Raw genomic sequence first — 57,019 nt, 5'->3', positions numbered from 1 at the left:
CTGTACTTGCGCCATGAAATCCATGGTGACAACTACAATAATCAATAAAGAAGTACCGCCGAAATAGAATGGTACTTTCCACTGGGCTTGCATAAATTCCGGCAATAAACACACCAGGGTGATGTAGACTGCGCCAGCAAGTGTCAAGCGTGTCAGGATCTTGTCGATGTAACGGGCTGTCTGTTCGCCTGGACGGATCCCGGGAATGAACGCACCGCTTTTCTTCAAGTTATCCGCTGTTTCCTTGCTGTTAAAGACCAGCGCTGTATAGAAGAAACAGAAAAACACGATCGCCACTGCGTACAACAGCGCATGGATAGGCTCACCAGGCCCCATCGATGCTGCCAAATCTTTCAAGAACCGCACCGCAGGGTTAGCGTTGTCGGCGCCCTTTGAAAACCAGTCCACGATAGTGGCCGGGAACAAGATGATCGAAGAAGCAAAGATCGGCGGGATCACGCCGGCCATGTTCAGCTTCAACGGCAAATGGCTGGTTTGACCGCCATAAATCTTGTTGCCTACCTGGCGCTTCGCGTAATTGACCAATATTTTGCGCTGACCACGTTCGACGAATACAACGAAGTACGTTACCAGTGCTACCAGGATCACGATGAAAATCGCGCTGAAGCTGCCGATCGAACCATTCGACACCTGAGTGAACAAGCCACCCAACGCCGACGGCAGACCTGCTGCAATCCCGGCAAAAATGATGATCGAGATGCCATTACCCAAACCACGCTCGGTAATTTGCTCACCCAACCACATCAAAAACATTGTTCCGGTCAACAAAGTGACGACCGTCACGAAGCGGAATGCAAGACCAGGTTCCAACACCAGACCAGCTTGCGACTCCAGTGCGACTGCAATGCCTAACGCTTGGAACAGTGCCAGGGCAACCGTGAAATACCGGGTGTACTGGGTGATCTTGCGACGACCTGCTTCGCCTTCTTTTTTCAACGCTTCCATCTGCGGTGACACGATCGACAGCAATTGCATGATGATCGAGGCCGAGATATAAGGCATGATACCCAGCGCAAACACTGTAAAACGAGACAAGGCACCGCCCGAGAACATGTTGAACATGCCCAGGACGCCGCCTTCGTGCTCCTTGAACAGCGAGGCTAATTGTGTCGGGTCAATCCCGGGAACCGGGACGTGAGCACCGATACGATAAACCACCAATGCGCCAAGCAAAAACCAGAGCCGTCCCCAAGGGAAACCGGCCGCTGCACTTTTAGCAAGTTGTGGATTAGTCGCCAATTTTCGCTCCGATCAAGCTGTTAGCGGTCAACTCAGGCTACCGAGCCGCCGGCTGCTTCGATGGCTGCTTTCGCGCCAGCGGACACTTTCAAGCCCTTCAAATTCACCGCTTTGGTGATTTCGCCGGACAAGATCACGCGCACGTCACGGGCCAACACGCCCAGAACGCCAGCTTGCTTCAAGACCAGAATGTCGACATCGCCAACAGCCAGGTTGTTCAGATCGGACAGGCGCACTTCAGCTTTGAAGGTTGCGTGCATCGATTTGAAACCGCGCTTAGGCAGACGGCGTTGCAGAGGCATCTGACCGCCTTCGAAACCGACTTTATGAAAGCCGCCCGAACGCGATTTCTGACCTTTGTGACCACGACCCGAGGTTTTACCCAGGCCGGAGCCGATACCGCGACCGACGCGACGCTTGTAGTGCTTAGCGCCTTCGGCTGGTGCAATAGTATTCAATTCCATGATTTGCTCCGTTCGTGTAAGCCCGAAGGCTTACCCGACAACTTTAACGAGATACGATACTTTATTGATCATGCCGCGTACGGATGGGGTGTCTTGCAATTCGGAAACCGAATTTACACGACGCAGACCCAGACCGCGCACGGTAGCGCGATGCGATTCGCGCGTACCGATCAAGCCCTTGACCAATTGCACTTTGACTGTGTTTGTCATTTTGTCCACCTTAAGCCAGAATGTCTTCGACCGACTTGCCGCGTTTGGCAGCGATATCGGAAGCAGTGCTCATTTTCGACAGGCCGTCCAGCGTAGCGCGTACCAGGTTGTATGGGTTGTTCGAACCGGTGGATTTCGCCACCACGTCCGTCACGCCCATCACTTCGAAGATAGCGCGCATTGCGCCACCAGCGATAACGCCAGTACCAGGCTTAGCTGGGTTCATCAGGACCTTGGAGGCGCCGTGACGACCAACAACCGTGTGATGCAAGGTACCGTTTTTGAGCGGTACTTTGATCAGGTTGCGACGGGCTTCTTCCATTGCCTTCTGCACGCCAACTGGCACTTCTTTCGATTTGCCCTTGCCCATGCCGACGCGGCCATCGCCATCACCAACTACGGTCAGCGCGGCGAAACCCATGATACGACCACCCTTGACCACTTTGGTCACGCGGTTGATCGCGATCATTTTTTCGCGCATGCCATCATCCGGCTTGTCGCTTTGCATTTTTGCTTGCATTTTTGCCATGATTGATCCTTAGAACTTCAGACCGGCTTCGCGTGCGGCTTCTGCCAACGCTTTCACACGGCCGTGGTAACGGAAACCGGAGCGGTCAAACGCAACTTCGGTAATCCCTGCTTTCAACGCTTTTTCAGCGACGCGCTTGCCGATCAAGGCTGCAGCAGCGGCATTGCCGCCTTTGCCGGATTGGCCTGCCAGTTCAGCGCGAACTTCCGCTTCAGCCGTCGAGGCCGAAACCAGGACTTTAGCGTCCGGGCTGATCAGGTTGGCGTAAATGTGCAGGTTGGTGCGATGCACCGACAAGCGATTTACTTTCAATTCCGCAATCTTGATGCGGGTTTGGCGTCCGCGGCGAAGCCGTGATTCTTTCTTATCCATCGTCAGCCCCTAATTACTTCTTCTTGGTTTCTTTAAGCTTAACCACTTCGTCCGCATAGCGAACGCCCTTGCCTTTATAAGGCTCAGGAGCGCGGTAAGCACGAACTTCAGCGGCTACCTGGCCAACCTGTTGACGGTCGATACCTTTAATCAGGATCTCGGTCGGGGTTGGTGTTGCGCAGGTAACGCCAGCTGGCATGTCATGCACTACAGGGTGCGAGAAACCCAGGGACAGATTCAGCTTGTCGCCTTGAGCTTGCGCCTTGTAACCCACGCCTACCAGGTTCAGCTTTTTCTCGAAACCCTTGGTGACGCCAACAACCATGTTGTTGACCAGTGCGCGCAGCGTGCCGGACATGGCATTGGCTTCGCGGCTGTCGTTCGCCACGTCGAAACTCAGGGTTCCTGCATTGTTTTCCACTTTGACCTGGCCGGTGAGGGCCTGGGAAAGTACGCCCAGCGGGCCTTTTACGGTGATCGCTTGTGCGGAGATGGCGACTTCGGCGCCAGCTGGCACTACGATAGGCATTTTAGCTACTCGAGACATGTGTAACTCCTTAAGCCACGTAGCAAATAACTTCGCCGCCGACACCGGTAGCGCGTGCTTTGCGGTCAGTCATGACGCCTTGCGGAGTCGACACGATCGCCACACCCAAGCCATTCATCACAACAGGGATCTCGTCTTTACCCTTGTAGACGCGCAGACCCGGACGGGACACGCGCTCCAAGCGCTCAATGACGGGACGGCCAACATAATACTTCAAACCGATTTTCAGTTCCGCTTTGCCACCAGCTTCGGCAACAGCGAAATCTTCAATGTAACCCTCGTCCTTCAGGACGCTGGCAATCGCAATTTTGACTTTCGACGATGGCATGGCCACGGTCGTCTTTTGCACGCCTTGTGCATTGCGAATGCGGGTCAGCATATCGGCGATAGGATCGCTCATACTCATTGCATATTCTCCTATTACCAGCTTGCTTTTGTCATACCCGGAATTTCACCACGCATGGCGAATTCACGGAGCTTGATACGACCCAGACCGAATTTACGGAATGTGCCGCGCGGACGACCAGTGATGGCGCAACGGTTACGTTGACGCGTCGGGTTCGAGTTACGTGGCAGCGCCTGCAATTTCAGGCGAGCTTCGTAGCGCTCTTCTTCCGATTTCGATTGGTCATCGACGATGGCCTTGAGAGCTTCGCGCTTAGGGGCGAATTTCGCCACCAGGTCAGCACGCTTGATCTCACGATTAATCAGTGACAGTTTGGCCATGATCAGTTCCTGAAAGGGAATTTAAAGGCGGCGAGCAAAGCTTTGGCTTCGTCATCGGTCTTAGCGGTTGTCGTGATGCTGATATTCATACCGCGCAACGCGTCAATCTTGTCGTATTCGATTTCAGGGAAAATGATCTGTTCCTTGACACCGATGTTGTAGTTGCCACGACCATCAAATGCACGGCCATTCACACCACGGAAATCGCGTACGCGCGGCAGAGCCACGGTAATGAAGCGATCCAGGAACTCGTACATGCGAGCGCCGCGCAGGGTGACCATCGTACCGATCGGGTAACCTTCACGGATTTTGAAGCCTGCGATCGCTTTGCGGGACTTGGTGGTCACTGGCTTCTGGCCGGCGATCTTGGTCAAGTCAGCAACTGCGTGCTCGAGAACTTTTTTATCCGCGATAGCCTCACCAACACCCATGTTCAGGGTGATCTTGGTCAGGCGTGGAACTTCCATTACCGACTTGTAACCAAACTTGCTGGTCAGGTCGGCAACGACTTTTTCTTTATAGAATTCTTGGAGACGTGCCATGATTTCTTAAGCCTTCACTACTTCGCCGGAGGATTTAAAGATGCGAACTTTCTTGCCGTCCACTTCTTTGAAACCCACGCGATCTGCCTTGCCAGTCGCTGCATTAAACAATGCAACGTTGGACACGTGAATTGGCATGGTCTTATCGACGATACCACCAGTTACGCCAGTCATCGGGTTTGGCTTAGTCGCTTTTTTAGCGATGTTAATGCCGTCAACCACGATATGTTCAGCATCGATACGCTGCTGTACCACACCACGTTTGCCCTTGTCTTTCCCGGTCAGAACGATGACTTCGTCGTTTTTACGAATCTTATCCATTACGACTCCTTACAGGACTTCCGGTGCCAGGGACACGATTTTCATGAACTTCTCAGTGCGCAGTTCGCGCGTGACAGGTCCAAAAATACGGGTACCGATCGGTTCCAGCTTGGCGTTCAACAGAACGGCGGCATTGCCGTCGAACTTCACCAGGGAACCGTCTTGGCGGCGAACACCTTTAGCGGTGCGCACAACCACGGCGTTATAAATTTCACCTTTTTTGACACGGCCACGTGGCGCAGCAACCTTAACGGTTACCTTGATCACATCGCCAATGCCAGCATAACGGCGCTTGGAGCCGCCCAATACCTTGATGCACATTACTTCTTTGGCACCGGTATTGTCAGCCACTTCGAGCCGGCTTTCAGTTTGAATCATAGTATTCTCTTTCCCAACTTAAGCCGAAGAATCCACACAATGTAGACCCACGGTCAGTCTTGGTCCCGCCAGAGCCGCCCTGCTGGGCTTCACTGTTTGGGTGCATGACCTTCATACATCAACTGACCGCGAATGCTACTGTCTGTGGCCAGACACTTTGCGGCGTTACATGAACGAAGCCCGCAAGTATTACATACAATTTGCGGGCCTGCAAGTACTAATTAAAAGCCACCGCCGAAACGGTGGTTTTTATTTAAACGGTTGGTGCGGCTTGAACCACACGTGTCACCGTCCATGCCTTCGTTTTGGAGATCGGGCGACCCTCCTGGATCTCGACCGTGTCACCGGCCTTGACTTGGTTGGTCTCGTCATGCGCGTGATACTTGTTCGAACGCATGATGATCTTGCCATACAAAGGATGTTTTACGTGGCGCTCGATCAGAACGGTAACGGTCTTGTCCATCTTGTCCGAAACCACTTTACCGATCAGCGTGCGCTTGAGCGACTGTTTCACTGGTTCGTTCATTTGGCTTCCTTCAGATTCATTACCGTCTTCACACGCGCGATATCGCGGCGTACCTTCTTGAGCTGCGAAGTGTTGCTCAGCTGCTGCGTAGCGATTTGCATGCGCAGGCCGAACTGTGCCTTCAACAGGTCATTCAGCTCTTTTTGCAGAGCTGGCTGGTCCTTGCCGCGGAGTTCAGATGCTTTCATATACAACTCCAATTATTGGCCGACTTGGCGGATGACAAACGTCGTCGCCAGTGGCAGTTTAGCGGCAGCAAGACGGAATGCTTCCCGTGCCAGCGCTTCATCAACGCCATCCATTTCGTACAGTACTTTACCTGGCTGAATTTCAGCGACGTAGTACTCAGGATTACCTTTACCGTTACCCATACGGACTTCAGCCGGTTTGTTCGAAATCGGTTTGTCCGGGAAAATACGGATCCAGATACGGCCACCGCGCTTGATGTGACGCGTCATTGCACGACGCGCCGCTTCAATTTGACGCGCAGTGATACGACCGCGCGCAACTGCCTTCAGACCGAATTCGCCAAACGACACGGCGGTGCCGCGGCTGTGCGAAATACCGGTATTACGGCCTTTCTGCTCTTTACGATACTTTCTGCGTGCTGGTTGCAGCATGATTATTCTCCTGCTTTCTCAGCTGGTGCTGCTGCGGCGGCCGGTTTAGCGGCGGTACGCACACGTGCACCTGGTGCTGTGGATGGTTTCGCACCGGCACCGGCTGGACGTGGACGGCCAGCTGGCTTGCCATCGTCACGGCGTGGGCCGCGGCTTTTCTTCTCGTCAGCTGGGGTATCGATGACTGGTGCATCGCCGTTAGGCGCGCGGTCACCTTTGTATACCCACACCTTGACACCGATGATGCCGTAGGTGGTCGACGCTTCGCTGGTACCGTAGTCGATATCGGCGCGCAGGGTATGCAGAGGCACGCGGCCTTCGCGGTACCACTCTTTACGTGCGATTTCGATACCGTTCAGACGGCCGGACGACATGATCTTGATACCGAGAGCACCCAGGCGCATTGCATTTTGCATTGCACGCTTCATGGCGCGGCGGAACATGATCCGTTTTTCCAGCTGCTGAGCGATCGAGTCGGCGATCAGTTGCGAGTCGATTTCTGGCTTGCGAATTTCTTCGATGTTCACGTGAACAGGTACGCCCATGATCTTGGTCAGCGCGGACTTCAGTACTTCGATGTCTTCGCCTTTTTTACCAATGACCACGCCTGGACGCGAGCTGTAGATCGTGAAGCGCGCGTTCTTGGCTGGGCGCTCGATAACGATGCGGCCAACGGAAGCGTTCTTCAGTTTCTTTTTCAGGTAAGCACGTGCTTTCAAGTCTTCGTTCAGCATGGCAGCGAAATTACCGTTGCCTGCATACCAGCGCGAAGCCCAGTTACGGGTGACCGCCAGACGGAAACCGGTTGGATGAATTTTCTGACCCATCGTGGCTCCTTAGTTACCGACAGTCACGTAAACGTGACAGGATTGTTTCGAAATACGGTCGCCACGGCCTTTTGCACGCGCGGTGAAGCGCTTCAGGACGGGGCCCTTTTCGACGTAGATCGTTTTCACGAACAATTCGTCGATGTCCGCGCCATCATTGTGCTCGGCATTCGCAATAGCGGATTCCAGAACGCGTTTGATGATCGCAGCACCTTTTTTCGGGCTGAATTGCAAGATGTTGAGTGCAGCGTCAACTTTCTTGCCACGGATCAGGTCAGCAACCAGGCGGCCCTTTTGGTCCGACAGGCGCACACCTTTGAGGATAGCTTTAGTTTCCATTATTTCTTAGCCTTTTTGTCAGCTGCATGGCCCTTGAACGTACGGGTCAGTGCGAATTCGCCGAGCTTGTGACCAACCATGTTTTCGGAAACATAAACCGGCACGTGCAGCTTGCCGTTATGCACCGCGATCGTCAGGCCGATGAAGTCAGGCATGATTGTCGAACGACGCGACCAGGTTTTGATTGGCTTTTTGTCTTTGGCTGCTTGCGCGGCTTCAACTTTTTTCACCAGGTGGGCGTCACAGAACGGCCCTTTTTTCAATGAACGTGTCATGTGCTACCCCTTATTTCTTGCCGCGGCGCGAGACGATCATGGAAGTAGTACGCTTGTTGCTGCGTGTCTTCTTACCCTTAGTCTGTTGGCCCCAAGGCGAAACTGGATGACGACCAGCTGCTGTTTTACCTTCACCACCACCGTGCGGGTGATCGACCGGGTTCATGACCACACCGCGAACGGTAGGACGAACACCGCGCCAGCGCATCGCACCAGCTTTACCGATTTTACGCAGGCTGTGCTCGGCATTGCCGACTTCACCAACCGTTGCACGGCACTCGATGTGCACGCGACGTACTTCACCCGAGCGCAGACGCACTTGAGCGTAGGTACCTTCACGTGCCATCAGCACAACGCCAGCGCCGGCGGTACGTGCCATTTGGGCACCTTTACCTGGCAGCATTTCGACGCAATGCATCACGGTACCGACTGGGATGTTACGGATTGGCAAGCAGTTACCCGATTTGATCGGTGCTTCCGAACCGTTCATCACGCTGTCGCCAACGGCCATGCCTTTGGTTGCGATGATGTAGTGACGTTCGCCGTCGGCGTAGCACAACAGAGCGATATTCGCGGTGCGGTTTGGATCGTATTCGATACGTTCCACTTTCGCTGGAATACCATCTTTGGTGCGCTTGAAGTCGATCAAGCGATAGTGTTGCTTATGACCACCACCGATATGACGGGTGGTGATGTGACCGTTGTTGTTACGACCAGCGGTCTTGGATTTCTTTTCAACCAGGGCAGCGAACGGACGACCTTTGTACAGGTCGGCATTCACCACCTTTACCATGCCGCGACGGCCTGGCGAGGTTGGTTTCATCTTAACGAGTGCCATTATGCAGCCTCCTCGGAGAAGTTGATTTCCTGGCCAGGCTTCAGGCACACGAAAGCACGCTTGGTATGGTTACGACGACCGTTGAACTTGCCGGTGCGCTTTTGCTTACCTTCGCGGTTTGCAGTTTGCACGGACAGAACTTCAACCTTGAACAGCAGTTCGACCGCTGCCTTGATTTCAGGCTTGGTTGCATCCGGCAGTACGCGGAATACAATTTGCTCGTTCTTTTCCGCGACCATGGTGGCCTTTTCGGAAATCACGGGCGCCAACAGCACCTTCATCAAGCGTTCTTCGCTATGTTTCAAAATCGCGCTCATGCCAGCATCTCCTCAATCTTGGCCAATGCAGCTTTGGTGACCAGGATCTTCTTGTAGAACACCAGGGACATCGGGTCTGCGTGACGTGGCTCAACGACGAGTACGTTAGGCAGGTTGCGCGATGCCAGTTCCAGGTTTTCGTTCAGAACGTCGGTGATGATCAGAACCGAATCAAAGCCCAGGCCGTTCAATTTTTGCGACAGCAGCTTGGTTTTTGGCGCGTCGATCGTCAGATCGTCGATGACGATCAGGCGCTCTTCGCGAGCCAGCTGCGACAGGATCGAGCAGATACCTGCGCGATACATTTTTTTGTTCACTTTGTGGGTGAAGTTTTCGTCAGGCGAGTTCGGGAAAATCCGACCACCGCCGCGCCACAGTGGCGACGACGACATACCAGCACGAGCGCGGCCGGTACCTTTTTGGCGCCATGGCTTTTTCGTCGTGTGGTGAACTTCTTCACGGTCTTTTTGCTTGCGGTTACCACTACGTGCATTCGCTTGATAAGCGATGACGACTTGGTGGATCAGCGCTTCATTGTAGTCACGGCCGAAAATAGTATCGGCTGCAGCAACGTTCGAGGCGGCTTGACCTTGCGCATTCAGAAGCTTGAGTTCCATCGTTTAAGCTCCCTTCTTGGCTTTGGTTTTGATGGCTGGCGAGACAACTACCTGGCCATTTTTCGCACCTGGAATCGCGCCTTTGACCAGCAACAGCTGACGGTCGGCATCGATACGGGCGATCACGAGGTTCTGGATCGTACGGTTAACGTCACCCAGATGACCGGTCATGCGCTTACCAGGGAAAACGCGACCTGGATCTTGTGCCATACCGATGGAACCTGGAACGTTATGCGAACGCGAGTTACCGTGCGTTGCACGGCCAGAAGCGAAGTGGTAACGTTTGATAACGCCTGCATAGCCTTTACCGATGGTAACGCCTTGCACGTCGATCTTTTGACCGACTTCGAACAGGGAAGCAGCGACAACATCGCCAGCTTTCAGTTCAGCGGCTTTAGCAGCGTCAACGCGGAACTCTTTCAACAGAGTACCGGCTTCAACACCAGCTTTAGCGTGATGACCAGCAACAGCTTTGGTCACGCGGGAAGCGCGACGTTGACCGAATGCGACCTGAACAGCGGAGTAACCATCTGTTTCAGGGGTTTTGATTTGCGCAACACGGTTGTTCGATACGTCCAACACGGTGACAGGAATCGAATCCCCTTCATCCGTGAAAATGCGCATCATACCAACCTTGCGACCGAGAAGGCCTAGGCTCATTTTTTCTCCATTCCCACCTGCGATTGGGCGGGGCTTGTTTAACTACAAAGTAACGTAGGACTCAAAAAAGACGAATCCATACCGAAGCCGGCTAGTATATAGCACAAAAACCCTTGACGCAACAAGTTAACACGAGGTATGTCAAAGTGTTGCGCGACGCCCCTGCAGGAGTTGTCGAACACCTCCCGCAATTGTCGCAGCGCCTCGTCAAAATGAGCATCCATGCGCCCTGACGCCACAAAAAGAAGGGCGCGGACCAGGCTTGTGCCCCGTCCGCGCCCATGCGTCATGCGAGTCGCTGGTCTAGCCGTTGCAGCGCTCCAGGCAATGTTGGAGCAGGTCACGGCAAATCGGGCTGCCGCCCAATGAACCGGTGCAGCCGACATAGCTGCTGTCGCAGCGCGAACGGCATTGCCAGACATCCTCACTCGCCGCGGCATACGCGTAACCGGCACTCAGACCACAGGCGAAGAGGAAAAAAGCCAGTTTCTTGATCATGGTGCTGTCTCCAGATTGTTATGTTGGAATGAAAGGAACTGCCCGGTGGCGGCAAGCCATCCTTCCTGCCGCCCGCTATTACTCCCGCAAACCGCAACACACAATACCGTGCTGCCCGGAAAGCAATACCAAAGACTACCGTAAAAAATACCAACTTAAAACCAATTATTTTCCAAATCAGCAATCTTTTTCATGCCTCACTGGAGCAGGCTCTGACGATTGCTGCCCTCCCCTGCCTACCTGATACCAGTCCACCTTGCGCGTCGCCACCATGATGGCGGCCAGCACGGCGAACAGCAGGATACTGCCCATCACCAGCGCATTGTTTTCCGAGCTCAGCAAGCCATACAGGGCGCCATACAGCAAGGTCAGCGCCATGCCGAAGCCGATGCCGCGCCAAGCGTTGTGCAGTACGTGCACCAGATAGAAGCTGGTCAGCGCGATGCAGGCGGCGCTGGCGATCAGATAGGCGGCCAGGAAGGCGATATGCTCGGCCAGGCCCACCAGCAGCAGGAAGAAGATCACCAGCGACAGGCCCACCAGCAAATATTGCACCGGGTGGATCGGCAGGCTTTTCAGGATTTCAAAGATGAAGAAGGCGGCAAAGGTCAGCGCCACGAACAGCAAGCCATATTTCGTGGCCCGGTCCGACTGCGAATACACGCTCACCGGCTCGATGAAGCCCACGCTGAAGCGGTCGATCTGGCCCAGCGGGGCGCTGTCGGGCACCTTGAATTCCCCTTCGATCGTGCTCAGTTGCGTTTGCGCATTGGTGGCCAGCGACGAGATATTCCACGCCACATTGAAACCCTGGGCATCGATCTGGCGATTCTTCGGCGACGGCAGGAAGCGCCCGCCAAACTGCGGATGGGGCCAGTTCGACTTGATCTGGATCTGGCTGTTCTTGGCCACCGGCACGAAATGCTGGCGTTCGATGCCATCGAGGCCCAGGTCAAAGCTGAAGCGCACCTGCTGCGGCGCCGCCAGAGGCATGGCGCCCAGCGGCGCATGCAAGCCGCTGCGGAAGGCAAACAGGTCGGTACCCTGCTCGAACTCGATCTTTTGTCCGCCCCAGTCGATTTTCGGGATATTGCGGATGCCGCGCACGTCCTCGATGGAGAGGGCGACGAAAGGCTGACCTAGGGTCACGCGCGAGTCCGGCGACTTGCGCGGCAACTGGCTGCTGGCCGGCACCGTGAAGTCACCCTTGAACGCATGCTGGCCGCTGTAGACCAGCACCTGGTGGATGCCGCGGTAACGGCGGTCCGTCTCGATGTTGCCGTTGATCTGCAGATCGTTCGGGTACACGATAAGGCGGCGCTGCACCAGGCGGCGCAGCAACTCCGTGCGCACAGGCGCTTTCGCTTCCTTGTCATCGCCCTTGGCCACTTCCACGCGCTCTTCGTACTGCTCCGTGTAGGGAATCACGAGGATGGGGCCGATAATGGTTTGTTCGCGCACCGAATCGGCAGCGATGCTATTGACGGCTTCCTGGCGGAATTCCATCCGCTCCTTGATCGTTTCCTGAATCATCAGCAAAGGCAGGCCGATCAGCAACATCAGGCCGAACACGATCAACGCTTTGACTAAGAGAGTTTTTTGCATGGCGCATCCTTGAAGTAAGGTGCCCAGTGTAAAAAAGCTGTATGCGCTGACGATGCAGTCCGTGTGAAGCCGGCAAATAAAGTGCGCTAGGCCAGCGGCAGGCACAGGCGCGCGCAGGCACCGCCCTCCACATGATTGAGTACCTCGACCGTGCCGCCATGCAGGGATGCGACCTCGCGCACGAAGGGCAGGCCCAGGCCCGTGCTCTTGCCGGCGCTCGGGCGCGGCAGGGAGTAAAAGCGCTCGAAGACGCGTTCGAGCGCATATGCGGGGATGCCCGCGCCGCGGTCACGCACGGCAATTTCCACCTGGCGACCCTGGCGTCGCGCCGTCAGGTCGATGCAGCTGCCGGGCGGGGCAAAGCCGGCCGCGTTATCGAGCAAGTTGCCCAGCGCCTGGCGCAGCAACAGTGGGTCACCCGCCACGCTCGCCTCGTCGTGCTGCAATTGCAGACGCACGCCGCGCGCCGCCAGGGTGGCGGCCGCATCCTGCGCCACTTGCGCCAGCAGGGGCGCCAGCGCGATGCGCTCAGGGCTATCCAGGCGCTGCTGCTTTTCCACGCGCACCAGGGCCAGCAGCTTGTCGATCAGTTGCCGCTGGCGCGCATTCTGCTCCAGGATGCTGGCGAGAAACTGGCGGCGCTCGGCCGGCGGCATGTCTTCCTGCAGCAACTCGGCAGAGGCCTGGATGGCGGCGATCGGGCTTTTCAATTCATGCGCCAGCGTGTGCATCAACTGCTCCACATACTCCTTGCCCTCCAGGCGTGTGCGCATCGCCTCCAGCGCCCGCCCCAGCGTGCCGATCTCGTTCTGGCCCAGCGCCGGCAGCGCCACCTTGCGCCCAGCCTCCACGTCGCCGATGTAATGCATCAACTTGCCCAGTGCATGGTGCAGCCACCAGGCGAATGCCAGGCCGATCAGCAGCGACAGCAGCAACAGCACGGCGCCGCGCTGCAATATCTTGCGCTGGCTGCGCTCGACAAACGCTTGCACGCTGGCATTCGGCTTGGCCACCGTCAGCACGCCGATCACCTCATTGCCGTCGCGAATCGGCGCGGCCACGTGCATGACCGTCGACATCTCGTCGTCTGGCCGGCTGCGCGTGCTGCGCGCGCCATACTTGCCCTGCAAGGTGAGGTACACGTCATTCCAGCGCGAATAGTCGCGGCCCACGTCGCGCCCGCTGGAATCGAACAGCACGATGCCATGCCGGTCCGTGATGGTGATGCGGTAATCGAGCGTGCGCTTGCGCACGCCGTTGATATTGACGTCCACGCCATGGCGCGCGTAATCCTGCATGCGTTCTGCCACGGGCGACTGCGCCAGGCTGCCCGCCTTCACGTCGGGCGCCACCAGGCTGGCCAGAAGCTGCGAAGTATCAACCAGGGTGTCTTCCAGGGTCGAGCGCACACCGGGCTTGACCTGCTCCATGAAGACGTTCAGCAGGAACCATGCGGCCAGGCCGACGATCAGGAAGTAGCCGAGCAGGATGCGCAGGCCGATCTTCATGCGCCGGCCAGGCTGTAGCCGAGGCCACGGTGGGTGTGGATGGGGTCGACTTGCGCATCGATGGCGCGCAGCTTGGCGCGCAGCGATTTGACGTGCGCGTCGACGGTACGCTCGAGCGTGTCCGGCGCCCCGCTCCACACGCGCTCCATCAGCTGCGCGCGCGACAGCACGTGGCCGGGATGCGCGAGCAGGGTTTTCAGCAACAGGTATTCATAGCGGGTCAGGTCCAGCGGCTGGCCGTGAAAGAGCACCTTCGCCTCCAGCGCGCGCAATTCGAAGCGCGCCGGCGCGGCGACAGGCGCGACTATCGTCATGCCAGTCTCGCGAGGAGCTTGCGCGACACCTGCGCGGCGCAGGATGACGCGGATGCGTGCCACCAGTTCGCGTGGCGAAAACGGTTTCGTGACGTAATCGTCGGCGCCGATTTCCAGGCCGACGATACGGTCGATCTCGTCGCTGCGGGCCGTCAGGAAGATCACCGGCACCTCGGAAAACTGGCGCAGCCGGCGGCACACTTCCAGCCCGCTCATGTCGGGCAAGCCCACGTCGAGCACCACCAGAACGGGCATCTGCGCGGCTTCGCCGGGCGCTGGACGCAATGCGGCCAGGGCTTGCTCGCCCAACATCACATGGCGCGGCGCAAAGCCGTCCGTGCGCAAGGCATAGGCGATGCTGTCGGCAATCGCCTGTTCATCTTCCACGATCAGGACAGTCTTGGACATGGCGGCGGCACGCAGTAGTGGACAGACCCGGAGTATCCCTGAAGCACGCAAGCGGCGTCAATCGCGCGCCTTGCCGCGCGCCGGCAAAAAGCCACCCACCCTAAAAAACTTATAGTATATTTATCGCAGCATGACTCCACTGATACACCGTGTTTGACACCCGTCCGAGGAGACTATGAAGAACCATACCATCAGCCTGCTATGCGCTGTCAGCCTGCTGGCCGCCTGCGCGGCGCCAGCGACGATCACCACCTCCAACGCACAACAAGACGCCTGCAACGCGGCCGAGCTCAAGGGCCAGTTTGGCGAAGCGGAACTGGCTTGCGTACAGGCGCTGCGCAGCGCCGAGCAGGCCGGAGCCAGCGCGGACATCCTCTCGCAGCGCCAATACAACCTGGGCCGCATCAAGCGCTTGCAGGGCAAGAATGCCGAAGCGGAGCAACTGTACCGGCAAGCGCTGGCCACGGAAGAAGCGGCGCAGCCACGCAGCGATGCGCGCGTCGGCCGCCGCATGGTGGAACTGGCGTCGGCCCTGGCCGCGCAAGGCAAGTGGCAGGAAGGCACGGGCTACCTGGAACGCGTGCTGCCGTTGCTGCCGAAGCTGTCATCCGCGTCGCGCACGTATTCGGCGGAAGTGCTGCGCCAGTACGCCAGGCAGTTGCAAGGCGGTCCGCAGGCCGCATTGGGCGCGCGCTTCGACGCGGTGGCGGCCAGCCTGCAATAAGCAACTCCCGGGCCCGGCCTAGGGCTGGGCAACGTGGATGCTGGCCTTGATGTGCTTGAGGTGGGCCACGATGGTGAACGTCATCACCACCAGCAGCGACCAGGAGCTCCATTTGCTGACATGCACCACCGACCAGGCGCCAAGCTGGTTCGGATAGCGCCACACGCCCCAGAAAGTGCTGATGTTTTCAGCCAGCCAGATAAAGAAGCCGACCAGCACGAAACCGAGCAGCAAGGGCATGCTGCGGTCGCGGTCGAGCGGACGGAACACCACAGTGGTGCGCGCATACAAGCCCAGCGCGCAGGCGGCCAGGTACCAGCGATAGTCGCCGATGTAATGGTGAGTAAAGAAGTTGGCGTAGATCAGCACAGCGATCAGCACCGCCATCCAGTATGGCGGATGGTGGCGAATCCGCATGTCGAGCAGGCGCCAGGTCTGGATGATGTAGCTGCCGACCGCCGCATACATGAATCCCGAAAACAGGGGAACGCCGAACACTTTGGTATAGGCAAAGTCGGGATAGCTCCACGACTGGATCGTCCCCGATACCTTGAATACTTCCAGCGCAAAGCCCACCGCATGGAACAGGCAAATGGCTTTCAGCTCATCCCACGTTTCCAGTCCGCTCCAGACCATCGCGGCCTGGATCGCCAGCGCCACCAGCAGCAGCACGTCATAGCGCGGCAGGCCGAACAGGCCGGCGCGCGGCACCAGGAACACGGCAGCAAAAAACAGCCCCACGAACAGGCACGACCTCGCCTCCTTGATGCCGAAATACAGGAATTCAGTCAGGAAGCGCGGCCAGCCGCGCAGGCACTGGCGTGGAGTCGCATTTAACAGGTGGGTATCGAGGGCATTGAGCATGCAGCAACTTTATCGACGGGCTGCAGCACTGTAAAGCGATTTTGCACGCAGGCAGGTGGCGCCAGTACTGGGCAGGCACCAATAGCAATGGGGCCGGGCGTACTCACGATCGTGAGCAGGCCCGGCCCCATCATCAGGCAGCGGGACACCCCGCCGGCCTGGAACAGCTGTCAATACCTGATGCTACGGTGTTGTCAGCTGCCCCTGAAAACTCTTATTGCAGTTTGATTTCGACATCAACACCAGCTGGCAGATCCAGCTTCATCAGCGCGTCAACGGTTTTGTCCGTTGGGTCAACGATGTCCATCAGGCGTTGGTGCGTACGGATCTCGAACTGATCGCGCGAAGTTTTGTTGACGTGCGGGGAACGCAGCACATCGAAACGCTGAATACGGGTAGGCAGTGGTACTGGGCCTTTGACGACAGCGCCGGTGCGCTTCGCGGTTTCAACGATTTCCAGAGCGGACTGGTCGATCAGCTTGTAATCGAAAGCCTTCAGGCGGATACGGATTTTTTGGTTTGGTGCCGACATGATATTTCCTTAAAAGAACGAACCGCGCGGTCTGCACGGCAATGAGGTCATACGGGAATTTCTGACGCTACAACCGTCAGGGTCGACATGATAGCACCAAAATGCTTGCCAACCCCGGCAGTTGAATAAAAAGAAGGGCGCCGGGCGACGACGCGTCTTCTTTTCTATCGCTTAATAATTAAGCGATGATTTTTGCAACAACACCAGCGCCGACGGTACGGCCGCCTTCGCGGATAGCGAAGCGCAGACCTTCTTCCATCGCGATCGGGTTGATCAGCTTGACGGTGATCGACACGTTATCGCCTGGCATGACCATTTCTTTGTCTGCTGGCAACTCGATCGAACCGGTTACGTCCGTCGTACGGAAGTAGAACTGTGGACGATAGTTGTTGAAGAATGGCGTATGACGGCCGCCTTCGTCTTTCGACAGAACATAGATCTCGCCGGTGAAGTGAGCATGCGGCTTGATCGAGCCTGGCTTTGCCAGAACTTGACCACGTTGCACGTCTTCACGCTTGGTGCCGCGCAGCAGCAGACCAACGTTGTCGCCTGCTTGACCTTGGTCCAGCAGCTTGCGGAACATTTCCACGCCGGTGCAAGTCGTTTTGACGGTATCGGTGATACCAACGATTTCGATCTCTTCGCCGACTTTAACAATGCCGCGCTCGATACGACCGGTCACAACGGTACCGCGACCCGAGATCGAGAACACGTCTTCTACTGGCATCAGGAAGGCACCGTCAACAGCGCGCTCTGGCGTTGGGATGTATGCATCCAGCGCATCGGCCAGACGCAGCACTGCGTCAACGCCCATTTCGCCTTCTTTGCCTTCCAGCGCCATACGTGCCGAACCTTTGATGATTGGCAGGTCGTCGCCTGGGAATTCGTACTTCGACAACAGCTCGCGCACTTCCATTTCAACCAGTTCCAGCAGCTCTGCGTCGTCGACCAGGTCGCACTTGTTCAGGAACACGATGATGTATGGAACGCCAACTTGGCGGGCCAGCAGGATGTGTTCGCGGGTCTGTGGCATTGGGCCGTCAGCTGCGGAGCACACCAGGATCGCGCCGTCCATCTGGGCAGCACCGGTAATCATGTTTTTGATGTAATCGGCGTGGCCTGGGCAGTCAACGTGCGCGTAGTGACGCGTTTCCGTTTCGTACTCGACGTGGGCGGTGTTAATCGTGATACCGCGCGCTTTTTCTTCTGGAGCTGCATCGATCTGGTCGTATGCTTTAGCTTCGCCGCCGAATTTCTTCGACAGAACCGTTGCGATTGCAGCGGTCAGCGTGGTTTTACCGTGGTCGACGTGGCCGATGGTGCCGACGTTGACGTGCGGCTTGGTCCGTTCGAATTTACCTTTTGCCATTTTATTCTTCCTTAGAACAATGATTTAAATGTAGGGACCGGCATTCTCGTGAAAGCCGGCCCGGAACTTCTATTACTTAGCTTTCGAGCTTACGATTGCTTCAGTCACATGCTTAGGTGCTTCAGCATAGTGCTTGAATTCCATCGTGTAAGTCGCACGACCTTGGGTCGACGAACGCAACGACGTAGCGTAGCCGAACATTTCCGACAGAGGCACTTCGGCCTTGATGATCTTGCCGCCACCGCCAGCAATTTCATCCATACCTTGCACCATGCCGCGACGCGACGACAGATCGCCCATCACGGTACCGGCGTAGTCTTCCGGCGTTTCCACTTCCACGGCCATCATCGGCTCCAGGATGACTGGCGATGCTTTGCGGCAGCCATCTTTGAATGCCATCGAAGCGGCCATGCGGAATGCATTTTCGTTCGAGTCAACATCATGGTACGAACCGAAGAACAGCGTGACTTTCACGTCAACGACTGGGTAGCCAGCCATCACGCCCGAAGTCAGCGTGTCGCGCACACCTTTTTCAACTGCAGGGATGTATTCGCGAGGAACGGTACCGCCCTTGATCGCGTCAACGAATTCAAAGCCCTTGCCCGGTTCTTGCGGTTCGATCTTCAGAACCACGTGACCGTATTGACCACGACCACCCGATTGCTTGACGAATTTGCCTTCCGACTCTTCGCACACTTTACGGATCGTTTCGCGGTAAGCCACTTGTGGCTTGCCGACGGTGGCTTCAACGTTGAATTCGCGCTTCATGCGGTCAACGATGATGTCCAGATGCAACTCGCCCATACCGGCGATGATGGTCTGGCCCGATTCTTCATCGGTACGCACGCGGAACGATGGATCTTCTGCTGCCAGACGGTTCAGCGCCAAGCCCATTTTTTCCTGGTCGGCCTTGGTTTTTGGCTCAACCGCTTGCGAAATCACTGGCTCAGGGAAGACCATGCGCTCCAGAACCACGCTTGCCTTGTCATCGCAAAGCGTATCGCCAGTGGTGGTGTCTTTCAGACCCACAACGGCGGCGATGTCGCCAGCGCGCATTTCCTTGATTTCTTCGCGTTCGTTCGCTTGCATCTGCACGATACGGCCGATACGCTCTTTCTTCTGCTTCACGGAGTTCAACACCGAGTCGCCCGAATTCAGGGTACCCGAGTAGCAACGGATGAAGCACAGCTGACCCACGAACGGATCGGTTGCGATCTTGAATGCCAGCGCCGAGAATTTCTCGTCGTCGTCCGCTTTACGCTCGACAGGCTGCTCATCTTCATCCAGACCAGGTACTGGCGGAATGTCGATTGGCGATGGCAGGTACTCGATGACCGCGTCCAGCATGGCTTGTACGCCCTTGTTTTTAAAGGCGGTACCGCACAGCATTGGAACGATTTCGCTGGCGATGGTACGTTGACGCAGAGCAGCCTTGATCTCGGCTTCCGACAGGTCGCCTTCTTCCAGGTACTTGTTCATCAGGTCTTCCGACGCTTCAGCAGCGGCTTCAACCATGTTCTCGCGCCACTTGGCAGCATCAGCGGCCAGGTGTGCAGGAATGTCTTCGTATTCAAACTTCATGCCTTGCGAAGCGTCGTCCCAGATAACCGCTTTCATCTTGACCAGATCGATAACACCGGTGAAGACGTCTTCAGCGCCGATAGGCATCTGAATAGGTACTGGGTTGGCTTTCAGACGCGAACGCATCTGATCGTAGACCTTGAAGAAGTTGGCCCCGGTACGGTCCATCTTGTTCACGAAGGCCAGACGTGGCACTTTGTACTTGTTAGCCTGACGCCATACCGTTTCCGATTGTGGCTGCACGCCGCCGACTGCACAGTAAACCATGCAGGCGCCATCCAACACGCGCATCGAACGTTCCACTTCAATGGTGAAGTCAACGTGGCCTGGGGTGTCGATGATGTTGATGTGGTGAGCTGGGAAGTTGTTAGCCATGCCTTTCCAGAAGCACGTAACAGCAGCCGAGGTAATCGTGATACCGCGCTCTTGCTCTTGTGCCATCCAGTCGGTGGTGGCAGCGCCATCATGGACTTCGCCCAGCTTGTGGTTCACGCCTGTGTAGAACAGGACGCGCTCGGTCGTGGTCGTCTTACCTGCATCGATGTGAGCGGAGATACCGATATTACGATAGCGCTCAATGGGGGTCTTGCGGGCCATAATTAATCCTAAATGAATGGACAAAACCGAGCAGCATTTTTTTGCAAAAATGAGCCCGGCCTCGAACAACAGATGCTTGACAGCCGCCTTGCGGTAGCTGGCTTTATATTAGAAGCGGAAATGCGAGAACGCTTTGTTCGCTTCAGCCATACGATGGACTTCGTCGCGTTTTTTCATCGCGCCGCCGCGGCTTTCAGCCGCTTCCATCAGCTCACCGCCGAGGCGTTGTGGCATCGATTTTTCGCTGCGCTTGTTAGCAGCTTCACGCAACCAACGCATGGACAGAGCCATACGACGGACTGGGCGAACTTCGACCGGCACCTGGTAGTTTGCACCACCGACGCGACGGGATTTCACCTCAACCAACGGCTTGGCGTTGTTGATTGCGGTAGCAAAAACTTCGAGTGGATCTTTACCCGATTTTGCTGCGATGTGCTCGAAAGCACCGTAGATGATGTTTTCTGCAACCGATTTCTTACCGGACAGCATCAGCACGTTTACAAATTTAGCGACATCAGTGTTGCCGAATTTTGGATCTGGCAAAATTTCGCGCTTGGGTACTTCACGACGACGTGGCATATCAATTCCTTTCAATCTTCAGTTGAGCGCGCGTTCTTCGCACACTCGCGGACGACCATCATAGTCCTCCACTTACTCGACCAGATGCGGTCGACTACATTCACTTAGCTAGTTGCCACTGAGCGAAACTTGGGTTTGCTGCGTACAACTTATTACTTCTTGCCTGCTTTAGCGCGCTTGGTACCGTACTTCGAACGCGATTGCTTACGGTCTTTAACGCCTTGGGTATCCAGGGCACCGCGAACCATGTGGTAACGCACACCCGGCAAATCCTTAACGCGGCCGCCGCGCAACAGCACAACACTATGCTCTTGCAGGTTATGGCCTTCACCGCCAATGTACGAAATGACTTCGAAACCATTGGTCAGACGAACTTTAGCGACTTTACGCAGAGCCGAGTTAGGCTTCTTTGGAGTCGTGGTGTAAACACGTGTGCAGACGCCACGTTTTTGCGGGCTGTTTTCCAGCGCTGGCGATTTGCTCTTCACGGTCAAAGCGACGCGTGGATTGCGAATCAATTGATTGATGGTTGGCATCGTTATAAATCCAACAAAAAACTACGATTAATAACCCGGGCAAGATGCCCGGCGACTAAAACCTCGTCCCGCTTTCATCTACTGCGCACCGGTGGCGCCCGCAGCCACTCGATAAGGAGCGGCCATGAAATGCCAAGCAATACGTAAACGATGAGCAGAATAAAATCGAGAACTCGCTAGTTTAGACCTTGTGTTACAGGGGGTCAATCAGTTTACCGCTTTTTGCTATAAAAAAAGGCAAAAAAGCGGCACTTTTGTGGCATTTTGACTAATCTTTGGCCACGGTGCGCGGGTGCCGGCACCTCGCAGCGCTTGATGATTTGACATTCTTTCTCTGCAACCAAGCTTCGGGCGCGCACATTCTTGTATGACCGCAAGACAACAAAAGGATTGATAATAGCGGACATTTTTCGCTGCCCTCCTTTATGCGCTCCTTGCTTCGCCCCGCCACTCTGTTCCTGCTGCTGACCTACGCCTTGCTGACGGCCGTGCCCTTCATCCCCGCGCTGCTGGGACGTCCGCTCGAGCATCCCTGGCAGATGCTCACGTTCGAACTGCTGGCCTGGCTGGCCGTCTGGAGCGTGTTCAAGCGCCCCGCATATTTCCACTGGCTGCTGGTGCCCGCCTTCCTGGCCCTGCCAACAGAAATCTACCTGTTCATCTTCTATGGCCAGGGCATTTCCACGCACCACCTGGGTATCATCTTCGAAACCAGCCCCAAGGAAGCGATGGAATTCCTCGGGCAAAAAGTATGGCTGATGGGCGCCGTCATGCTGGGCGTGATCGCCTGGTGCGCTGCCAGCTGGTTTGCGGCCGCGCGCACGCGCGACCTCGACTGGCGCGGCAAGACGCGCCCGGTCGCCTTCGTGCTGTTGCTCCTACTGGGCGGCTTCTGGTGGTATGGCTACGAATTCGGTTTCGACGCCAAAGTCCTGCACAGCGCCCCCGTATCGGACAAGACCGGCAACTCGACGGCCAGCGGCAAGGCGGGCGCCTCCGGTTTCGGCGACGCCAGCTCGGCCGATGACGAAACGGCCGAGGAAGACGAGGAAAGCAGCAAGCCGGAGAACGCCAGCATCGCCGGCGCCGACGAAACGGGCCTGGGCTGGCCCAGCCTGCCTCACTGGGCGCGCCTGCCCTACGCCTTCGACACCGTCAGCAATTCCTGGCCCTTCGGCCTGGCCGCGCGCGGCTTCGATTTCTACAAGGAGCGCAAATACCTGGCTGAACTGGGACAGAAAAGCAGCAGCTTCCGTTTCGGCGCGCACCAGCAACAGCCCGATCCCCATCCGGAAGTGGTGGTCATGGTGATCGGCGAATCGTCGCGCTACGACCGCTGGAGCCTGAACGGCTACGAACGCGACACCAATCCCCTGCTGAAACAGGAAAGCAACCTGGTGCCGCTGGCCGACGTCATCACGGCCGTTTCCGCCACGCGCCTGTCCGTGCCCGTCATCATCTCGCGCAAGCCGGCCACGCAAAGCCTCAAGGATGGCTTCTCGGAAAAATCCTTCCTCACCGCCTACAAGGAAGCAGGCTTCAAGACCTACTGGCTGTCGAACCAGATCTCGTTCGGCCAGTTCGATACGCCCGTGTCCGTGTTTGCCAAGGAAGCGGACGTGGTGCAGTTCCTGAACCTGGGCGGATTTACCAACAATTCGAACTTCGACCAGATCCTGTTCGATCCGTTCAAGAACGCGCTGGCCGACCCGGCGCCGAAAAAACTCATCGTGCTGCACACGCTGGGCAGCCACTGGAACTACAGCCAACGCTATCCCAAGCAATTCGACAAGTGGCAGCCGTCGCTGTTCGGCGTCGACAAGCCCGTCTACACGGACACGGCCATCAAGCCGCAGCTGAACAACAGCTACGACAGCTCCATCCTGTACACGGACTGGTTCCTGTCGAACGTGATCGGCATGCTGAAGGACGATGGCCAGCGCACCGCCCTGCGCAGCTCGCTCGTCTACGTCGCCGATCACGGCCAGACCCTGTACGACGGCACCTGCCGCCTGGCCTTCCATGGCCACAACACGCAGTTCGAATTCCACGTGCCCGCCTTCGTCTGGTATTCGCCGCAATTCCAGCAGCATTATCCGGACAAGGTGACGCAGCTGCGGCGCCATCAAAAGGCGCGCCTGTCGACGGAAAACATGTTCCACACCCTGCTCGACCTGGGCGACATCCGTTTTGCCGGCGAACAGCCCGAATGGAGCATCGCCAGCCCCCGCTTCAAACAGCACAAGCGCTACGTCGACAGCTATGGCTGGACCAACTACGACAACGCCATCATCCGCGGCGATTGCCGCGAAGTGATCGACAAGAGCACGCCGGAGAAACAGGAAAAGTAAGCGCGGCCATCAGGCCCGTTCGAGGACGCCGCCGCAATCGGCCGGCTGCGCCATATGCGTGCTGAGCCAGTCGAAGACGCGCCCGGCCTTGTCCGCGATACCGGCGTCAAACCCGCGCTGCGCCAGCAGGGCGATGCCATTCGTGGCCTGCAGCACGCCGGGCGCCAGCAATAGCGCGCCGGCATCATCACGGCGCACGCACCATGACGCCAGACAGTCTTCCAGCAAAGGTCCCAGCACGAGGTTGTGCGACGAGACGAGCACCAGGTGCTCAGCGGCCAGGCTGTGCAGCACGGCGGCCGCCGCCGCCACCGACTCGAGGTGGTTCGTACCGCGGAAGATTTCATCGATCAGGAACAAGGCCGGCGTGCCCGCCCTGGCCAGCGCCAGCAATTCGCGCGCGCGCCGCAATTCGGCGATGTACAAACTTTCGCCGCCATCGAGCGAGTCTTCATTCTGCATGCTCGAATACAGGGGCAGCATGGGCACCCGGGCCGCCTGCGCATAGCAAAAGCCGAAGGCGCGCGCACTGACCAGATTGAGCCCCACACCGCGCAGCAAGGTACTTTTTCCCACCGCATTCTGCCCCGAAATGAAGGCGCCGCGGCCATCGAGCCGCAGCGACAGGGGCTTGGCGCCGTCCAGCAGCGGATGCACCATCGCGTCGAGCGACAACTGCCGCGCATCGCTTCCCTGCGCCCAGCAGAACTGCGCACGGCCGCGCACGTGGCGCGCCAGGGCCAGGTCTGCTTCCAGCTGGGCCACCGGGGTAAAGCTGTCGCGCAAAAAGGGCAGCTGCTGCGCCACCAGCTGGCGCGTGCGGAAATAGCGCTTGACGTTTTTCAGCAGGAGCCAGTCGCCATATTCGACCAGTACCGTATCGATGAAGGGCACGTAATGCAGCAGCGAACGCTCGATGGCCCGCGTCAGTTTTGACGCCTGCGCGCCCTCCGCAGCCAATGGCAAGGCTGCCGGCACATCGAGCCGCGCCAGCGCGGCACGGGTTTTCAGCAGGTAGCGCAAGGTATCGAGCGTGCGCTCCCACGCCTTGGCACTTTCGTAAAAACGCACCTGCACGGTCATCAGCGCCACGCAGGCGGCCACCACGCCGAACAGGGCCGGCCACCCCGTCAGCCAGGTAGCGGCGATGGCCAGCAACAAGGCCAGCGGCACCAGCCAGAGCCAGGCACTCCACCATGGCGCCGGCGCCAGCGCCGCACCGAACAGGGTTGCGCGCACTTCCGTATCAGCCTGACGCAAGGGTAGGCAGGCGCGCTGCAGGCTGGCCGCCTGGGCCGGATCGTCCAGCAATCGCCGGACGCGCGCAATGGAGGCAGGATCGGCCTGGCCGCCGCTCAGGCGCCGGTGCAGCTCCTGCTGGCCGAAGATGCTGGTCTCGCGCGCCAACTGCGCAGCATACTGGTCGAGCAGCAGCTCGTTCCAGGTCTGGTCATCCAGCGCTGGCGCCTCGCCCGCCAGCCGCTGCAGCATTGCCACGTCGCTGCGCGCAAAAGGATAATCGAGCGCCGGCGCGAAGACACGGGCAGGGAAAAGTTGCTGGAGGAACGGATGCATGGCGCCTGTGGAGGAGTCTATGAAAGGTATGTTCCCGCAGATGCAGTAGATTGCCAATTTATCAAGTGCAACCTGCGCGGACGGACATGCTGGACAACGCGGACACGGCGGACAGCCGGACGTCAAATCTTTTCCCCATTCAAATCAACGACTTAACAACTGGCACGGATCGTGCATTAAGAAAGGTATCCTTCACGAGACCTGACCATGATCCGCGATACTTCCTCCCAAGACGCCGTCCTGTCCGCCCCGCCGGGCCAGCGCCACAAGCAACGCGCCCTACTGCTGGCCGGCGCCGCCGTCGTCATCGGCGCCGCCATCGCTGCCGTTGCGGGCTGGCGCAACAGCGAACATTCCGTCAATGCCGACCGCCTGCGCATCGCCGACGTCACGCGCGGTACCCTGATCCGCGACGCCGCCGTGAACGGACGCGTGGTCGCCGCCATCAGCCCGACCCTGTACTCGACCACGGTGGCCACCGTCACGCTGAAAGCGAAGGCCGGCGACACCGTCAAGAAGGGCGACATCCTGGCCGTGCTGGAGTCGCCCGACCTGTCGGACGCGCTGAAACGCGAGCAGTCGAGCGTGCAGCAGCTGGAAGCGGAAGTGGCGCGCCAGCAGATCCTGGCCAAGAAGCAGAAACTGCTGGCGCGCCGTGAAGCCGATACGGCCGAAATCGAGCGCCTGTCCGCCCAGCGCACGCTCGAACGCTATGAAAGCGTGGCGCAGGTAGGCATCATCGCCAAGATCGATTACCAGAAGGCCAAGGATGCCTTGAATTCGGCCGATATCCGCAGCAAGCACGCTTCGCAGGCGGCGGGCCTGGAAGGCGAGGACGTGACCCTGGCACTGAAGACCCGGGTCAACGAACTGGAACGCCAGCGTCTGAGCCGCGACAACGCCCAGCGCAGGGTCGACGAGCTGACCGTGCGCGCGCCCGTCAATGGCTTCATCGGCACGCTGTCGGTGGCCAACCGCAGCGTGGTGCAGGCCAACACGGCCCTGATGACCCTGGTCGACCTGTCGCAGCTGGAAGTGGAGCTGGAAGTACCGGAAACGTATGTGGCCGACATCGGCCTGGGCATGAGCGCCGAGATCGAAACGGGCACCATCCGCGCCTCCGGCAAGCTGTCGGCGCTGTCGCCCGAGGTGGTCAAAAACCAGGTGCTGGCGCGCGTGCGCTTCAACGGCGCACAACCGGCCGGCCTGCGCCAGAACCAGCGCGTCTCGGCACGCCTGCTGATCGACGAGCGGCCCAATGTGCTGATGCTGGCGCGCGGGTCCTTCGTCGAAGCCGAAGGCGGACGCTTTGCCTACGTGGTGCGCGATGGCGTCGCCATCCGCACGCCCATCAAGCTGGGCGCCACCAGCATCTCGGCCGTCGAGATTCTGGGGGGCCTGAAGCTGGGCGACAAGGTGGTGGTCGCCGGTACGGAAAATTTCGCGAACGCTGCCCGCGTCGCACTCAATTAATTTCAGTCAACAAGGAGGCTTCCCATGCTGCGCATGCAAAACCTGAGCAAGATCTACCGCACCCACATGATCGAAACGCACGCGCTGCGCGGCTTCGAGATCCACGTTCGCCAGGGCGAATTCGTCACCGTCACCGGGCCGTCCGGTTCGGGCAAGACGAGCTTCCTGAACATCGCCGGGCTGCTCGAGGAATTCACCGATGGCGAATACATCCTCGACGGCGTCAACGTCAAGGGCATGGACGACAATGCCCGCTCGCGCCTGCGCAATGAAAAACTGGGCTTCATCTTCCAGGGTTTCAACCTGATTCCCGACCTGTCGCTGTTCGACAACGTCGACGTGCCGCTGCGCTACCGGGGCTTCAACAGCGCCGAGCGCCGCGAACGCATCGAGGATGCGCTGGCGAAGGTGGGACTGGCCTCGCGCATGAAGCATTATCCGGCCGAACTGTCGGGCGGGCAGCAACAACGCGTGGCGATCGCACGCGCGCTGGCCGGCTCGCCGAAGCTGCTGCTGGCCGATGAACCGACGGGCAACCTGGACACGCAGATGGCGCGCGGCGTGATGGAACTGCTGGAAGACATCAACGCGCAAGGCACGACCATCCTGATGGTGACGCACGATCCTGAACTGGCGCTGCGTTCGCAACGCAACGTGCACATCATCGACGGCCAGGTGTCGGATCTGGTGCAGCATGGCGCCACGCTGTCGGCCAGGCCACAGCACGCGACCGCCTAGGAGCCGCCATGTTCCACTATTATTTCAAGCTGGGCCTGCGCAACCTGCGCCGCAATCCCGCCCTGACGGCATTGATGGTGCTGACCCTGGCTGTCGGCGTGGCCGCCAGCGTGGCCACCGTGACCATCCTGCACGCCATGTCGGGCGACCCCTTGCCGCACAAGAGCGACCGCATGTTCGTGCCGATGATCGACGTAGTTCCCTTGAAAGGCTATACGCCGGGCACCAAGCCCAGCTTCGGCCAGGCGCAACTCGCCTATACCGATGCGAAGAACTTCATGGCCAGCAAGATAGGCATCCGCCGCAGCGTCATGTACGGCGTGGCCGGCCCCGTGGAACCGGCGCGCAGGGACCTCGGCGCCTTCCGGGCCCAGGGCCTGGCTCCCACACGCGATTTCTTTGCCATGTTTGAAGTGCCCTTCCTGTATGGCCAGCCATGGAGCGAAGCCGACGACGACAGCGGCGCCGACGTCATCGTCTTGAGTCGCGCCCTGGCGGAAAAGCTGCTGGGCACAGTCAATCCCGTGGGCCAGCGCGTGACGGTGCTGGGACGTCCCTATCTGGTCAGCGGCGTGCTCGCTCAGTGGGACCGCGTACCGCGCGTGCACCGCATCATCGGCAGCAAGGGCGCCTTCGGCACGGAGGATGAATTCTTCATTCCGTTTGCCAGCGCCATCCGCCACGAAACGGGGCATGACGGCGGCATGGCCTGCAGCGGTGTCGAGCGCAGTCCCGGTTACCAGGGCATCCTGGCATCGGACTGCACCTGGCTGCAATTCTGGTTCGAAATGGCCAGCGCCGGCGAACGCAGCGAGCTGCAGGCTTATCTCGACAGCTATGCGGCAGAACAGCGCAAGCTGGGCCGCATGCCGCGCCATGCGCCCAACATGCTGTACGACGTCAGGCAGTGGCTTGACTTCCTGAACGTTGTCGACAACGACAACAAGCTGGCCACCTGGCTGGCCTTCGGCTTCCTGCTGCTCTGCCTGGTCAACACCATCGGCCTGCTGCTGGCCAAGTTCTCCGTGCGGGCGGCGGAAGTCGGCATCCGCCGCGCGCTGGGCGCCACGCAGCGCGATATCTTCCGCCAGTTCCTCATTGAGACAGGCGTCATCGGGCTGGCCGGCGGCGTGCTGGGCCTGTTGCTGGCCTATGCCGCCCTGGCCGTGGTGAGTTCGCAGTCGAAAGAGCTGGGCACCGTGGCGCACCTGGATGTCCCGATGCTGCTGCTGACGTTTGCCGTTTCCGTACTGGCGGCCTTGCTCGCAGGGCTGTTGCCCACCTGGCGCGCCTGCCAGGTCACGCCGGCCATGCAGCTTAAATCCCAATGACACCCACCTTTTCACAATGAGGCCCAACATGGAAATCCGCCCCATCCTGTCGGCGCTGATGCGCAACAAGACCGGCGCCGTGCTCGTCGCCGTGCAAGTCGCCATCAGCCTCGCCATCCTGGCCAACGCCTTGTACATCGTCAACCTGCGCCAGGCCATCGCCGCCCGTCCCACCGGCGTGGCGGCCGAAAACGACATCTTCTATGTCAAAGTCCAGAGCATGGACAAAGGCAGCCCGCAACGCCAGATAGCCGAGCAGAAGCGCCAGGCCGCGATACTGCGCGCCCTGCCGGGCGTGGTCTCCGTGGCGCAAACCACGCAGGCGGTGCTGTCGCGCTCCGGCAGCAGCACCAACGTCGCGGCAAAACGCGGACAGGCTGCGGCCAGCGCCGGCACCTCGATGTACTTCACGCCCGATTCGCTGGTCAGGACGTATGGCCTGAAGCTGGTGGAAGGCCGCGATTTCCATCCCGACGAGGTCCCGGAAATCAATGAAGACGTGGATGAAAGCTTCCCCAAGGTGGTGATCGTGACGCGCGCCGCAGCGCAAAAGATCTGGCCTGGCGAAACCAGCTTTGTCGGCAAGCCCCTGTTCAATGGCACCGGCGACAACGATGACGAGATGCGCGTGATCGGCGTGGTGGAACGGCTGCAGACGCAAACCGGCCAGGTCAGCGCCCAGGGCGAGTATTCGATCATCCTGCCGGCGCGCCTGACGGGCGGACGCGATTCGCTGCTGTTTGCCGTGCGGGCGGAGCCAGGCCAGCGCGACCGCCTGATGAAGGAGGCGGAACAGGCGGTCCGCACGTCCAGCAGCGAGCGCCTGCTGGTGCGCACGGATACCCTGGAACAGCACCGCAAAGCACGGTATCTGGCCGACCGGGGCTTGTCCTGGATGCTCATTGCCGTCAGCACCCTGCTGCTGCTGGTGACGGCCAGCGGCATCGTCGGCATCGCCAGCCTGTGGGTGACGCAGCGCAGGAAGCAGATCGGCGTGCGGCGCGCGCTCGGTGCCCGCCGCATCGACATCCTGCGCTATTTTCTGACCGAGAATTTCATGATCACCAGCGTCGGCGTGGCATGTGGCGTGCTGCTGGCATTGGGCTTGAACCAGCTGCTGGTAAGCCAGCTGGAGATGGCGCGCCTGCCGCCCGGCTATCTGCTGGCAGGCGCGCTGGTGTTCTGGCTGCTGGGCGTGGGCGCCGTGTACGGCCCGGCATGGCGCGCGGCCAGTATTTCACCGGCCACTGCCACCCGCAGTACCTGAGCCGGCACCTGAGTGATATGCTGCGCGCATGCCTACCGTACTGATTATTGACGACAATGCCGCCGTGGCCATCGCGCTCGACGTGCTGTTCTCCCTGCACGAGATCGACGCCGTGCGCGCCGCCTCGCCCGAGGAAGGCCTGCAGCTGCTCGAACGCCACGCCATCGACCTGGTGGTGCAGGACATGAACTTCACGGCCGACACCACCTCGGGCGAGGAAGGCAGCGCGCTGTTCCACGCCATCCGCGCGCGCTACCCGGACCTGCCCGTGGTCCTGCTAACAGCCTGGACGCAGCTCGACGCGGCCGTCGACCTGATCAAGTCCGGCGCGGCCGACTACCTGGCCAAGCCATGGGACGACCGGCGCCTGATCGCCAGCGTGCAGAACCTGCTGGAGCTGGGACAAGCCAACCGCGCGCTGCGCCAGCGCGTGGTGGCCGAGCAGCGCCAGCGCCACGCGCTGGAACACGACTTCGACTTGCGCGGCATGGTGTGGCAAGACCCGGCCACCGAACGCGTGGTGCACCTGGCGTGCCAGGTGGCGCGCGCCGACGTGCCCGTGCTCATTTCGGGGCCGAACGGCAGCGGCAAGGAACGCATCGCCGCCATCGTGCAAGCCAATTCCCAGGTCGCCAGCGGTCCTTTCGTGGTGCTCAATTGCGGCGCCGTGCCGGTGGACCTGATCGAGGCGGAACTGTTCGGCGCCGAGGCCGGCGCGTACACGGGCATCACGCGCGCGCGCGACGGCAAGTTCGACGCAGCCGACGGCGGCACGCTGTTCCTCGACGAGATAGGCAACCTGCCGCTGGCCGGGCAAATGAAACTGCTGCGCGTGCTGGAAACGGGACGCTTCGAGCGCCTCGGCTCGAACCGCGAGCGGCAAGTGAAAGTGCGCGTCATCAGCGCCAGCAACGCCGACCTGCCGGCGATGATCAAGGCGGGCACGTTTCGCGAAGACCTGTTCTACCGCCTGAACGTGATCGAACTGCGCCTGCCGCCGCTGGCCCAGCGCCCGCTTGACATCCTGGTGCTGGCGCAGCATTTCCTGAGCAGTGAAAAAACCCTGGACGCCCAGGCGCAGGCCACCCTGCTGGCGCACGGCTGGCCAGGCAATGTGCGCGAACTGAAAAACGTCATGCAGCGCGCCAGCCTGCTGACGGCAGGTCCCGTGATCCGCGCGCAGGAGACGGGCTTGCCGCTGGCAGGCGTGCCATCGCTGCGCGCACCGCCGGATGGCGCCGCGACGGAGCCGGACCGCGACAGCGTCACCGCGGCGCTCGCACGTGCACACGGCGTGGTGGCGCAGGCGGCGCAGGAACTGGGACTGTCGCGCCAGGCGCTGTACCGGCGCATGGAACGCCTGGGCATCGCGCGCGGCTGATGGCCTACCGTCCCATGCGCCTCTCCCTGCTCACGCGCTGGACGGCGCTGATCGTCACCTTGCTGGTGCTGGGCATCGTCATCGCCCTGCTGCTCGCGCATTTTTTACCCGACCAGCCGCTGCTGGTGCTGGCGGGTACCCTGCTGTGTGTGTTGCCGGTCGCCGTCATCACCATCCGCGTCCAGCTGCAGGCGATGCTGTCGCTGTTTCGCGCCCTGAGCGGCACGGTCGCCAGCTACCAGGACGGCGACTTCGGCTTCAGCTTGCGCTGGCCGCAGAACGATGAACTGGCCGACCTGGTGGCGGCCCACAATGCGCTCGGCGACGTGCTGCGCAAGCAGCGCCTGGACCTGGTGCAGCGCGAACTGCTGCTCGACACCATGGTGCAAAACACGCCGGTGGCCATGCTGCTGGTGGCCGAGGGCAGCGCCATCGTCTACGCCAACCTGGCCGCGCGCCAGCTGCTGCACCATGGCCGCCGGCTCGAAGGGCATCACCTGGCCGACATCGTGCAGCAGGCGGCACCGGCCCTGGCCGAGGCGCTCGCGCGCCGCAACGACGGCCTGTTTACCAGCGGCGAGGGGGAACAGGAAGAGGTGTATCACCTGGCGCGGCGCAGCTTCAGCCTGAACGGGCGCAAGCACGAACTGCTGCTGTTGCGCCAGCTGACACTGGAACTGCGCCGCCAAGAAGTGCAGACCTGGAAAAAGGTCATCCGCGTAATCAGCCATGAACTCAACAACTCGCTGGCGCCGCTGGCCTCGCTGGCCCATTCCGGTACCGAACTGGTACGCCGCGGCCAGACGGAACGCCTGCCGCAAATCCTCGCCACCATCGAAGAGCGCACGCGCCACCTGGAAACCTTCATCCTCGGCTATGCGCGCTTTGCCAAGCTGCCCGCGCCGCGCCTGGCGCCGTGCGAGTGGCAGCCTTTCCTCGATGGCCTGGCCTCGCAGGCGGCCTTCAGGCTCGACTACCCGCCGCCCGCGCAGGCGGCCGTGTTCGATGCGGCGCAAATGCAGCAGGCACTGCTGAACCTGCTCAAGAATGCGCTGGAATCGGGCTCGCGGGAAGAGCACATCGGCCTGCACGTCAGCCTGGCGCAAGGGCAGTTGCGCATCGAAGTGCGCGACCGCGGGCCGGGCATGAGCGGCGCCGTGCTGGAAAACGCGCTGGTGCCGTTTTATTCCACCAAGCGCAGCGGCACGGGACTTGGCCTGGCGCTGGCGCGCGAAATCGCCGAAGCCCATGGCGGGCGCATCACGCTGGCCAACCGCGAGGACGGCGGCCTGGCGGTAACCTTGATTCTTCCCTTGCTGGACAGAAATTAGTTACTGGCGCAACGATTTTTCCATCACATGCTGCGCAATTATTTTTCAGTATTATATTGATAATTAGAGTTTTTAATATTGCAACATAACGAGCGCCATGCCCGTGTGTTAGAAATAAGCTATTTAAGTTTGCATAATGATATAAAAATAGCTCATTGACAATGAAATGTCCTGGCGATAATTTATCTGAGCGGTACGGTTTTTTTGAAACATTAATCGTTTTTTCGCGGGGATAAAAATGAAACTGAAATCACTCATCGCAGTAGCACTCTTGAGCGCGGCTTCCATCGGCGTAGCGCAGGCGACAGCGTACAACGTGGACCTGATCAACACCACCGGCAACCTGTGGACGGGCGGCTTCAACGCCACGCCCGATCCGCTCGGCGCCTTTACCGACACCTTCACCTTCACGCCCGACGCCACGTTCGGTTCGACCGCGCAAGCCTTCCTGGCCAACCTGTCGGTCACGGGCAGCGATGCTTCGTCCATCAACTTCAGCAGTGCCAACCTGAACGGCATCGCCCTGACGGGCTTTGGCGGACCCACCGTCTTCGGCTATGCCCAGGGCGAGGTGCTAGCGCCAACCAACCTGCTGTTCAACGGCCCGATGGTCCTCACCGTGATGGGCAACAGCAATGGCGGCAGCTATGGCGGCACCTTCAACCTGAACCTAGCCCCCGTTCCTGAACCAGAAACCTATGGCATGCTGCTGGCCGGCCTGGGCGTACTGGGCTTCCTGGCACGACGCCGCAAGCAATCTTGAGCTCCCCACCAAAAAGACGCTGCGGCGTCTTTTTTTCAGCCGGCTGCTAAACTGGCGCCATGACGACCGACTTCACCTCCACCAGCCATACCGCTTTCAGCCACCCGGGCCACCCGCCTGCCACCACCACCGAACACCGCGGCATCCGCTACCTGCACCTGGGGACCAAGTGGGTGCAGGGCGCCATGCGCCTGGACAAACCCGACGCCATCGAGCTCGAATACGTGCAGATGATGATGATGTGGATGCTGTTCAAGACGCAGCCCAAACGCATCGTGCAGCTGGGCCTGGGCAGCGCCGCGCTGACCAAATTCAGCTACCGCCGCTTCCCCGACGCCACGGTCACGGCCATCGAACTCAATCCGAACGTGATCGCCATCTGCGGCGCCCAGTTCGCGCTGCCGCCGAATGACGCGCGCCTCGACGTGCGCGAAATGAATGCGCTCGACTTCGTGCTCGATCCGGCCAATCACGGCACCGTCGATGCGCTGCAAGTGGACCTGTACGACGAAGATGCGCGCGGTCCCGTGCTCGACACGCCCGAGTTCTACCAGGCTTGCTTCGACTGCCTGACGGACGACGGCATCATGTGCACGAATGTCTTCGGCGACTTCCCCAACTACGACAAGAATCTGCAGGCGATGGAGCTGGTTTTCGACGCCGTCGTCTGGGTGCCGGAAATGGAAGATGAAAACATCGTCGTGCTGGCCTTCAAAAAATCCCCATCGCTCGACTTCAGCGATTTATACGAACGCGCCGCCACCATCAAGAAGCAGTTCAACCTGCCCGCCAAGAACTGGGTCAACGGCCTGAAGCAGTGGATGCAGGACCAGCAATAAATTAGCTGCATCACGCCGGCAGCAGCCCACCCAGGCGGCGCACCAGGCCATCCATGTGCTCGGCCGGCACCTGCGCATAACCGAGCAGGAAACCGTTCCAGCCCACCCCGTCTCCCGTACCATGCGCGGACAGGGCCAGCGCCACGATGCCATCCTGCGCGGCGCTACGGCTCAGCGCCAGGTCATCCCATGCGCGATCGTGAAAACGTAGCGCCAGGTGCATGCCGGCCGTGCCGCCATGGATGGATGCGCCCGCGCACGCATGGCGCTGCAGCACCTCGCTCAAGGCATCGCGGCGCTGGCGATACAGCCGGCGCATGCGTCGCACGTGGCGCGCAAACAGGCCGCTGCGCAGGAACTCGGCCAGCGCCAGCTGTTCCGCCACCCTCCCCCGCGCGGCACCCTGCGCCTGCATCTGTGCGAAGGCCCCGGCCAGCGCGGCCGGCACGACGATAAAGGCGATGCGCAAGGCGGGAAACATGGTCTTGCTGAAGGTCCCCAGGTACACGACGGGCGCGTCAGCCACCAGTCCCTGCATCGCGGCCAGGGGTGGGCCGCCATGGCGAAACTCGCTGTCGTAATCGTCTTCGATGATCAGGGCACCGGCCGCGCGGGTGCGTTCGAGCAGCGCCATGCGGCGCGCGGGACTGAGCACGCTGCCCGTCGGATACTGGTGCGACGGCGTGGTGTAGACGAGGCGCGGCGGCGTGTCGCGCCAGTCGTCATCCGTCGGTGCGATGCCGTCCATGTCGACCGCGATACCGGTCACCTGCAAGCCCGCGCCACGGCCTGCCGCCAGCGCGCCGCCATAGCCTGGATGCTCGATCCACAAGGTGTCGCCCTGGTCGGCAAAGGCGCGCAGGCAGACATCGAGGCTGCTTTGCGTGCCGTCCGTGATGAACACCTGGCCCGCATCGCAGACGACCCCGCGCGCGGCGCGCAAATGCTCGGCAATGGCCATGCGCAAGGACGGCTCGCCGGCCGGGTCGCCGTAATTGAGCTGGCGCGGCGTCAGCGCGCGCCACGCGCGGTCCAGCATGCGCCGCCACTGCGCCAGCGGAAACTCATCGAGCGCCGGCACGCCAGGCGCAAACGCGCCCATGGCGTCGGCGGGAAACACTACCGAGGCATTCACATCCTGTCCCGCCACGCCGCGCAAATGCTGCGCGCGGCGCGACAAGCCACCGTTGCCCCCTGCCGTAGGCGCGGCCGCCGGCACACCGGCGCTGCCGGCGACGACGGTGCCGCGCCGGTCCGGCAAGACAAATCCTTCGCTGGCCAGCTGCTCGTAGGCATACAGCACGGTATTGCGCGCCAGTCCCAGTTCGGCCGCCAGCACGCGCGTGGCGGCCAGCCGCGTGCCGGGCGCCAGCTGGCCGCCGCGGATCGCCGCGCGCAGGCATTCATGCAGTAGGCGCTGGCGCGACCAGCCCCGCCCGCGGTGCGTGCGCTCGAACGCGCTCAGCAGCAAAGCGAAGTCCATGCTTCCCCTTCATTGTGGCTCTAAATTATTTGTCGGTTCTGGATCTTTTTTCAGGGCCAGATGCCGATTATAGTGCGGCCTGCTTCTTCAACCAACGGGACTTCCACCATGACCGCTACCGCCCTGCCCCCCAGCCTCCGTACCCGCGTGCGCCGCGTCGCCGAACTGGCCAGCTATGAACAGACCACCCTGTACGCCATCCTCGATGCCGCCTATCTGTGCCATATCGCTTTTCGCGACGACAAGGGCAGCCATTGCATCCCGACCGCCTGCTGGCGCATCGGCGGCCACCTGTACATCCATGGCTCGAACGGCAGCCGCATGCTCAAGCAGCTCTTGCTCGACGGCGACGCGTGCGTGACGGTCAGCCATCTCGACGGCCTGGTGCTGGCGCGCTCCGCCTTCAATCACACCATGAACTACCGCTCGGCGATGGTGTATGGGCAGTTTGAGAAAGTAAGCGACATCGGCCAGCAACATGTGGCCATGGATGCGCTGATGGAGAAGCTGGCACCGGGACGTCTGGCGCACGTGCGCGGCGGCAGCGCCAAGGAATACGCGGCCACCACCGTGCTGCGCATCGCGCTCGACGAATGCGCCGTCAAGCAGCGCACGGGCGGCCCGCTCGACGATGCGGGCGATATGGCGCATGCCGTCTGGACGGGCGAACTGCCTTTTTCGCACGGCCGTGGCGCGGCCATCGCCGATGCGCTCAACACCTGCGACATACCCGCGTATGCCGCAACCTGGGGTACGGAATCCGCTTGACCGGCCAGCGTGCTTGCCCGATGATCGGCGTTGATGGCGATCGCCACCAATTGACCAACCGATCCAATCACGCATGGAGCATATGATGATGAAGCGAGTATCCCTGGCCGCGGCCCTGACGGTCATGCTGGCCTGCGGCGGCAGCGACGCGGCGCTGGCCGCCGATGCGGGCGACGCGGCCCTGAAGGCGGCCATCACCGGCAGTGCGCGCACGCCGGCCAACGCGCTGCGCGACAGCGCCCGCCACCCGTATGAAACGCTGACGTTTTTCGGCATCAAGCCGACCATGACGGTGGTGGAGCTGGCGCCCGGCGGCGGCTGGTACACGGAAATCCTGGCGCCCTACCTGCGCGACCACGGCAAGCTGATCGCCGCCGGCAACGACCCGCAGTCAAGCAGCGAAGGTGCACGCCGTGGCGCGGCGCGCTTCCGGCAAAAACTCGACGCCAACCCGAGCGCTTTCGGCAAGGTGGAACTCGGCGCCTTCGCGCCCCCCACCACCTACCGCATCGCGCCCAAGGGCACGGCCGACATGGTGCTCACCTTCCGCAATATCCACAACTGGATACCCATCGGCGACGAGGGCATGAAAACCCTGTTCAAGGAAGTGTATGACAGCCTGAAACCGGGCGGCGTGTTCGGCGTCGTCGAACACCGCCTGCCGGCGAACAAGGCGCAGGATGCCACGGCCAGCAGCGGCTACATGCACGAAGCGTATGTGATCAAGCTGGCCGAAGGCGCAGGCTTCAAACTGGCGGCCAAGTCGGAAATCAACGCCAATCCCAAGGATACGGCGGACCATGAGGGCGGCGTCTGGGCACTGCCGCCCACCTACGCCAACAAGGATGTGGATCGGGCCAAGTACACGGCTATCGGCGAGAGCGACCGCATGACCCTGAAGTTCGTCAAGCCGTAAAAAAACGGCGGCGGGCCGATCCGGCGCGCCGCCTGCCAGCCGGGTTGACTGCCGCCTTACAGGTAGATGCCGTACACGCCGCACAGGCGCTTGACCAGCGTGCAGGCGCCGGCATCGCCGTCCGTCACGCACGAGGTATAGGCTTCCTCGCAGGTTTCGCGCGTTGGCAGCGCATATGCGGAAGAACTGATGGCGCCGGCAAAACCGACGGCGGCGCAAAAGACAAAGACGGCTTTTTTCACATTGATCATTTTTATCCCATTCCCAAGAGTTGAGTCGTTATAAAAACCACTGAAGACACAGGCTTCAGCCGCCGGAAACCGCCTGTCGACAGACGAATTCTATGGCGCCCAGAAATAGTAGCACCTTGAAGAGTTATTAAATACGCAAACAAGAAAACAAGATAACGTTTCTTTTTCATTCCATTTCAGGGAATAAAAACCGGCTCGCCGCTTTCCTGCCGCGCATTTGCATGGGAACAGGCGAAAAAAAACCGCAGCACAGGCTGCGGTTTTTGTATCGACACCTTATTTCTTCGCTTCCTTCGGTTTCACCGGCACCAGGCTCAAGTCCTGGAAGTCATAGCTGAAATCCGTCTCGGCCGACACGGGCGCCATCTTCACGCGGTCGATGCTGCCATCGGGATTGAGCGAGAACGTCACGTAGGCATCGGCGTTGAAGTTGCGCTCTTTCCAGCGCACGATGAAGGTGTCGTGCTGCCAGTGTTCCAGCTCGCCCGTCAGGTCCGGCGTGCGCGTGAAGCTGAGGATGTGTTTTTTTCCTTCCGGCTTGATCACGACCTTGCCATACCAGGCGTCCTCGTACTCGCCGTCGTATGCCGCCAGCGGCAGCGATGGCTGCGATTTCGCCGCGCGCGCGCTCGACGCCTTGCCCTGCTTCTTGACTTCCTCGGCATGCTGGTCCTGCTCCACCTTGGCCACCAGCGCCAGCCAATCCGACGGCGCCGCCTGCAGATAATGGTCGAGGATGCGCCATTGCAGCGCCGTCATGGAACCGCCATTTTCCGCATTGGTCAGAATGGCCACGCCCAGCTTTGCTTCCGGCACCATCACCACGCGCGAATAAAATCCCTGCAGCGCACCGCCGTGCATGGCCACTTTCATGCCCTTATAGTCGCGCAGCTGGAAGCCCAGGCCATATGCGCTGAAGTTCGGCTTGGTCGCGGCCAGCGCCGGCTTCGGCTCGGAAATCTTGATCGGCGTTTGCGCCGTCCACATTTCGCGGCCCTGCTTTTCGCTGAACAAACGCGCCTCCTTGCCGTCCTTGTCCTTCACGCCGGCGATCTTGCCGCCGTCGAGCAGCACCATCATCCACTTGGCGATATCTTCCGCATTCGTGTTGATGCCGACGGCGCCCACGGCGTTCGGCACAGGCATCGACTTGACGGCAGCGATCTTGCCGTCGATCTTGCTGTGCGCACTGGCGACGTCGGACTTGCCCGCGCTTTCAAGCAGGCTGGTGGTGGTGCCCGTCATGCCCAGCGGCGCCAGGATGCGCTCATGCATGGCCTCGCCCCAGCTCTTGCCCGCCTTGTCGGCGATGATCTTGCCGGCCACGATATACAGCAGGTTATCGTAGGCATAGCTGTTGCGAAAACTCGTGGCCGGGCGGATGTAGCGCAGCTTCTCGATGATCTCGTCGGTGCTGAACGTGGTGGTGGGCCACCACAGCAAGTCGCCCGCACCCAGACCCAGGCCGCTGCGGTGCGTCAGCAGGTCGCGCACGGTCATGGCGCCCGTCACGTAGGAATCGTGCATCTGGAAGCCGGGCAGGTGCTTGGTGACGGGATCGTCCCAGGCCAGCTTGCCATCGTCGACCAGCATGGCCAGCGCGGCGGCCGTGAAGCCCTTCGAGTTCGATGCCACCTCGAACAGGGTCTGCGCATCGACAGCGGCCGGCTCGCCGAGTTTACGCACGCCAAAGCCCCTGGCGGTGACGACCTTGCCGTCCTTGACGATGGCGATCGCCATGCCGGGCACGTCGAACACTTTCAAGGCGGTGGCGACGTCGCGGTCAAGGTCGAAGGCGGGCGCCGGCGCGGATGCGGCGGAAGCGACGGGTGCGGCGTCAAGAGCCAGCGCCGGCACGGTGATGCTGGAAAACGCCAGCACGATGGCGGCGGCGAGACGGTTCATGGTATGCATGGTCAGGATTTCCCAATAAGGTTCAATGCGCTTGCGCGGCCATCAATTTATCGACGCTTTCCTGCGTCACCGGGTGGTAGCGTTCGCGCGCCTTGGCATACACGTCCTTGGCCCAGACATGGCCCTGCGGCGTCTTCATCAAGGCGCTGTACAGAGGCACGACGAACTTCTGGCGGCCCACGCTCATCAGGAATGCCTGCAATGGCTGGCGTACATCGTAGCCGGCGTTCACGGAGGCCAGATAAAAGCGGTACGCCACTTCGTTGTTGCCGCTCTTGCCCACACCGTAGGCCTGGTCCAGCTCACGCAATTGCGCCGCGCTGGCCTTGTTGTTGATGTCGTTCAGGAAGTGCATCGATTCGATGGCGATCCACTTGTCCATGCCCAGGTCCTTCGTCGCCAGCTCGCCTTTCAACCAGGCGTCGCGGTGCTGGTCGAGCAGCGCCAGGCGCGGCGAGACGACGCGCTGCGCGCTGGCCGGCACGCCGGTGCCGTACAGCCATTCATCGAGTTCCGCTTCCGGCATCACGTCCGGATGCTGCGCCAGCAGGTTCTTGCGCAGGTAGGCGATGAACTGCTCCGTCGTCACGCTCTGGAACGCATGCTGGTCGAACCAGCCGCGCAGGAAGGGATCGAATACGGCGCGGCCGGCACGGCGCTCCATGGTCGCCAGGAACCAGGCGCCTTTCGGGTAGATGATGCCGTCGTCCGTGTACGTTTCCGCCGGGTTGGCGTCCGCATCACGCGTGATCAGCGCCGTCTTCGCTGCCGGTAATTCCTTGATCGAGGCAGCCAGTTCTTCCTGGTCGACCTGCACGCCCATCTGCGCCACTTCGCTGCCATACAGCTGCTCTACAATGCGCGTGGTGACATAGGTGGTAAAGCCTTCGTTGAGCCACATGTGCTTCCACGACGCGTTGGTGACCAGGTTGCCCGACCACGAGTGAGCCAGTTCATGCGCGATCAGGTCAACCAGGCTGCGGTCGCCCGCGATCATGGTCGGCGTGAGGAAGGTCAGGCGCGGGTTTTCCATGCCGCCGTAGGGGAACGATGGCGGCAGCACGATCATGTCGTAGCGTCCCCATCCATACGGGCCATACAGCGCTTCGGCCGCCTGGATCATCTTTTCCGTGTCGGCCAGCTCGTACTCGGCGGCCTTGATGCGCGGCGGTTCGGCATATACGGCGGAGCGGGGACCGAGCTTGCGCACTTCCAGTTCGCCGATGGCGATGGCCAGCAGGTACGAAGGAATCGGCTGCGGCATCCTGAATTTCCAGCCGCCCTTGCCCGTCGCCTTTTCGTCATTCTCGGCGCTCATCACGACGCGCATGCCCGCTGGCGCATCGATGCGTGCGCTATAGGTAAAACGCACGGCCGGCGTATCCTGCGACGGCACCCACGAACGGGCATTGATGCTTTGCGACTGGCTGAACATGAAAGGCAGCTTGCCCGACATGGTCTGCTGCGGCGTGAGCCACTGCAGCGCGATGGCATTGGGGGCCGTGTGGTAATAGACGCGCACTTTGCCCGGCTGGCCCGTGGTAGTGATGCGCAGCGCCTGGCCCTTTTCCGGGTCGGCCTTGTCCAGCTGGTACGGCGCCATCTGCCATGCGCCACGCTTGTCCTGTACCTGCACCTTTGCGATCGACAGGTCGCGCGTATCGAGCACCAGAGTGCGCGCCGCCGGGTCGATCCAGTTCAAGGACAGCTCGGCATAGCCAGAGAGCGTCTTTTGCTTGAAATCCGCTTTCAGGTCCAGCTGCAGGTCGCGCGTGCGCACCTGGTCGTAGCGCGCATAGCTGAGGGGATCGGCGTGCGCGGCCAGGGTCACCTGGCAAAGTAGCGCACAGCCCAGCGCGCGCAGGAAGGTCAAAGTTTGCATGGTCGTCTTTTGAATGATTTGCGAAAGCCCCGGTCCGTGTGCGCCGGGGCGTCGCGCAGAATAGCACTTCCGGCGCAGACCTGGCAGAAAAAGCGCCGGACTGGCCGGCGCTGTTTCCCTATTTTGCTTCCGGCCTGGCTTCGGCCTTGGCCTCGGGTGCCTTCAGCGGCACATTAAAATCCTTCATCAGGTTGTTCTTGTCGCGGTCCTGCTTGAACAGCTCCAGGCGCGATGGCGTGATTTTTCTCGGCCAGGCGTTATTGCTGATGTCGATGTCGGCCGTCTCCCAGTACGGGTCCTGCACCAGCCCCACCATCGGCTCGTCCGTGATGATGACCTTGCTAATCTTGTGCGGCGAGTAGCGCCACACTTCGGCCGGCACCCGCTCGATGATCTTCTTGCCGCTTTTCAGTTCGATTTCCAGGATCAGCGGCATCACCAGGCCGCCGAGATTCGAAAAATCGACCAGGTACAGATGCTTTCCCATGTTGTGCTGTTCCAGCAGCTTTCTCTCCCATGGCTCCAGCGTTTCCTGCTCCTCCGCATAGCTGTTGCGGTCCTTGTTGGTGACCGTGAATTCATCGTGCCGGTTATAGAAATCCTTCAGCGCAGGATCGAGGTCGACCTTCTTCGGCAGCGCCTTGTTGCGCTGGTCCGAGATCGATATGGGCTGCGCGGCCTTCTGCGTCTTCTTCCACGCTTTTTCGATTTCCGGATTCTTCGTGCTCACGCCATATTCGCTGATGCCGTCGATGCTGATGTCGACCGCGTCAGTGGTATAAAACCAGCCGCGCCAGAACCAGTCCAGATCCGTGCCGGAAGCGTCTTCCATGGTGCGGAAAAAGTCGGCGGGCGTGGGGCGCTTGAACTTCCAGCGCAAGGCGTACTGTTTGAAGGCGAAGTCGAACAGCTCGCGCCCTAAAATGGTTTCGCGCAGGATGTTGAGGGCCGTGGCCGGCTTGTCGTAGGCGTTCGCCGTGAACTGCAGCAAGGACTCGGAGTTGGTCATGATGGGCACCTGGTTCTGGCTACGCATGTAGTCGACGATCTTGCGCGGCTCGCCATTCCAGGACGGAAAATGCTCTTCCCACGCCTGCTCGGCCAGGTACTGCAGGAAGGAATTCAAACCCTCGTCCATCCACGTCCACTGGCGCTCGTCCGAGTTGACGATCATGGGAAAATAATTATGGCCCACTTCGTGGATGATCACGCCGATCAAGTCATACTTGGTCGTCTTTGAATACGTGCGTTCCCCCGTTTTCTTGTCCTTCACGGGGCGCCCACCATTGAACGAAATCATCGGATACTCCATGCCGCCCACGGCGCCGTTGACGGACATCGCGTTCGGATACGGATAGTCGAAACTGTACTTGTTGTACTGCTCGATCGCGTGCACGACGGCGCGCGTGCTGTACTGCTGCCACAGCGGATTGCCCTCGTTCGGATAGTAGGACATGGCCATCACGCGCTTGCCGCCGCTATTCAAACCCTGCGCATCCCAGATGAACTTGCGGCTCGAAGCCCACGCCACGTCGCGCACATTGGCCGCCTTGAAGTGCCAGGTTTTCATGCCCGTGGCTTTGCCCTTTTCCGCCGCCAGCGCCTCTTCCGGCGTGATCACCAGCAGCGGCGTGTCGCTGTTTTTCGCCCGCGCCAGGCGCTCGCGCTGCGCCGCGCTCAACACGGCGGCAGGATTTTGCAGCTCGCCCGTGGCGGCCACCACATGGTCGCCCGGCACCGTCAGATACAGCTCGTAGTCGCCAAACTCCAGCGTGAATTCGCCCGAGCCGAGGAACTGCTTGTGCTGCCAGCCGACGGCGTCGTAATACGCGGCCATGCGCGGAAACCACTGCGCGATCTGGAAAATCGCGTTCTTGTCGTCCTCAAAATACTCGTAGCCGGAGCGTTCGACCAGCACCTTCTGGTCATTGATCTGATACGACCAATCGATGTTGAACGTGATGCTCTGGCCTGGGGTCAGCGCCACCGGCAAATCGATGCGCAGCATGGTCTGGTTGACGACATACGGCAGCGGCTTGCCACTGGCCGCTTTCACGGCCGTGAGCTTGAAGCCGCCGTCAAATTCGCGGCCCGCATGGATGGCGCGCAAGTCCTCGAATTTCAGCGCCTCTTCTTCGCTGCTGCTGAGCCAGGCCTGGCGCGACGGCGCGCTCAGGACGCGGCGCTGGTCGGCATCCTTGCGCAAGCCATTCTGGTCCAGCTGCAGCCACAGATACGCAAGGCTGTCGGGCGAGCGGTTGTGATAGGTGATCTGCTCGCTGGCCGTGATTTCGCGGCGCGCTTCGTCCAGGGTAGCGCGGATTACGTAATCGGCGCGCTGCTGCCAGTAGGCGTGGCCCGGCGCGCCGGACGCCGTGCGGTAGCTATTCGGCGTGGGCAGCAATTCTTCGAGCTGGCGGAACTTGTCGTCGAAAGGCGCGGCGGCGCACAGGCCGGACAAGGGAGCAAACAAGGTCAAACACAAGGCAAGCAAGCGGACAAGGACCGGCATGGCGCATTCCATCTGGGAGTCGTGGACAGACTGCATTCTAAGTCGAGTCTGTTTGCAAATCGATCATTGTTGTCGAAGTCCCACACACCAGGCCGCAACATCCCCCGCCGGCACTGGCGCCGGCGCAGGCATTGGCGTATGATGCGCCTCGAACATTGGGGAGTAGTCGTCCTGCGGTCCTGCCGCGGGAACCTGTATCAACATAATTGGCCCGCAGGCCATGGTGCAGGTGGTTGCAAAACTTGACGAGACCATTGATCCAGGGCGGCCGCATGGGCCGGAGTCGCCCGTGGATCATTGGTTAATTCGTCCGGCCCGCGTACCTCTTGCAATCTCATGGAAGCATTCCTCATCTCCACCGGCATCGTCGGTCTCGCTGAAATCGGCGACAAAACCCAACTCCTGGCCTTTTTGCTGGCCGCCAAATTCCGCAAGCCCTTGCCCATCGTGCTGGCGATTTTCGTCGCCACCATCGCCAACCACGCGTTCGCCGCCGCCGTCGGCGCCTGGATCACCAGCATGCTGGGGCCCGACGTGCTGCGCTGGGTACTGGGCGTCTCCTTCCTGGCGATGGCTGCCTGGACCCTGATCCCCGACAAGCTCGATGAAGACGAAACCAAATTGGCCAAGTACGGCGTATTCCTGACCACCCTGATCGCCTTCTTCATGGCGGAAATGGGAGACAAGACGCAGGTCGCCACGGTGGCGCTGGCGGCGCGCTATCACGACATTGTTTCCGTCGTGCTGGGCACCACCTTCGGCATGATGCTGGCCAACGTGCCGGCCGTGTACCTCGGCGACAGGATCGCCAACCGCGTCCCGCTGCGCCTCGTGCATGGCATCGCGGCGCTGGTCTTTGCCGTGCTGGGCGTGGCCACCCTGCTGGGCGCGGGCGCGGCCCTGGGGTTTTGACTCAATCTTAAATAATTTCTCATTTACAATGTTCATGTCTATAATTACAATGTCGCCGACATGAATACTGGCGCGGTGCCACCTGGTGGTCACCGCGCTTTCTTGAGGAATCTATGCATTTGAATGGAAAAATGGCGGCGCTGTGCCTGGCTGCCTGCGCAAGCCAGTTCCCCACTGCCATGGCGGCACCCGCGAGCCCTCAGACGGCAACGCAATCCGAGCCCGCCGTACGCACGCGCGACCTGCTGTTGCTGGGCGCCGGCCTGATCCTGCTGCTTGGCAGGCGCCGGCCCGAATACGATACGTGGCATGTACGGCTGCAAGACTAAACCAGCAGTAGCACTGCGTACTCGCGGCCCTCGTCGCGCAGGGCGATGCTGTTGCCACCCTGTGCCACGCCATCGAGCGACAAGCCCGCAGGCCGTCCCTGCGCCTGTTCCACCGTGATGGCATAGCTGCTGGCGCCAAAGCGGTAATGCAGCTTGAAGCTGTTCCACTCTGCGGGCATGACCGGCACCATGCGCAGCACGTCCGCTTCGCGCGTCAAACCGAGCAGGGATTCGACGATCAGCCGGTACAGCCAGCCCGACGACCCCGTGTACCAGCTCCAGCCGCCCCGTCCCACGTGGGGCGCCACGGCATACACGTCGGCCGTCACCACGTAGGGCTCGACCTTGTAGCGCTGCACCGCCTGCGCGTCAACGCCGTGGCGCACGGGATTGATCATGCGCAGCAGTTCCCACGCTTTTTCGCCATCGCCCAGGCGGGCAAACGCCATCGCCGTCCAGATGGCCGCATGCGTGTATTGGCCGCCGTTCTCGCGCACGCCCGGCACGTAGCCGCGGATATAGCCGGGATTCAGGCTGGACTTATCGAACGGCGGATCGAGCAGCTGGATCACACCCGAATCGCGGCGCACCAGCCGTGCATCGACCTGGCGCATGGCGCCGGCGACCCGTTCCCTGTTGGCCGCGCCCGACAGCACACCCCAGCTTTGCGAAATCGAATCGATCTGGCATTCCTCGTTCGTGTGCGATCCCAATGGTGTGCCGTCGTCGAAATACGCGCGCCGGTACCATTCGCCATCCCACGCATGTTCCTCGACGTTGGCCGCCAGCTTAACGGCTTCATCGCGGCAGAACTGGGCAAACGGCGCATCGCCGCGCAGCACGGCCACTTCGGCGAAACGCTGCAGCACTTCGTACAGGAAGAAGGCCAGCCACACGCTCTCGCCCTTGCCATGTTCGCCCACCTTGTCCATGCCGTCATTCCAGTCGCAGGAACCGATCAGCGGCAAGCCGTGCACGCCCAGACGCAGACCGTGGCGGATGGCGCGCACGCAGTGTTCGTACAGGTCCGCCGACTCGCCCGAGCGCACGGGCAGGTCGTAATACGAATCCTCTTCCGGCTTGACGGCGCGCCCCTCGATGAAGGGCGCCACTTCCGACAGCACGTTGACGTCGCCCGTGGCGATCACGTAGCGGCAAGTAGCCAGCGGCAGCCACAGATAGTCGTCGGAACAGTGCGTGCGCACGCCCCGGTCCGACGGCGGATGCCACCAGTGCTGCACGTCGCCCTCGACAAACTGGTGCGCCGCGCACAGCAGCAAGTGCTTGCGCAGCAGCTGCGGCGCCGTATGGATCATGGCCATCGCATCCTGCAGCTGGTCGCGGAAACCGTAGGCGCCGCCCGACTGGTAATAGCCGCTGCGCGCCCACAGGCGGCAGGCGATGGTCTGGTACATCAGCCAGCCATTGGCGATCACATCGAGCGATGGATCGGGCGTCTCGATGCGCACGGCCCCCAGGGTGCTTTCCCAGTGCGCACGCACCGCGTCGAGCGCCATGCGGGCCGCTTCCTTGCCCGCATGGCGCTGCACCATGGTGCTGGCGTCCGCATTGCGGCGCCCGCCCACGCCGAGCAGGAAAACGATTTCGCGCTCCTGCCCCGGCTGCAGTTCAAACGGTACCTGGATCGCTGCGCACGGGTCCAATCCCGTGCCCGCCTTGCCGGACAGGCGCACGCGGCGCAAGGCGGCTGGCTGCGCCAGACTGCCATTGCGGCCGATGAATTCATTGCGGTCGCAAGTGATGGAACGGATGCTGGCATCCGTATTGAAAAAGCCGACCCGGCCCGAAAACTCCGTGTTGTAGTTATTGCGCGCAAACAGGGCGCCGCTGATCGTGTCGACTTCGGTGGCCACGTGCATGCCGGACTTGGCGCGCAGGTCGGCCATCACCCATTCCATATAGCCCGTGACGGACAGGCGGCGCGGCACGCCGCTGTCGTTACGCACCTTGATGACAGAGTATTTGACGGCTGCGTCCAGCGCCACATAGGTGCACAATTCGGTGGCGATGCCCCCTTCGCTGTGCTCGAACACGCTATAGCCGAAGCCGTGGCGCGTGACGTAGTCGCCGCTGCCGCGCGCGGGCAGGGACGAGGGCGACCAGAACTGGCCGCTCTGCTCATCGCGCACATAGAACGCTTCGCCGGACAGGTCGGAGACTGGGTCGTTCTGCCATGGCGTGAGGCGGAATTCATGCGCATTTTCGCTCCACGTATACGCCTGGCCGGCTTCGGACACCACCGTGCCGAATTGCGCATTGGCCAGCACGTTCGACCAGGGCGCCGGCGTCTGTTTATTTTCTCCCGTCGTGATCACATATTCGCGCCCGTCGGGCGTGAAACCGCCCAGGCCATTTTCCAGGATCAGCTCGCGCCTTGGCGCCCGGTGCGGCACGCCGCCGTGGTCGCGGGCCGGGTCCTGCAGCAGCGGCGGCATGCGCAGCACGGGGCTGGGCGGGCGCTTGACCTGCTCGGCCAGAGTACCGCGCAAGTCGCTGATGATGGCGCGCGCCACCGATTGCAGCAAGATGCGGTCTTCATTGGCGATCTGCTCGGCCAGGCGCACGAAGATGCCGCCCGGGCGGTCGATCGCCTGCGCATCGATGCCCGAGGCGATCAAGCCCATGATCTGGTCGTGCAGCAGCTGGCGGTAGCCCGATTGCTCTTCATACCAGATCACCAGGTCCACCACCAGCCCCTTCAGGCGCCAGTAGGCATGCGCCTGCACCATCTGGCGCGCCAACTCGATATTGGCCGAATCGCGTATCTGCAGCAACACGATGGGCAAGTCGCCCGAGATGGCATACGCCCACAGGCCGGACTGGCCCCGCTGGTTCTTGATCAGGATGCTGGCCTCGGCGCGCAGGGCCGCATTCGGATAGATCACGGCATTGGCCAGGCGCGCATACAGCTGCGCATCGGCTTCGCTGGCATTCAACTGGCGCAGCACCACCTGGCTGTGCGTCCAGGCCAGTTCGAACACGCGGTCGGCCAGGTGGCGGTCCTGGTATTTGTCGATCAGGTGCAGCGCCGCCTCGCGCTGCTCGACCATGCCCGTCACGCTGTCGACCGTCACGGCCTGGTCCGGGGCCAGCGTGATGACGTAGCGGATCGCCACGATGGGGTCCAGCACGGAACCGTGGCCGCCGCTCAAGGGGCCGCTTTCCTGCAGCGCCTGCGGCAATTGCGCCGTGTTGCCGCGGCCGATGAAGCGCGCGCGGTCCGTCTCGAACGAGACTTCGTAGCGCTCGATATCGTGCACGGTCATCACATGCAGCAGCCACGGCATCTGCTCATCCTTCGAGCGGGGCCGGCGCGTGCATAAAATCGCCTTTTCATGCGCGAGGATTTCAGTCTGCACGAACAGCTTGCTGAACGCGGGGTGGGCCGCATCGGCCGCCGCCGGCGCCATCACCACTTCGGCGAAACTGGTGATCTCGATGCGCCGCTGGCGGTTCGAATTATTGCTGATGCGCGTGCGTCGGATTTCAATGTCGTCCTCGGGCGAGACGACGATTTCCGTGTAAAGGTCCAGGCCATGGTCGGCCCGGCGGAACTCAGCCCGCCCTTCCGAAAAAATCACTTCGTATTTCTTCGGCTCGGCCAGGGTCGGCTGGTACATGGTGGACCAGACGGCACCGTCGTCGAGGTCGCGCAGATAGCAGAAATTGCCCCAGTTATCGCGCGTGCTGTCTTCGCGCCAGCGCGTCACGGACAGGTCTTTCCAGCGGCTGTAGCTGCCGCCCGCATTGCTCACCATGACGTGGTAGCGGCCATTCGACAGCAGCTGCGTTTCCGGCACGGCGCTGTTGGCTTGCGTAAGGATGCGCATCGGCATGGCCTGTTCGGGGACGCCGCTGCGCAGCACCGCCAGTTCGGCCGTGTTCGAGTAAAACGCACCGGCCTGCGGCGTGCGTTCCTGCAGCACCAGCAAGGCCGATTGCAGCAGCGGATCGGACTCGAAACGGCGCTGCATCGGGCGGTCGTGCAACAGGTAACTGAGGGCCAAAAAGCCCATGCCCTGGTGGTGCACCATGAAGGAGCGGATGATGGCGCTGCCCTGCCCGCGCGGCAGGCGCGCCGTGGTGAAATCGATGGCTTCAAAGAAGCCGTAGCGGCCCATATAGCCGGCCGCCTGCATCCGCTGCAGGTTCTGGCACGACGCCTCCGGCTGCACCATCAGGCCCATCATGCTGGCGTACGGCGCCACCACCAGGTCGTCGGCCAGGCCCCGCTTCAAGCCCAGCCCTGGCACGCCAAACGCTCGGTACTGGTAATTCAGGCTGGCGTCGACCGTGTTGTAGCCGGACTCGGAAATCCCCCACGGCACATCGCGCTGGCGTCCGTAATCGATCTGCGCCTCGATGACGGAGTGGTACGTCTGATCGAGCAGGGTGTTCGGATAATTCGGCATCACCAGCAGCGGCATCAGGTACTCGAACATCGAGCCGCTCCACGACAGCAGCACGGGCTGGCCCGCCACCATGCACAGCTGGCGGCCCAGCGCGAACCAATGCTCCTGCGGCAGCTGGCCCTGGGCGATGGCGATGAAGCTGGCCAGGCGTACCTCGGAAGCGAGCAAATCGTAGTAGCTGGGGTCCAGGCGCCGTTCGCTGACGTTGTAGCCGATGGCCAGCAGTTTTGTCGATGGGTTGTACAGGAACGCGTATTCGATCTGCGCGAAGTCGCGCGCTTGGCCCGCCGCGTGGGCGATGTCGCGCATGTGGCGTCCCGCCTGGTCGCGGCCCTGCGCCAGCAAGGCGGCCAGCTCGACAGGCAGGCCTTCCGGCGTTTCCAGGTTGGCCAGTTCGCGCAGGGTCGGCATGCGCATCAGCACCGCATCGACATCCACCTGCCCCGCCCACGGTGCCAGTTGCAGCAATTCGGCCAGCGCCGCGCGGCACTGGCGCGCCAGCGCACCCGCCCACATGGACAGTTCGCCATCCTCGCTTTGCAGTGTCAGCGACAGCAGCGCGTCGGCCGCGCCATTCACCGCGCCCAGGTAGGCATGCCATTCGCCCAGAGTGGCGGGATGTGCCACTGCCTGCAGCAGGCTCATGCTGTCGCGCATGGCCTTGCCCTCGCCTTCGGCAGCGATGAATTCCTGCAGCACCTGCGCCGTCGTGCGGATACCCTGCACCACCTGCGCGCCGATGATGGGCGCGTCGTACAGTTCCACCAGTCCCGGCTGCAAGGTCAGCAGATGGCCGGCCAGGTTGCCGCTGTCGACCGTCGAGATGTACATCGGTTGCAGCGCCTTGAGCGTTTGCGTGTCGTACCAGTTATAGAAGTGGCCCTGGAAGCGTTCCAGTTCGCCCATGCTGTGCAAGGTGGCGCGGCTGCGCTCGATCAACTGGCCCAGGGTGAGGTAACCGAAATCGTAGGCCGTCAAATTCGCCAGCAGCGCCAGGCCGATATTCGTCGGCGAGGTGCGGTGCGCCACCACCAGGTTCGGATGCTCCTGCATATTATCGGGCGGCAGCCAGTGGTCATCGGGACCGACGAAGGTATCGAAATACGCCCAGGTCTTGCGCGCCACGCCGTGCAGGAAGCGTCCCTGCTCGGCCGACAGGCGCGCCACGGCCCGCTCGATGGGGCGGCTGATCCACCAGGCGATGGCGGGTGCGACGAGCCATAACAGCAGCACCACGGCGGCGGCCGGCAAGGCTTGCGGACGCCAGGCCAGCAAGGCGCCGAAGGCGGCCAGCGCCAGCGCGGGCGAGCACCACATGGCGCGCCAGCTGTCGGCCTGCGAGCCGGAAGAACTGTGCAAATTCGAGGCGCGCCAGTCGAGCAAGTGCTTGTGCGACATGCCCAGGCGCCACAGGGTGCGGGCGATGGCGTCCAGGCTGATCCACGCTTCGTACGGCAGGAAGACAAGCGTCAGCATGGCGTGCGAAAACTGCACGCCGCAGCGACGCTCGAACGCGGCCAGGTGCTGGCGCCACAGGGTGTCGCGCGGTTTGCGCAGCAAATCGTACAGGGCCGAAAACACGGGCGGCAGGAAGATGATGGCCAGCACCGCTGCGCTCCAGAAAGCGACGTGCGGCAAAAAGCCCCACACCAGCAGCAGGGACAAGGTGGTGGCCGGCGCCACGACGCTGCGGCGCAGGTTGTCGAACAGCTTCCAGCGCGACAGCATCGACAGGGGATTGCGTTCGCGCTTGCCGGCGCGGCCTGGAACCCGGCCCAGCAGCCAGCCGAGCAGCTGCCAGTCGCCGCGTATCCAGCGCTGGCGGCGGCTCACGTCGGCGTCATAGCGGGCCGGATATTCCTCGTACAGTTGCGAGTCGCTGAGCAGCCCGGCGCGCAGGTAACAGCCTTCCAATAAATCGTGGCTGAGGATTTTATTATCGGGCAGGCGCTGGCCCAGCACGCGCTCGAACATGTCGAGGTCATAGATGCCCTTGCCGATGAAGGAGCCTTCATGAAACACGTCCTGGTACAGGTCCGACACGGTGCGCGTGTAGGGGTCGATGCCCGGCTCACCGCCGCACAGCAGCTCGTAGCGCGAAGCGTTCGCGCTGGGCAGCGCCACGGCCACGCGCGGCTGCAGGATGCCGTAACCGGCCACCACGCGCGTGCCGGCCGCGTCCAGCACGGGGCGGTTCAGCGGGTGCATCATGGTGGCGATGAATTCGCGCGCCGCATCGCGCGGCAGCTGCGTATCCGTGTCGAGCGTGATCACGTATTTGATCGTGCGCAGGCCGCGCAACTCGCCTTCCACCAGCGAGAATTTGTCGCGCGCGCCGCCGCGCAAAAACGCGTGCAGGTCGGACAATTTACCGCGCTTGCGCTCCTGTCCCATCCACGCATTCTGCTGCGAATTCCACAGGCGCGGACGGTGCAGCAGCAGGAACGGCCCCACATGGCCCAGCTCTTCGGGGCCGGCCGGGTCGCCGTTTTCCTTGAACGCGACGCCCTCCACGCGGTATTTCTCGTTCAAGCCGCGGATGATGTCCTGCGCCTGGCGCAGCAGGGTTTCGTCGCCCGGCATCGTTTGCGCCTGCGCGTCGACAAAGTCCGTCAGCAGGCAAAAGCGCAAGTTCGGGTCGCGGTTGGCGAGATAACGCACTTCCAGCGCCTCGCACAGGGCCGCCACGTTGTCCTCGCTGTAGATCAGGGTCGGTACCACGACGATGCCGCGCGCATCCGACGGAATGCCGGCCTGGTAATCCATGCGCGGCAGCGGATGCGGCGACGTCATCAGGGTCGCCAGCCAGTTCACCACGGCCACGGCCAGCTGGCTGCTGCCCAGCAGTGCCAGCGCGCCCAGCGCCGCCAGGGGCCAGCCCTGAACGCCATGGCGCACGGCGCGCTCGAGCAGCAAGGCGCTCGTCGCCAGGGTCAGGAACGAGATCGCGCCCAGGTAGACGGCCAGCGGCGCCGCGCGCGCCGTATGCTGCAGCGCTTCGATGAAGGGCAGCTTCGCGCCGGCCTGCTTTTCCAGCACCAGCACGCCGCGCCCCACCAGGTAAAAGCCGATGTGGCCGCGGCGCGCGTCATTGCCGTTGCCGTGCGTGTGCGCCAGCTGTACCACCATCTCGGCCACTTCCACTTCGCTGCGCGCGCTGCGCCTGGCGATGCGTTCGATGGCGTGGCGGTAGCTGTCGCGCGTGGCGAAATCCATCAAGCCATAGGTGCCGGCCGGATCGAGGCGCAGGGTCTGCTCGACCACGCTCATGGTCTCGACGAATTCCTGCCAATCCATGGTGCCGAGAAAACGCAGGCTGCCGATGCTGTTGGCGATCGACACCTGGTCGGCCGCCTGTTGCCCGATTTCGGACTGTATCTGCTGCTCGATCGTGAGGCCCGACTCGGCCAGCTTATGCGTCAGCCACGACAGCGCCAGGGTCAGTGACGAACTTTGTCCCTGCAGGCGGCGCGACAATTCGGCCACGAAGGCGCTGGTCATGGGCGGGTTCGAACGGGCCATGTCGGCCACCAGCAGGATCAAGCCGCTGGGATTGCGCTCGGCGATCTCCGTCATCTGGTCGGCCCAGGTATTGGCCAGGTCGCGCTGCATGCGGTCGTCGGCCACGCGCGCGGCGACGCGGCGCAGGTTTTCGATCAGGGCCAGGCGCAGCATGATGGGCACGGCCCACAGCTCACCCAGGGTCAAGGTGGCCACGTCCTGGTAAGCCTCGACGAAGTGGCACAGGTTTTCCAGGTCGACGCGGCCATCGCCGTGCGAGATGATTTCCAGCGCGATCTTGTACACGCGCGGGCAGCCAGCGTCCGCGCCGGAAGTCAGGCGTGGCAACTCCTTGCTGTAGTTCTTCGGCAGGTGGCGCCGCGTGGTGCGGATCTGCTCTTCGATCAGGTAAAAATTATCGAGCAGCCATTCCGAGGCGGGCGTGACCTGGCGCCCGCTCTTGACGGTCGCCGTCAGCTCGTTGACGGTGGCCGTGATCAGGGCCGCATTGTCGGCCAGGCGCGCCAGCAGGCGGTCGCGCCCATGGTGTCGTCCCACCGCATGGCCGGCGGCCACGTGCTTGCCGTGGGCCGCCATCTGCATGGCGCTGAATAATTCGGAACGCAAGGGCAAGGCATCGTCGCGCGCGGCGTCGAAGGTTTCCGGTGCAAGGGAATGGTCGCGGAAGATTTCTTTAACTTTGGAAATCTGTTCCTTGATCTGCTGCGTGACAACTGCTGTGTACTCTTTCAACTTGGCCTCGCTAGGTGCGCGCAGGCAACCAGCGGCCGCCGTCACGCTGGCCCAGTCTGGAAGAACACGATCGGACACTGGCGAAGACGGAAAGCGAAGCGCCGGAGCGTTGCGACGAATCTCAGGGTGTAGGGAGATTTTCTCAACTTCATCGTAGGGGCGCCCTGCGCGCAAGACCGTGCGCTAGCGTACATACCCAGCGCTTTAGGGGCGTGCCGGCAAGGAAATCAGCGAGTGAAACGGGAGAAAGATTCCTGGAGGAAATGAATAGTGGGAAAGGAGTAGCGGCACCGTGCCAATGATGGCACGGTGCAATATTTCACGGAAGAAAGTTCAAGCCGCTCAGGCAGCGATGGCCAGCGGGTGACGCGTCGCCTCCGCCATCGCCATGCCGCCGTTGAGCTGCCATGCCGCACCGTGACCGAGGCGGCGCAGGCAGGCGGCGGCGCGCGCGCTGCGGTTACCGCTGCGGCAGAAAAAGACCAGCGGACGCTGCGGCTGCTGCAACCATTCAGCCACCTGTCCCGCCAGGCGGCTCAGCGGTACGCTGTGCACGGCGCAACCCTCGAACACCGTGCCGGCGCACGCCGCGTGTTCATACGCTTCGCGCACGTCGACGAGGATGGCCTCGGGATGCTGGCGCAGGAAGGCGGGCAAGGCGGCCGCATCGAGCTGCAGTTCGGCGCTCGGCACGATACCGTCCCATACGGTGCGCACGGTACCGCAAATGCCGCCATCGTCGCCTGACGCGCACAGCACGGTGTCTTGCGTCACCAGCGCCGCATCCAGCAAGGGCGTCAACGCCTCAGGCGCCAGGGCACCGATGAAGGCAAAGCGCTGCTCCAGCAGATACACATGGTTTTCGCCACACTCGACGCGTCGCAGGCGCTGCTGGCCCAGTGCCAGCTCACCGTCGATATCGATGCGGCCCACCTGTTCGATGACGAGTTCCTGCAGCAAGGCCAGGCGCGCCACGCCATGGTCGGCCGGGGCGGCCGTGTGCACGATGGCGCGCAAGGCCAGATGCTGGCAGCGGATGAAGGCGGCCAGGCGCGGCACCAGGGCGGCGACGGGATCGATGACGACGCAACTGGCGCTGGCAGCGTCGCTGAGCAGCCAGGTGCACTGGCCATCGACGCTCAACTGGATTATGCCGTCCTGCGGCGATGGCGCCAGCGCCGATGGCAGCAAACAGCTGCTGCGCAGCGCTTCGCCGCAACGCTCGATGCGCGCGCAGGCGGCCGTCACCGTCGCCGCATCGATCAGGGGGCCGAACGACAAACGGATGGCCGAGCTGGCGCGCCATTGCGGCACGTGCATCGCTTCCAGCACATAGCTGGGCAGGGCCTTGGCGGCGGAACAGGCGCTGCCCGAGCTGACGCGCACGCGCGCCGCGTCGAACAGGTCCAGCAGCTCTTTCGAGGACAAGCCGGGCACGGAAAAATTGAGCGTCGTCGGCAGCGACAAGTCAAACGGCATATTGAAGACGATGCCCGGGAAAGCGCGTTCCAGGCTGGCCACCAGCTGCTCGCGGAAAGCAGCCAGGTCGGCGTGGCTGCGGAAGGTCTTGCCATCGTCGAGCGCGGCCAGCACGGCGCCCAGCGCGGCGATGCCGGCCATGTTTTCCGTGCCCGAGCGCAGGCCCGCTTCCTGGCCGCCGCCCATCATCAGAGGGGTGAACGGCGCGCCGGCGCGCACATACAGCATGCCGATGCCCTTGGGCGCATACAGCTTGTGGCCGGAAAACGGCGCGTAATCGATGCGCGTGGCGGCCAGGTTCAGCTTCAGCTTGCCCAGCGCCTGCACGCAATCGACCATCCAGTAGGCATCGGCGCCCCGTTCCTGCAGCAGCTGGGCGATGGCGGACAAGTCGCTGACGACGCCCGTTTCATTATTCGCCGCCATCGTGCACAGCATGGCCGCATCGCCGATCAGCGCATCGAGCGCCTGCAGATCGTGGCGCCCCTGCGCATCGACAGGCAGCTTGCGCACTTCCAGGTTCAGGCCCAGGAGCCGGTTCCAGTGCGCCAGGCTTTCCGGCACGGCCTTGTGCTCGGTCGCGCCATACAGCAGCAGGCTGCCGATGCGCTTGCCCGCGTCGCGCCGTTCGCGCAGCGCGCACAGGGCCGACAGCACGGCCGTCTGGATGCCTTCGGTGGCGCCGCTGTTGAACATCAACCGGCCGTCGCCCACGCCCAGCAGGCCGCTGGCGCGCTGGCGCACGCCATCCATCATGGCCTTGGCCTGCAATCCCGTGGCGTGGGTGCTGCTGGGATTGCCATAGCCCTGCTCCATCGCTTGCCGGGCGGCGGCAACGGCGGCGGGCAGCACGCAGGTGGTGGCATTGCTGTCGAGGTAGATTTCTTTCATGATGGCAGTCCGGGGATTCTATAAATAAAGGGGCAGCACCTGCGGCTGGAACGTATGAACAGTCTACCGGCACCCGTCCGTGAAGATATGCCAAAAGACACTGCAAACACGGTAATATGCAGCATGTTCATACTATAAAAACAGGAATAGTAAAATGCATTCACCAAACAGCCTGCTCGACAAATTCGACTGCGCCATCCTGGCCGCCCTGCAGCAGGATGGCACCTTGTCGATCGCCGCCCTCAGCGAGAAGATCGGCTTGTCGAGCACGCCGTGCTGGAAGCGGGTCAAGCGCCTGGAGGAAGAGGGCTATATCGAGAGCCGCGTGGCCATCGTCAACCGGCAAAAAGTGGGGTTGCCCGTGACCGTCTTCGTCAGCGTGCGCACGGGACAGCACGATGAAAAATGGCTGCGCCGCTTCGCCGCCGCCGTCATCGTCTTGCCCGAGGTGCAGGAATTTCAC

Annotated in this window: 53 protein-coding genes and 1 riboswitch (2 of these 54 running past the window's edge); of the genes, 14 read left to right on the top strand and 39 right to left on the bottom strand. The window is 61.3% G+C overall.

Annotated features, from left to right (window positions below):
* The 25 genes from secY to creB all read right to left on the bottom strand — a co-directional run.
* Positions 1-1,260, bottom strand: the 5' portion of a protein-coding gene (gene secY / locus O3301_RS13570) for a preprotein translocase subunit SecY (RefSeq protein WP_010394438.1). 75 nt of this gene lie to the left of the window's left edge; 1,260 of the gene's 1,335 nt are visible here — the first part of the coding sequence; its start codon is at positions 1,258-1,260; its stop codon lies beyond the left edge, outside the window.
* Between the two features lie 32 nt (positions 1,261-1,292).
* Positions 1,293-1,724 (bottom strand): 50S ribosomal protein L15, encoded by a 432-nt coding sequence (gene rplO, locus O3301_RS13565; protein WP_034753211.1) that lies wholly within the window; start codon positions 1,722-1,724, stop codon positions 1,293-1,295.
* 30 nt (positions 1,725-1,754) lie between these two features.
* The gene (gene rpmD / locus O3301_RS13560) at positions 1,755-1,934 is read right to left on the bottom strand and encodes a 50S ribosomal protein L30 (protein ID WP_010394435.1); all 180 of its coding nucleotides are present in this window, start codon (positions 1,932-1,934) and stop codon (positions 1,755-1,757) included.
* 10 nt (positions 1,935-1,944) lie between these two features.
* Complete coding sequence (rpsE, locus tag O3301_RS13555; RefSeq protein ID WP_010394433.1) at positions 1,945-2,463, bottom strand: 30S ribosomal protein S5; 519 nt, start codon at positions 2,461-2,463, stop codon at positions 1,945-1,947.
* A gap of 9 nt (positions 2,464-2,472) precedes the next feature.
* Entirely contained in the window at positions 2,473-2,835 is a 363-nt protein-coding gene (gene rplR, locus O3301_RS13550) for a 50S ribosomal protein L18 (RefSeq protein ID WP_010394431.1), read from the bottom strand.
* A gap of 13 nt (positions 2,836-2,848) precedes the next feature.
* Positions 2,849-3,382 (bottom strand): 50S ribosomal protein L6, encoded by a 534-nt coding sequence (rplF, locus tag O3301_RS13545; protein WP_034778281.1) that lies wholly within the window; start codon positions 3,380-3,382, stop codon positions 2,849-2,851.
* 10 nt (positions 3,383-3,392) lie between these two features.
* Entirely contained in the window at positions 3,393-3,788 is a 396-nt protein-coding gene (gene rpsH / locus O3301_RS13540) for a 30S ribosomal protein S8 (protein WP_034753208.1), read from the bottom strand.
* A 14-nt stretch (positions 3,789-3,802) separates the two neighbouring features.
* Complete coding sequence (rpsN, locus tag O3301_RS13535) at positions 3,803-4,108, bottom strand: 30S ribosomal protein S14 (protein WP_010394423.1); 306 nt, start codon at positions 4,106-4,108, stop codon at positions 3,803-3,805.
* Positions 4,109-4,110: 2 nt separating this feature from the next.
* Positions 4,111-4,650 (bottom strand): 50S ribosomal protein L5, encoded by a 540-nt coding sequence (rplE, locus tag O3301_RS13530; protein WP_010394421.1) that lies wholly within the window; start codon positions 4,648-4,650, stop codon positions 4,111-4,113.
* A 6-nt stretch (positions 4,651-4,656) separates the two neighbouring features.
* The gene (gene rplX / locus O3301_RS13525; protein ID WP_034753204.1) at positions 4,657-4,971 is read right to left on the bottom strand and encodes a 50S ribosomal protein L24; all 315 of its coding nucleotides are present in this window, start codon (positions 4,969-4,971) and stop codon (positions 4,657-4,659) included.
* 9 nt (positions 4,972-4,980) lie between these two features.
* Positions 4,981-5,349, bottom strand: a complete 369-nt coding sequence (gene rplN / locus O3301_RS13520) for a 50S ribosomal protein L14 (RefSeq protein ID WP_008444317.1) — start codon at positions 5,347-5,349, stop codon at positions 4,981-4,983.
* Between the two features lie 253 nt (positions 5,350-5,602).
* Positions 5,603-5,875 (bottom strand): 30S ribosomal protein S17, encoded by a 273-nt coding sequence (rpsQ, locus tag O3301_RS13515; protein ID WP_010394415.1) that lies wholly within the window; start codon positions 5,873-5,875, stop codon positions 5,603-5,605.
* On the bottom strand, positions 5,872-6,063 hold the full coding sequence (gene rpmC, locus O3301_RS13510; protein ID WP_010394412.1) for a 50S ribosomal protein L29: 192 nt from the start codon (positions 6,061-6,063) through the stop codon (positions 5,872-5,874). Before rpmC ends, rpsQ begins: the two co-directional genes overlap by 4 nt.
* Positions 6,064-6,075: 12 nt before the next feature.
* Positions 6,076-6,495 (bottom strand): 50S ribosomal protein L16, encoded by a 420-nt coding sequence (gene rplP, locus O3301_RS13505; protein ID WP_034753201.1) that lies wholly within the window; start codon positions 6,493-6,495, stop codon positions 6,076-6,078.
* A 2-nt stretch (positions 6,496-6,497) separates the two neighbouring features.
* The gene (gene rpsC / locus O3301_RS13500; protein ID WP_034753199.1) at positions 6,498-7,322 is read right to left on the bottom strand and encodes a 30S ribosomal protein S3; all 825 of its coding nucleotides are present in this window, start codon (positions 7,320-7,322) and stop codon (positions 6,498-6,500) included.
* Positions 7,323-7,331: 9 nt separating this feature from the next.
* Positions 7,332-7,664: a 50S ribosomal protein L22 gene (rplV, locus tag O3301_RS13495; RefSeq protein WP_170840583.1), complete on the bottom strand. Its 333-nt coding sequence runs from the start codon at positions 7,662-7,664 to the stop codon at positions 7,332-7,334.
* Positions 7,661-7,936 (bottom strand): 30S ribosomal protein S19, encoded by a 276-nt coding sequence (gene rpsS, locus O3301_RS13490; RefSeq protein ID WP_008444295.1) that lies wholly within the window; start codon positions 7,934-7,936, stop codon positions 7,661-7,663. The genes rplV and rpsS overlap by 4 nt, the downstream gene beginning before the upstream one ends.
* 10 nt (positions 7,937-7,946) lie before the next feature.
* Positions 7,947-8,774 (bottom strand): 50S ribosomal protein L2, encoded by an 828-nt coding sequence (gene rplB / locus O3301_RS13485; protein ID WP_034753198.1) that lies wholly within the window; start codon positions 8,772-8,774, stop codon positions 7,947-7,949.
* Positions 8,774-9,091, bottom strand: coding sequence for a 50S ribosomal protein L23 (gene rplW, locus O3301_RS13480; protein ID WP_010394398.1), 318 nt, complete (start codon positions 9,089-9,091; stop codon positions 8,774-8,776). Before rplW ends, rplB begins: the two co-directional genes overlap by 1 nt.
* Positions 9,088-9,708 (bottom strand): 50S ribosomal protein L4, encoded by a 621-nt coding sequence (gene rplD / locus O3301_RS13475; protein WP_034753197.1) that lies wholly within the window; start codon positions 9,706-9,708, stop codon positions 9,088-9,090. The genes rplW and rplD overlap by 4 nt, the downstream gene beginning before the upstream one ends.
* 3 nt (positions 9,709-9,711) lie before the next feature.
* On the bottom strand, positions 9,712-10,368 hold the full coding sequence (gene rplC / locus O3301_RS13470) for a 50S ribosomal protein L3 (protein ID WP_010394393.1): 657 nt from the start codon (positions 10,366-10,368) through the stop codon (positions 9,712-9,714).
* A gap of 303 nt (positions 10,369-10,671) precedes the next feature.
* Entirely contained in the window at positions 10,672-10,866 is a 195-nt protein-coding gene (locus O3301_RS13465; protein WP_077398840.1) for a hypothetical protein, read from the bottom strand.
* A 177-nt stretch (positions 10,867-11,043) separates the two neighbouring features.
* Positions 11,044-12,471, bottom strand: a complete 1,428-nt coding sequence (creD, locus tag O3301_RS13460; protein WP_305056611.1) for a cell envelope integrity protein CreD — start codon at positions 12,469-12,471, stop codon at positions 11,044-11,046.
* 86 nt (positions 12,472-12,557) lie between these two features.
* A complete protein-coding gene (creC, locus tag O3301_RS13455) occupies positions 12,558-13,979 on the bottom strand; it encodes a two-component system sensor histidine kinase CreC (protein WP_305056610.1) in 1,422 nt (473 codons plus the stop codon).
* On the bottom strand, positions 13,976-14,701 hold the full coding sequence (gene creB, locus O3301_RS13450) for a two-component system response regulator CreB (RefSeq protein WP_305056609.1): 726 nt from the start codon (positions 14,699-14,701) through the stop codon (positions 13,976-13,978). Before creB ends, creC begins: the two co-directional genes overlap by 4 nt.
* 175 nt (positions 14,702-14,876) lie before the next feature.
* Between creB and O3301_RS13445 the strand changes: the two genes are divergently transcribed.
* Positions 14,877-15,425: a tetratricopeptide repeat protein gene (locus tag O3301_RS13445; protein ID WP_099665741.1), complete on the top strand. Its 549-nt coding sequence runs from the start codon at positions 14,877-14,879 to the stop codon at positions 15,423-15,425.
* Between the two features lie 18 nt (positions 15,426-15,443).
* Here O3301_RS13445 and O3301_RS13440 read toward each other — a convergent pair whose 3' ends face one another.
* The 6 genes from O3301_RS13440 to rpsL all read right to left on the bottom strand — a co-directional run bounded on the left by O3301_RS13440 (position 15,444) and on the right by rpsL (position 21,483).
* Positions 15,444-16,289, bottom strand: a complete 846-nt coding sequence (locus O3301_RS13440) for a DUF817 domain-containing protein (protein ID WP_305056608.1) — start codon at positions 16,287-16,289, stop codon at positions 15,444-15,446.
* Between the two features lie 214 nt (positions 16,290-16,503).
* On the bottom strand, positions 16,504-16,821 hold the full coding sequence (rpsJ, locus tag O3301_RS13435) for a 30S ribosomal protein S10 (protein WP_010394389.1): 318 nt from the start codon (positions 16,819-16,821) through the stop codon (positions 16,504-16,506).
* A 178-nt stretch (positions 16,822-16,999) separates the two neighbouring features.
* The gene (gene tuf / locus O3301_RS13430) at positions 17,000-18,190 is read right to left on the bottom strand and encodes an elongation factor Tu (RefSeq protein WP_077398776.1); all 1,191 of its coding nucleotides are present in this window, start codon (positions 18,188-18,190) and stop codon (positions 17,000-17,002) included.
* A gap of 72 nt (positions 18,191-18,262) precedes the next feature.
* Positions 18,263-20,368 carry an elongation factor G gene (gene fusA / locus O3301_RS13425; RefSeq protein ID WP_077398827.1) on the bottom strand — a complete coding sequence of 702 codons (2,106 nt, stop codon included), beginning with the start codon at positions 20,366-20,368 and terminating at the stop codon, positions 18,263-18,265.
* Positions 20,369-20,476: 108 nt separating this feature from the next.
* Positions 20,477-20,947 carry a 30S ribosomal protein S7 gene (gene rpsG / locus O3301_RS13420; protein ID WP_010394377.1) on the bottom strand — a complete coding sequence of 157 codons (471 nt, stop codon included), beginning with the start codon at positions 20,945-20,947 and terminating at the stop codon, positions 20,477-20,479.
* Positions 20,948-21,099: 152 nt separating this feature from the next.
* The gene (gene rpsL / locus O3301_RS13415; RefSeq protein WP_010394376.1) at positions 21,100-21,483 is read right to left on the bottom strand and encodes a 30S ribosomal protein S12; all 384 of its coding nucleotides are present in this window, start codon (positions 21,481-21,483) and stop codon (positions 21,100-21,102) included.
* 425 nt (positions 21,484-21,908) lie between these two features.
* On the opposite strand from rpsL, the gene O3301_RS13410 reads away from it, so the two are divergent.
* Positions 21,909-23,834 (top strand): phosphoethanolamine transferase, encoded by a 1,926-nt coding sequence (locus O3301_RS13410; protein WP_305056607.1) that lies wholly within the window; start codon positions 21,909-21,911, stop codon positions 23,832-23,834.
* A 9-nt stretch (positions 23,835-23,843) separates the two neighbouring features.
* Here O3301_RS13410 and O3301_RS13405 read toward each other — a convergent pair whose 3' ends face one another.
* A complete protein-coding gene (locus O3301_RS13405; RefSeq protein WP_305056606.1) occupies positions 23,844-25,409 on the bottom strand; it encodes a DNA mismatch repair protein MutS in 1,566 nt (521 codons plus the stop codon).
* 207 nt (positions 25,410-25,616) lie between these two features.
* On the opposite strand from O3301_RS13405, the gene O3301_RS13400 reads away from it, so the two are divergent.
* From O3301_RS13400 to O3301_RS13365, 8 genes are all read left to right on the top strand, one after another.
* Complete coding sequence (locus O3301_RS13400; protein WP_289919474.1) at positions 25,617-26,882, top strand: efflux RND transporter periplasmic adaptor subunit; 1,266 nt, start codon at positions 25,617-25,619, stop codon at positions 26,880-26,882.
* Between the two features lie 24 nt (positions 26,883-26,906).
* Complete coding sequence (locus tag O3301_RS13395; RefSeq protein WP_099665745.1) at positions 26,907-27,620, top strand: ABC transporter ATP-binding protein; 714 nt, start codon at positions 26,907-26,909, stop codon at positions 27,618-27,620.
* Positions 27,621-27,628: 8 nt separating this feature from the next.
* Positions 27,629-28,951: an ABC transporter permease gene (locus O3301_RS13390; protein ID WP_305056605.1), complete on the top strand. Its 1,323-nt coding sequence runs from the start codon at positions 27,629-27,631 to the stop codon at positions 28,949-28,951.
* Positions 28,952-28,979: 28 nt separating this feature from the next.
* Complete coding sequence (locus O3301_RS13385) at positions 28,980-30,218, top strand: ABC transporter permease (RefSeq protein WP_305056604.1); 1,239 nt, start codon at positions 28,980-28,982, stop codon at positions 30,216-30,218.
* A gap of 28 nt (positions 30,219-30,246) precedes the next feature.
* On the top strand, positions 30,247-31,599 hold the full coding sequence (locus O3301_RS13380; RefSeq protein ID WP_305056603.1) for a sigma-54 dependent transcriptional regulator: 1,353 nt from the start codon (positions 30,247-30,249) through the stop codon (positions 31,597-31,599).
* A complete protein-coding gene (locus O3301_RS13375) occupies positions 31,599-32,930 on the top strand; it encodes a PAS domain-containing sensor histidine kinase (RefSeq protein WP_369812194.1) in 1,332 nt (443 codons plus the stop codon). The genes O3301_RS13380 and O3301_RS13375 overlap by 1 nt, the downstream gene beginning before the upstream one ends.
* A gap of 238 nt (positions 32,931-33,168) precedes the next feature.
* Positions 33,169-33,693, top strand: a complete 525-nt coding sequence (locus tag O3301_RS13370; protein ID WP_099665750.1) for an FxDxF family PEP-CTERM protein — start codon at positions 33,169-33,171, stop codon at positions 33,691-33,693.
* A 59-nt stretch (positions 33,694-33,752) separates the two neighbouring features.
* The gene (locus O3301_RS13365) at positions 33,753-34,532 is read left to right on the top strand and encodes a spermidine synthase (RefSeq protein WP_289899536.1); all 780 of its coding nucleotides are present in this window, start codon (positions 33,753-33,755) and stop codon (positions 34,530-34,532) included.
* Positions 34,533-34,542: 10 nt separating this feature from the next.
* On the opposite strand, the gene O3301_RS13360 is transcribed toward O3301_RS13365, so the two are convergent.
* Positions 34,543-36,015, bottom strand: coding sequence for a PLP-dependent aminotransferase family protein (locus O3301_RS13360; RefSeq protein ID WP_305056601.1), 1,473 nt, complete (start codon positions 36,013-36,015; stop codon positions 34,543-34,545).
* Positions 36,016-36,123: 108 nt separating this feature from the next.
* On the opposite strand from O3301_RS13360, the gene O3301_RS13355 reads away from it, so the two are divergent.
* A complete protein-coding gene (locus O3301_RS13355; RefSeq protein ID WP_305056600.1) occupies positions 36,124-36,783 on the top strand; it encodes a pyridoxamine 5'-phosphate oxidase family protein in 660 nt (219 codons plus the stop codon).
* An 85-nt stretch (positions 36,784-36,868) separates the two neighbouring features.
* Entirely contained in the window at positions 36,869-37,699 is an 831-nt protein-coding gene (locus O3301_RS13350) for a class I SAM-dependent methyltransferase (RefSeq protein WP_369812198.1), read from the top strand.
* 56 nt (positions 37,700-37,755) lie between these two features.
* On the opposite strand, the gene O3301_RS13345 is transcribed toward O3301_RS13350, so the two are convergent.
* The 4 genes from O3301_RS13345 to O3301_RS13330 all read right to left on the bottom strand — a co-directional run bounded on the left by O3301_RS13345 (position 37,756) and on the right by O3301_RS13330 (position 44,258).
* The gene (locus O3301_RS13345; RefSeq protein WP_289905813.1) at positions 37,756-37,950 is read right to left on the bottom strand and encodes a hypothetical protein; all 195 of its coding nucleotides are present in this window, start codon (positions 37,948-37,950) and stop codon (positions 37,756-37,758) included.
* Positions 37,951-38,226: 276 nt separating this feature from the next.
* A complete protein-coding gene (locus O3301_RS13340; RefSeq protein ID WP_305056598.1) occupies positions 38,227-39,864 on the bottom strand; it encodes a serine hydrolase in 1,638 nt (545 codons plus the stop codon).
* A 22-nt stretch (positions 39,865-39,886) separates the two neighbouring features.
* Positions 39,887-41,746 carry a M1 family metallopeptidase gene (locus O3301_RS13335; protein WP_305056597.1) on the bottom strand — a complete coding sequence of 620 codons (1,860 nt, stop codon included), beginning with the start codon at positions 41,744-41,746 and terminating at the stop codon, positions 39,887-39,889.
* 118 nt (positions 41,747-41,864) lie between these two features.
* The gene (locus O3301_RS13330) at positions 41,865-44,258 is read right to left on the bottom strand and encodes a M1 family aminopeptidase (RefSeq protein WP_305056596.1); all 2,394 of its coding nucleotides are present in this window, start codon (positions 44,256-44,258) and stop codon (positions 41,865-41,867) included.
* A gap of 145 nt (positions 44,259-44,403) precedes the next feature.
* Positions 44,404-44,585: riboswitch (yybP-ykoY riboswitch) on the top strand.
* A gap of 9 nt (positions 44,586-44,594) precedes the next feature.
* Between O3301_RS13330 and O3301_RS13325 the strand changes: the two genes are divergently transcribed.
* Complete coding sequence (locus O3301_RS13325) at positions 44,595-45,170, top strand: TMEM165/GDT1 family protein (RefSeq protein ID WP_034753160.1); 576 nt, start codon at positions 44,595-44,597, stop codon at positions 45,168-45,170.
* Positions 45,171-45,495: 325 nt separating this feature from the next.
* Here the strand turns inward: O3301_RS13325 and O3301_RS13320 are convergent, their stop codons facing one another.
* Positions 45,496-54,123, bottom strand: a complete 8,628-nt coding sequence (locus O3301_RS13320; protein ID WP_369812197.1) for a GH36-type glycosyl hydrolase domain-containing protein — start codon at positions 54,121-54,123, stop codon at positions 45,496-45,498.
* A 405-nt stretch (positions 54,124-54,528) separates the two neighbouring features.
* Entirely contained in the window at positions 54,529-56,556 is a 2,028-nt protein-coding gene (locus O3301_RS13315) for an aminotransferase class V-fold PLP-dependent enzyme (protein WP_305056595.1), read from the bottom strand.
* A gap of 154 nt (positions 56,557-56,710) precedes the next feature.
* Here O3301_RS13315 and O3301_RS13310 point away from each other — a divergent pair, with 154 nt between their 5' ends.
* Positions 56,711-57,019, top strand: partial view of an Lrp/AsnC family transcriptional regulator gene (locus tag O3301_RS13310; RefSeq protein ID WP_305056594.1) — the 5' portion only. It continues 189 nt past the right edge of the window; the window shows 309 of its 498 coding nt (coding positions 1-309); it begins with the start codon at positions 56,711-56,713; the stop codon falls past the right edge of the window.

Origin of the sequence: Janthinobacterium sp. SUN211, assembly GCF_030587315.1 — a bacterium.
GTDB lineage: Bacteria > Pseudomonadota > Gammaproteobacteria > Burkholderiales > Burkholderiaceae_D > Janthinobacterium > Janthinobacterium kumbetense.
This window is presented reverse-complemented; position numbering and strand designations above follow the sequence as displayed.

What these genes read in the sequence shown, in the direction of transcription:
- rplO (WP_034753211.1), bottom strand. Translation starts at nt 1,724, where the DNA reads ATGGAATTGAATACTATTGCACCAGCCGAAGGCGCTAAGCACTACAAG.
- rpmD (WP_010394435.1), bottom strand. Translation starts at nt 1,934, where the DNA reads ATGACAAACACAGTCAAAGTGCAATTGGTCAAGGGCTTGATCGGTACG.
- rpsE (WP_010394433.1), bottom strand. Translation starts at nt 2,463, where the DNA reads ATGGCAAAAATGCAAGCAAAAATGCAAAGCGACAAGCCGGATGATGGC.
- rplR (WP_010394431.1), bottom strand. Translation starts at nt 2,835, where the DNA reads ATGGATAAGAAAGAATCACGGCTTCGCCGCGGACGCCAAACCCGCATC.
- rplF (WP_034778281.1), bottom strand. Translation starts at nt 3,382, where the DNA reads ATGTCTCGAGTAGCTAAAATGCCTATCGTAGTGCCAGCTGGCGCCGAA.
- rpsH (WP_034753208.1), bottom strand. Translation starts at nt 3,788, where the DNA reads ATGAGTATGAGCGATCCTATCGCCGATATGCTGACCCGCATTCGCAAT.
- rpsN (WP_010394423.1), bottom strand. Translation starts at nt 4,108, where the DNA reads ATGGCCAAACTGTCACTGATTAATCGTGAGATCAAGCGTGCTGACCTG.
- rplE (WP_010394421.1), bottom strand. Translation starts at nt 4,650, where the DNA reads ATGGCACGTCTCCAAGAATTCTATAAAGAAAAAGTCGTTGCCGACCTG.
- rplX (WP_034753204.1), bottom strand. Translation starts at nt 4,971, where the DNA reads ATGGATAAGATTCGTAAAAACGACGAAGTCATCGTTCTGACCGGGAAA.
- rplN (WP_008444317.1), bottom strand. Translation starts at nt 5,349, where the DNA reads ATGATTCAAACTGAAAGCCGGCTCGAAGTGGCTGACAATACCGGTGCC.
- rpsQ (WP_010394415.1), bottom strand. Translation starts at nt 5,875, where the DNA reads ATGAACGAACCAGTGAAACAGTCGCTCAAGCGCACGCTGATCGGTAAA.
- rpmC (WP_010394412.1), bottom strand. Translation starts at nt 6,063, where the DNA reads ATGAAAGCATCTGAACTCCGCGGCAAGGACCAGCCAGCTCTGCAAAAA.
- rplP (WP_034753201.1), bottom strand. Translation starts at nt 6,495, where the DNA reads ATGCTGCAACCAGCACGCAGAAAGTATCGTAAAGAGCAGAAAGGCCGT.
- rpsC (WP_034753199.1), bottom strand. Translation starts at nt 7,322, where the DNA reads ATGGGTCAGAAAATTCATCCAACCGGTTTCCGTCTGGCGGTCACCCGT.
- rpsS (WP_008444295.1), bottom strand. Translation starts at nt 7,936, where the DNA reads ATGACACGTTCATTGAAAAAAGGGCCGTTCTGTGACGCCCACCTGGTG.
- rplB (WP_034753198.1), bottom strand. Translation starts at nt 8,774, where the DNA reads ATGGCACTCGTTAAGATGAAACCAACCTCGCCAGGCCGTCGCGGCATG.
- rplW (WP_010394398.1), bottom strand. Translation starts at nt 9,091, where the DNA reads ATGAGCGCGATTTTGAAACATAGCGAAGAACGCTTGATGAAGGTGCTG.
- rplD (WP_034753197.1), bottom strand. Translation starts at nt 9,708, where the DNA reads ATGGAACTCAAGCTTCTGAATGCGCAAGGTCAAGCCGCCTCGAACGTT.
- rplC (WP_010394393.1), bottom strand. Translation starts at nt 10,368, where the DNA reads ATGAGCCTAGGCCTTCTCGGTCGCAAGGTTGGTATGATGCGCATTTTC.
- O3301_RS13465 (WP_077398840.1), bottom strand. Translation starts at nt 10,866, where the DNA reads ATGATCAAGAAACTGGCTTTTTTCCTCTTCGCCTGTGGTCTGAGTGCC.
- creD (WP_305056611.1), bottom strand. Translation starts at nt 12,471, where the DNA reads ATGCAAAAAACTCTCTTAGTCAAAGCGTTGATCGTGTTCGGCCTGATG.
- creC (WP_305056610.1), bottom strand. Translation starts at nt 13,979, where the DNA reads ATGAAGATCGGCCTGCGCATCCTGCTCGGCTACTTCCTGATCGTCGGC.
- creB (WP_305056609.1), bottom strand. Translation starts at nt 14,701, where the DNA reads ATGTCCAAGACTGTCCTGATCGTGGAAGATGAACAGGCGATTGCCGAC.
- O3301_RS13445 (WP_099665741.1), top strand. Translation starts at nt 14,877, where the DNA reads ATGAAGAACCATACCATCAGCCTGCTATGCGCTGTCAGCCTGCTGGCC.
- O3301_RS13440 (WP_305056608.1), bottom strand. Translation starts at nt 16,289, where the DNA reads ATGCTCAATGCCCTCGATACCCACCTGTTAAATGCGACTCCACGCCAG.
- rpsJ (WP_010394389.1), bottom strand. Translation starts at nt 16,821, where the DNA reads ATGTCGGCACCAAACCAAAAAATCCGTATCCGCCTGAAGGCTTTCGAT.
- tuf (WP_077398776.1), bottom strand. Translation starts at nt 18,190, where the DNA reads ATGGCAAAAGGTAAATTCGAACGGACCAAGCCGCACGTCAACGTCGGC.
- fusA (WP_077398827.1), bottom strand. Translation starts at nt 20,368, where the DNA reads ATGGCCCGCAAGACCCCCATTGAGCGCTATCGTAATATCGGTATCTCC.
- rpsG (WP_010394377.1), bottom strand. Translation starts at nt 20,947, where the DNA reads ATGCCACGTCGTCGTGAAGTACCCAAGCGCGAAATTTTGCCAGATCCA.
- rpsL (WP_010394376.1), bottom strand. Translation starts at nt 21,483, where the DNA reads ATGCCAACCATCAATCAATTGATTCGCAATCCACGCGTCGCTTTGACC.
- O3301_RS13410 (WP_305056607.1), top strand. Translation starts at nt 21,909, where the DNA reads ATGCGCTCCTTGCTTCGCCCCGCCACTCTGTTCCTGCTGCTGACCTAC.
- O3301_RS13405 (WP_305056606.1), bottom strand. Translation starts at nt 25,409, where the DNA reads ATGCATCCGTTCCTCCAGCAACTTTTCCCTGCCCGTGTCTTCGCGCCG.
- O3301_RS13400 (WP_289919474.1), top strand. Translation starts at nt 25,617, where the DNA reads ATGATCCGCGATACTTCCTCCCAAGACGCCGTCCTGTCCGCCCCGCCG.
- O3301_RS13395 (WP_099665745.1), top strand. Translation starts at nt 26,907, where the DNA reads ATGCTGCGCATGCAAAACCTGAGCAAGATCTACCGCACCCACATGATC.
- O3301_RS13390 (WP_305056605.1), top strand. Translation starts at nt 27,629, where the DNA reads ATGTTCCACTATTATTTCAAGCTGGGCCTGCGCAACCTGCGCCGCAAT.
- O3301_RS13385 (WP_305056604.1), top strand. Translation starts at nt 28,980, where the DNA reads ATGGAAATCCGCCCCATCCTGTCGGCGCTGATGCGCAACAAGACCGGC.
- O3301_RS13380 (WP_305056603.1), top strand. Translation starts at nt 30,247, where the DNA reads ATGCCTACCGTACTGATTATTGACGACAATGCCGCCGTGGCCATCGCG.
- O3301_RS13375 (WP_369812194.1), top strand. Translation starts at nt 31,599, where the DNA reads ATGGCCTACCGTCCCATGCGCCTCTCCCTGCTCACGCGCTGGACGGCG.
- O3301_RS13370 (WP_099665750.1), top strand. Translation starts at nt 33,169, where the DNA reads ATGAAACTGAAATCACTCATCGCAGTAGCACTCTTGAGCGCGGCTTCC.
- O3301_RS13365 (WP_289899536.1), top strand. Translation starts at nt 33,753, where the DNA reads ATGACGACCGACTTCACCTCCACCAGCCATACCGCTTTCAGCCACCCG.
- O3301_RS13360 (WP_305056601.1), bottom strand. Translation starts at nt 36,015, where the DNA reads ATGGACTTCGCTTTGCTGCTGAGCGCGTTCGAGCGCACGCACCGCGGG.
- O3301_RS13355 (WP_305056600.1), top strand. Translation starts at nt 36,124, where the DNA reads ATGACCGCTACCGCCCTGCCCCCCAGCCTCCGTACCCGCGTGCGCCGC.
- O3301_RS13350 (WP_369812198.1), top strand. Translation starts at nt 36,869, where the DNA reads ATGATGAAGCGAGTATCCCTGGCCGCGGCCCTGACGGTCATGCTGGCC.
- O3301_RS13345 (WP_289905813.1), bottom strand. Translation starts at nt 37,950, where the DNA reads ATGATCAATGTGAAAAAAGCCGTCTTTGTCTTTTGCGCCGCCGTCGGT.
- O3301_RS13340 (WP_305056598.1), bottom strand. Translation starts at nt 39,864, where the DNA reads ATGCATACCATGAACCGTCTCGCCGCCGCCATCGTGCTGGCGTTTTCC.
- O3301_RS13335 (WP_305056597.1), bottom strand. Translation starts at nt 41,746, where the DNA reads ATGCAAACTTTGACCTTCCTGCGCGCGCTGGGCTGTGCGCTACTTTGC.
- O3301_RS13330 (WP_305056596.1), bottom strand. Translation starts at nt 44,258, where the DNA reads ATGCCGGTCCTTGTCCGCTTGCTTGCCTTGTGTTTGACCTTGTTTGCT.
- O3301_RS13325 (WP_034753160.1), top strand. Translation starts at nt 44,595, where the DNA reads ATGGAAGCATTCCTCATCTCCACCGGCATCGTCGGTCTCGCTGAAATC.
- O3301_RS13315 (WP_305056595.1), bottom strand. Translation starts at nt 56,556, where the DNA reads ATGAAAGAAATCTACCTCGACAGCAATGCCACCACCTGCGTGCTGCCC.